Origin of the sequence: Lentzea sp. NBRC 102530, from assembly GCF_030269365.1 — a bacterium.
Classification (GTDB): domain Bacteria; phylum Actinomycetota; class Actinomycetes; order Mycobacteriales; family Pseudonocardiaceae; genus Lentzea.
The window spans coordinates 1-42,988 of the sequence record NZ_BSTF01000034.1; the positions used below are offsets into that span (position 1 = coordinate 1).

Below are 42,988 nucleotides of genomic sequence, written 5' to 3' on the forward strand. Positions count from 1 at the left end.
GCAAGCTCAAGGCCGCCGGTGAGAACAAGATCGCCCGCGAGCTCGGCAAGGCCATGCGGGCGACCACCGCGCCGCTGGTCAACGAGGCCAAGAAGAACGTCCGCGCGCTGCAGATCAAGGGTGATGGTGAGGCGGGCTCGGCCACCCGCCGCGGTGGATCCTCGGCCCGCCTCGCCCGCTACCGCATGGCGCTGGGCCGCAAGAAGATCCTCCGCGAGGAACGCAAGCTGGAGATCTACCGCGCCTCGCGGGGACTGCGCGACACCGTGGCCAACGCCGTCGCCGCGAAGACCACCGTCAGCGCCCGGTCGGCGTCGCTGCGTGTGCGCGCGGCCCAATCGAAGATGCCGCACGACCAGCGCAAACTTCCGCGCTACCTCAACCGCGGCGAGTGGCGGCACCCCATCTTCGGTGACCGCGACAGCTGGGCGAAGCAGACCGCGCCTCCCGCCTGGTTCGACGACGCCGGCCGCACCAAGGGCCCGCTCGTCCTGGCCAGAGCCAACCTCACCGTCTCGCACTTCGTCGATCGAATCCTTTAGGGGCAACAGAAATGGGCGTCTTTCACATCGCCGGGCACGGCGAGTTCCAGTGGAACCGCAACGAGTTCACGCTTGCCGAGGGCGTCGCCCTGGAGCAGGCCACCGGCAAGCTGTTCGACGAGCTCGTGATCCTCTACAACGCCAAGCGCCGCCTCGGTGCCGCGGCGTTCGCGTGGCTGGCCATGCGCCGCCACGGCAAGCACGTTCCGTGGCGCGAGTTCTTCGAGGGTCTGCCGATCGACGGAATCCGCGAGACCGCCGACGACGAGGTCGCGCCCGAGGGCCAGGCCGAGGACCAGGTCGACGGCCAGGAGGACGCGCCCGCGGACCCTCCGGCGCGCGCGGCGGCAAAGCCCGCCGCCGCGCGCCCGCGCCGGCCGTCGGCTTCGGAGCGAAAAAAGGCCGCCTCGCAGACGAAGTAGCCGAGTACCGGCCCCACTTCTGGATGCCTCCACTCAGCTGTCCGCCGTACGAGATGGACAAGTTGAGCCTCGCCGACTACCGGCTCGGACGGGCGCTGATTGACGCCATGCGAGCACAGCGAAAGTAGGTGCCGCAGTGTCCGAAAAGGATCTCACGATCAACGTCCTGGGCAAGGACGTCTCTGGATCCAAGACCCTGAAGGACGTCGGCAAGGCCGCCGACGACGCCGGCGACAAGCTGGAGGGCGCGAGCAAGATCGGCGTCAAGGCGCTCGCGGGTCTCGCCGCGGCCGCGCCCGTCGCCGGTGTCGCCGTCGCCGGTGGCCTGGCCATCGCCGGTGGCGCGTTCGCCGGCTTGGCCGTGCTGACGCTCGCGAGCAACGACAAGGTCCGGGAGTCGTTCTCCGACCTGTCCGACCACGTCAAGAGCCGGGCCCAGGAGATGGCCGCCCCGCTCGAAAAGAATGTCGTCAACGCGGCGAAGACCCTTCAGAACACGTTCGACAGCCTCGACCTCGAGGAAGGGTTCAAGGCCGCGGCCCCGGCTATCGACCACACGGTCGCCGGCATCGACCAGCTCGCCCGCCGCGCCATCCCCGCGATGATCCGCGCGACCAAGGACAGCGAGCCCGCGTTCATCGGGATGCGTGGGTTCCTCGGCGACCTGGGCGACGGGCTCGGCGAGTTCTTCGACGAGATCCGCGGCGGCGCCCCCACGGCAGGCCGCGTGTTCGACGAGTTCGGCGACATCGTCCGCGACACCCTCGGCCTGACCGGCGGTCTGCTCGCCGACCTGTCGAACAACGGCGTCGGCACCGTGACCCGGCTGACCGGCGTGTTCGGACAGCTGACCGACATCACCGGAGATCTGGGCGCCGGTGCCATGCCGGCGCTGTTCGGCACCGCCTCGTCGGTGCTCGGCGTACTTGAGGGCATCCTCGACGTGGCCGGTCCGCTCGCGCCGATCCTCGGCGTGGCGGTCGGAACGATGTTGTCGGCCAAGGCGGGTGTCGCGATCTTCGGCGCCGCCGGTGACGTGGTCGGCAGGTGGGGCGACCGGGCCGTCGTCGCCGGCGAGAAGGGCGGCAAGCTCCGCGGCGCCGTCGGCTCGCTGGGCTCGACGCTGTCCATGCTCGGCCCGTACGGCGCCGTCGCCGGTGGCGCCCTGCTCGGTGTGTCCGCGGCCGCGGACGCCGCGTTCGGCTCCGTCGACCAGCTCACCGCCTCCCTGCAGGCCGGCGGCAACGCGGCGGCCAAGGCCACCGAGCAGCTCAAGAGCAACGACGAGGCGTTCAAGTTCCTGACCGAGGAAATCGGCGTCGACCGCGGCATCCTCGACCTGTTCATCACCACCACGCAGGAAGCCAGCGAGGCCGTCACCGACCAGCGCTCGAAGCTGACCACGCTGCAGCGCGCCCAGCAGGACGCCGCCAAGGCCGCGGCCGATCACAGCTTCGCGGTGGAGAAGTACGGCGCCGAAAGCGACAAGGCCGCCGCCACGTCGGCGATCCTCACCAAGCGCCAGGCCGACCTGAAGACCGCGCAGGACGACGCCGCGCGCGCCACGAAGACGCTCACCGAGCGGCTGATCGAGCAGCAGATGGCCGCGCTCGGCCTGGCTAACGACAACCTCGCGTTGCGCATGGCCCAGTTCGCCTACGAGGACTCGGTCAAGGCCACGTCCGAGGCGATCAACACCTACGGCAAGAAGTCCAAGGAAGCGCGCGACGCGATGCTCGCGCAGGAGTCCGCGGCGCTGCGCCTGATCCAGGCCGCCGGCGTCGAGGCCGCCGCGCACTACGACAACCGCGACTCGATCGAGGCGACCGAGGCCGCGTACAACGCGACCAACGCCAAGGCGTTGGAGCTTGCGGCGAACATGACCGGCCCGCTGCCCGCGGCGCTCGCGACGATGATCCTCAACATGGACAACGCCTCGTTGTCCGCGCTCGGTGCCACGCGCTCGATCGACGGCACCGGCACGGCGATCATCACGTTGCCCAACGGTAAGGTCGTCAAGATCGAGGCCAATGACCAGGCCACGAGCAAGATCCAGGGAATCCAGCGCGAAGTCGACGCGATGCGCGGCAAGACCATCGACATCTGGATCCGGCAGCTCGTCAGCACGTCACCCAACGAGAAGCCCGCCAACCTGTTCGACCCGACGCAGGTCCTCGGGAAGAACGCTGGCGGCATCGTGCCGGGCACGGGCGCCAACGTCGACAGCGTCCCGGCGATGCTCACGCCGAAAGAGTTCGTGGTCAACCGCGAGGCCACCGCGCAGCACCTGCCGTTCTTGCAGGCGATCAACCGCGGTGCCGGTGGCGACGCCGTGCTCGAAGCGGCCAACCGTGCCTACGGCGCTATGGGCGGTGGCGGGGGTGGTGGTGGCGGGGGAATCGCCGGTGTCCGCGTCTCCCTGGACTTCGGCAGCGGCGCCGGGCTGACCGGCCTGGAACGCATCTTCTGGGAGTGGCTCAAGGAAAGCGCGCGCGGCCGCGGGGAGGTGTTCGTCTAGTGAGTGCCGAGATCATCTGCGACCCGCTGGTCGAGCTCTACGCCGCCGGTGACTGGCACGACATCACCGGGGACGTGCGCTACCAGGGCGGTATCGCGATCGACCGCGGCCGCGGCGGCGAGGACGACACCTCGCCGCCGCAGACGTGCCGCGTCACGCTCGACGACCGCAACGGCGACTACAACCCGCGCGACCCCAACGGCGCCTACTTCGGCACGCTCGGCCGCAACACCCCGTTGCGCGTGTCCCTCATGGTCGCCTCGTCCGGGTTCGGCACGAACGTGGTCGACGGGTGGGGGAGCACCGACGACGTCGAGGGCCAGGGCGTCTACCCCTGGTCGACGACGGGCACCGCCGGCGACTACGACGTCGCCGTCGGCGTCGGCACCGTGAACATCCCCGCCGCCGGACAGATCCGCATCGCCTACCTCGCCGACCTCGACGTCGACAACGTCGAGGCACGGGTCACGTTCACCCTTCCCACCAGCAACGTCACCGGCGGCGCCGTCGCCCCGGCGAACATCATGCTGCACGGCCAGGGCGCGGCCGCCGAGTACTACATGCTGCGCCTGAACATCCGCGCCGACGAGACGATCTCGCTCGACTTCTGGACCCACGCCGGCGCCTCGATCCTGTTCTTCGATCCCTACGTGGTGCCCGGCCTGGTCCACACCGGACAAGCGTTGCGCGTCGCGTTCGGCATCGAGGGCCGCACCCTGCGGGCGAAGATCTGGCCCGCGGCCGATCCTGAGCCGTACGCGTGGGACCTCGTGTTCACCGACGAGGACGTCGACAACGCACGCCCGACCCTCGCGGGGAAGCCTGGTTGGGTTGGCATCCGCACGTCCCTGGTCGCGGGCAACACCAACGCGCCGATGGTGATCAGCTACGAGGACTTCGAGCTTCGGCACCCCAGGTTCGCCGGCGAGGTGTCGTCCTGGCCCGCAACGCGCAACATCACCAGCACGGACATCACGACCACCGTGACCGCGTCCGGGCCCAAGCGGCGAGGCACGCAGGGCGCCGCTCCGCTGGATAGCCCATACCGTCGCGCGCTTTCCAGTGGCGCCCGCCAGTTCACCGGCCTGCAGCCGGTCGCGTACTGGCCGCTTGAGGACAAGTTCCGCCAGGTCACCGGCGAGGTGCTCGCCGTCTACGGTGCCGGCCGGTTGGCGTTCACGCCGCCCACCACCGGCACCACCGCCGGGAAGATCACGTGGGCGTCGGACTCCACCCTGCCCGGCAGCGACGCGCTTCCCACCCTCACCGGTGGCGGGAGCCTGGTCGGCGAGCTCTCGCCCCGCACGCGGGACTCCGGGTGGTTCCTGACCTGGGCACAGCGGTTCTCCGTCGAGGACGGCTCGTTCAACCTGTTCTCCACGGTCGACGACCACATGCAGTTCGCGGCGATCGTCGACCCCGGCACGCCCACGGTGCTGACGATCTACCTCACCGCACCTGGCGTGTCCGCCGCGATCCTGACGCACACGTTCGCGAGCAAGGAGGACGCCGAGGACTGGCACACCTACCAACTCGAGGCGGAGCACATCGGCCCGGACACGGCGATGTTCTTCTACGTGGACGGCGAGTTCGCCGCTACGCACACCCAGTTCGGTATGGGGTTGCGCGGGCTGGTCCGCGTCCAGTTCAGCTCTCCGACCAACGCCACCCGGCAGACCGCCGTCGGCCACATCGCCGTGTGGAACTTCTGGCCGCCCGCGAGCGCGATTCACGAGGCCGCGTTCGGCAACACGAGCGAGCGCGCCGGTCAGCGGATGGAACGGCTGTGCGAGGAGGAAGGCGTTTCGTTCGACTGGGTCGGCGTGGTCGAGCCCGGATACATCGGCCCCGACCCAGCACCACTGAGCACGCCACGCGTTGGGCCGCAAGAGATTGCGTCTCTGCTGTCCAACATGGAGGACTCGGCACGCGTCGATCAGGGCATGTTGTTCGAGCAGCGCGCGCGGATCGGGTACCGCTACCGGACGCTGGGATCGCTCTACAACCAGACACCTCGGGTGACCCTCGACTACAGCGCGGGGGAGATCGCTCCGGAGTGGCGCCCGGTCGACGACGACCGGTACACCCGCAACGACATCACGGTGCAGCGCAGCAACGGCGGGAGCTACCGGCACAGGGTCACCACCGGCCGGCTCTCGGCGCTGCCCATCGAGCAGGGCGGCGCCGACGTCTACCGCGACTCGGTCACCGTCAACGTGCAGACCGACGGACAGCTGCCCGGCATCGCCGAGTGGCGCGGCCACCTCGGCACGGTCGACGAGACCCGGTACCCGGCCGTGCAGCTGCAGCTGCACGGCCACGCCCTACGCGGCAACGCCGCCAAGCTGCTCGCCCTGCTCGACCTCGACCTCGGCGACCGGCTGGTGATCGAGAACGTGTCGGAGCTCGGCGTGCTCGCCGACATCGACCAGCTCGTGATCGGCTACCGCGAGACCATCACGCAACACGAGCACTCGATGACGCTCGTCTGCGCGCCGGCGTCGCCGTACCGGATCTTCGTCCTGGACGACACGGTGTACGGCCGCCTGGACTCGGACTCGTCGAGCCTCACCACCGGCATCTCCGACTCGGCGACGTCGTGGCAGGTCACCACGTCAAACCCGCTCGACCTGTGGACGACCAACCCCGCCCACTTCCCCCTCGACATCCTGGTCGGGGGAGAGCGGATCACGTTGTCCGCCATCACGGGCACGTCCTCGCCGCAGACGTTCACCGCCTCGGCCAGGTCGGTCAACAACATCGTCAAGGGCCACGCCGCCGGTGCCGAGGTGCACGTCGCCTACGCCGTGTACCTGGGCCTGTAGAGAGGGGAGCCCGTGGCTTTCGCAGCAGGACAACCGCTCACGGCCTCGGCGCTGAACGCCGCCATCGGCTCGGTGTGGACCGCGTACACGCCGGTGTGGACGTGCGCGACGTCCAACCCGTCGATCGGCAACGGCAGCCTCGCCGGTTCGTACACCAAGGTCGGCAAGACCGTCACCGTGCGAATCAACCTGCTGGTCGGGTCGACGACCACGTTCGGATCGGGTGCGTTCCGGTTCACGCTGCCCGAGACCTCCGCGACCTACAGCGGGTTCACGAACCTGCCCATCTGGGTGGGCAGCGCGTACGGGTTCGACAACGGCACCGCCAACCGTGGCGGTGACGTCAACGTCTGGTCCGGCGCTACCTACTGCACGGTGACCGGCAACGGCACCGGCGGACAGTGGGACGCCGGCACTCCGATGACCTGGGCCAACCTCGACGCGATCGCCCTGACGTTCTCGTACGAGGCCGCGACCTTCTAGTCCGACCACACGACCACTCCACCAGCTGAAAGGGGCGGTCTGTGGACGAAGCAACCGCGCGCGCGTTCGGCCGTGTCGAGGCCAAGCTCGACCAGGTGTTCGCCCTGCAGAGTGCGCAGGGCAGCGAGATCGCCGCTCTGCGTGCAGAACACGGCGTCCGCCTGGACCACGTCGAGAGTGACGTCGGCGAGCTCAAGACCCGCAACACCGCCGACGACCGGCACGGGATCAGCGTGCGCGGGTCGATCTTCGTCGGCCTCTGCACCGTGCTGGCCTCGGGCCTCGTGACGACCCTCGTCGCCCTGTTCGTCAAGTAGCCCAGCACGCCCGGCCCCCGTCACCGGCGGGGGCTTTTCCATGCCCAGCAACGGAAACGCGAGGTCTGCATGTCAGCACTCACGCTGTTGGCGTACGGCGCCGACTGGAGCGCACGACCGATCTACGGTGACCGGCTCACGCAGTCGGTGAACCGCGCGAACGGCGCACGCTTCCCGGTCGAGTTCGTCCTGCGCTACGCCAACTTCAAGGGTCAGGGCCTGTCCTACCTCGACCGCAGCGAGTACCAGTCGCATCTTGCCGCGGGCAAGCGGTCGTACTTGATCTTCCAGAAGTACACCAACGATCCCGCCGGTGGCGCCGCGGCTGGTCGCGCGTACGGCGCCGAGGCCGTCGCCTACGCGCGCTATCTCGGCTACCAGGCGGGAGATCCGATCTTCTTCACCGCTGACGGCTGGGCCGCGAGCAAGGGCTACAGCGTCGAGACCGGCCTCGCGTTCTTCGCCGAGGCCACCCGCGTGGTGCGCGAGGCCGGTTTCCTCGGCGGCGTCTACGGGTTCGCCGACATCGTCCTGTCCGCGCACGACCGCGGCATCGGCGACGTCTACTGGCTCTGCGGCGACCGCGTGAACCTCAAGCGCCCCAACGGCGAGGCCGTCGGAATCCACCTCTACCAGTGGAACAACGGCCGCGTGCACATCGAGTCATCCCCCGGCGTCTGGGTCGAATGCGACCTGGTCGAACAGTACGAAGTGATCGGAGACGACATGCCGTCAGCACAGGAGATCGCCGAGGCCGTCTGGGCGTACCGGGCCCAGGTCCTGGTCGGCGAGAGCGACCAGGTGAACGCGGACGGAAAGCCCGTGTGGGACACCAGCATGGTCAACGCCGTGGCGTCCATGTGGGGCCAGATGTTCAACGCGTCCGGCGTCTACGGCCCGTCGCTCGTCGACCCGGTCAGCGTGTCCCTGACCGACGAGCAGGCCGCACAGCTCGCCGCGTCGTTCGGCGCCTCGTTCGCCGACATCCTCACGCGGCTGCCCGAGCAGACCGCGGCCGCCGTCCTCGCGAGCCTCGGCCTGCGCCGCCTCGCCGAGCACGGCTGACCCACAACCCAGCAGCCCAACCTCCGCCTCTTTCCCCTGTGGAACAAGGAGAACGCACGTGCTCAACTTCCTGATCTCGCTCGTCCGCACCGGCCTGCCCGCACTGTGGGGCGGCCTGGTCGCGTGGCTGTCCGCCCGCGGCCTGGCGGCCGACGTCGTCGCCACCGTGAGCGACCCGGCCCTCGTCGCCGCGCTCGTCGCCGGCGGCCTGGCCGTCGTCACCACCGCCGTCTACGCCGTCGTGCGCGTCGTCGAGATGCACCTGCCGAAGTTCCTCGCGAAGTTCCTGCCGGCCGAGGTGGTCGACGCGGTGAGCAAGACCGTGCTCGTCGTGCTGCTCGGCGTGCCGCGAGCTCCCGAGTACGCGCCGGGCACCGCCGCGAAGTAGCACCACCCCAAGGCCTCGGCCCCAGACCCACGCGGGTCTGGGGCCGAGGCCTTTCTCGTACCACCCCAACGCATCCCGGAGAGGGGGAGCGGTGCCGCTACCTGCCGTGCTCACCCTGGTGCCCGTTCACGTCAAGGTCCTGCACAACGACGACGACGGGACGCCCTCGGCGGGCGACGTCTTTTTCGACATGCCGCACGTGCTGCGCGACGCTGCAGGCGGCGTGGTCCTCGGCCGCCGCCGGTTCCGCGCGAAGCTCAACCCGGCCACTGGCGAGGCGACGGTCAACCTGCCCGCCACCAACGACCCCGACCTCTCGCCGCAGGGCTGGACCTACACCGTCACCCCGGTCACGGACGCGTGGACCGAGGCGCCGTTTGAGATCGAGGTCCCGTACAACCACGTCGGCACGCTGGAGCTCGCGTCCGTCGCGCCCGCGGTCACCCCGACCACCGTGGCCACGTACTCGCTGCTGGGCCACGGGCACAGCGTCGCGCAGATCACCGGCCTGGCCGCCGAGCTCGTCGACCTGGACGACCGCCTGGCCGACCTCGAAGACGCCGCGTCCGGGAACACGTCGCTGCAGCTGCTCACCGGCCCGCTGTACTCGCCCGAGGACTACGGCAACCCGGTGGGCGACGGCGTCGCGGACGACTACGCCCCGGTGCTCGCGGCGTGGAACGCCATGCTGGCCAACCCGTTCGGTGTCGGCCGCCTGCTCATCCCGTTCGGCAAGACCTACCGCGTCGACCTGTCGAACACCGCACGCGTGCCTGTCAGCGCCGACGAGGCCCGCGCGGCGTTCGCGCTCCCGCAGGTCTCCCGTACCGCACCGAAGCGCGCCTACGGCATCGTGTCCGCCGGTGAGGCCTACGTCGTGCGCACGGCCGAGCTCGGCGGCACGCCGACTCAGGTCAACACCGCCGGCGTGCTGTTCTTCGACTCGGGCAACACGGTCTACACCTGGTCGCCCACAACGGGTCTGCCGTGCGCCATCGGCGGACCGGACGCCGACGCCACCGACCCGAGCGGCAACTCGTTCTCGAACATCCACTTCAGCATCGAGAACGTGATCATCCGGTCCAGCGACAACCCGTCGCTGTGCGCGGTCAACCTGGAGCAGATCAGCACGTGCCGCATCGACCGCGTCCGCTTCGACGTCGAGTCGGTGCTCGACCTCGTCGTCGAGCCGACCCACCCGACCGGCGCGGCGCTGCTGCTCCCGAGGTCCAACAACAACGTCTCGATCACCCTCGACCGCCTGATCACCGAGGGGTACTACGCCGGCGTTCCGCTCACCGAGCACATCGAGCTCCGCACCGCCATCACGTTGCGGTGCAAGGTCGGCGTGTTCACGCGGCGGCTGTGCTCGCACTACGGCAAGGTGCACCACCTCAAGGTGGAGCAGTGCCCGAACGGCTTCAGCGGCTGGGACCCGAGCGGCGAGGGCCCCGACGGCGGCGTCGTCCCCATCCACGGGTGGACCGGGCACATCGACTTCGTCGACATCGAGGACTACGCGTACAACGGCCTCGTCCCGTGGATCTACGCGCCCACCGCCGGCGTGCACATCAACGATCCGGACGGAAGGTTCCAGGGCCAGATCGGTTTCCTGGGCCGGATCAACTCCGAGCCCGCGGCCCCGACCGGGATCGGCATCGGGCCCGGCGGGGGAAGCTCGTCGCTCTACGTCCGCGGCCCGTCCGGCACCACCACATCACCAATCGCGATCTTTGGTTTCCACCACGACCAGGACGCGAACCGCTTCCTGCCACCCGGCGATACCCCGGTCACCACCTACCGGTTGTTCCCGGCCGAGGCGGGGCCGTCGAGCTCGGCGACCGAGGGGTTGGCGATCAACGTCGGCGTGGTGCTCGACTTCGACGTCGACGTCCTCGCGACGAAGCTCCACTTCTACCGCCCCGCAACCAACCTCACGGGCCCGGTCACCGGCCGAATCTGGCGGGTCACCGACCAGACCGCCGTCGCCGGTTCGGACGTCACGTTCACGTTCGACACCGAAACAGGGTGGATCGAGGTCGAGTTCACCGACGCCGTCGCGCTCTCCGCGGCACACCGGTACATCGCCACGGTCCACTTCCCGGATCGGTACCCGCGCGAGGGTTCGTACTGGGACAGCGGCGCCGGCGGTGGCGGCATCATCGCCGGACCCATGACGGCGTTCAGCGCCAACGACAGCGCCGGCGGACAAGGTCGCTTCAGCATGGGCGCGATCACCGTGTTCCCCGGCGGCAACGGCAACGGCGCCGGCTACGGCGTCGACCTCACCGTCGTCGAGGCCTGATCACGAAGGCCCGGCGCCCCCACCGCGGGGGGTGCCGGGCCCTTTCGCATATCCCGATCACTTCAGTGTTGATTGAAAGGAGGCCGCCGTGGCACGACCCAAGACGGCCAACGAGACGAACGTCCGAAGCTGGACGATCAAGGAAGTCGCAGACCTGCTGTGCGTTTCCACGCGCACCGTCGAGCGGCTCGTCGCCGCTGGCGACCTCGACGCGTCCCGAGTCGGCCGCGCGGTCCGCGTCCGCGCGCAGTCGGTCCTCGGCTACCTCGAAGCGAACCGACTGGAGCCGACAGGCACCGACTGAGTACGACACCCCGTTCGATCTAACGACACCAGTCGTTGTGACCGGTAACCTTCGTTATCGGTCATTAACTGATGGCCGTTCCAAGATCGAAACAGGGGCAGCTGATGAGAACGGAACAGGCTCGCGCGATAGCTGACGGAGCACCCCGCGCGGTGCGCTTTGACCTCGTCAGTGAGGAACACACGTACTTCATTCTCACTACGGCACTTGCTGACTTCATCACCGAACAACGTGCCGACGCCCAAGCCGACGAGATCGACATCCCCAGCGCGCACCGCGACTGGGCCAACGCCGCCGAGGTCATGCTCGAAAAGATCGAGAGCGCCCTCGACGGCGAGGGCCACGACGACGGCCTACGCGACCGGATCTTTGACCAGATCGTGAAGGACGGCGAGGGCGCGAACCTTGCCGAGATCACGCGCGCTATCCGAGAGCCTGGACCCAACGGTGCGGAGTGGGACGTCACGACCCTCATCACCCGCGCGGTCAACACTGCCCTGGACATGGCCGGCGTCCCCGCCGCGCGCAGTTGAGCCCGTGACGGAACCGGTTCTCGAAGGCGAGCTCGTCGACGAGCGCGTGCAGCTGCCCGCGCTCGTCGACGACCGCACGCTCGGCGTCGACGAGCAGCTCAGCGCGGCGGCCTGGGACCGCATCGCCAGGTCCACGCCAGCCAACACGTTGCGCGCGTACGACCGGCTGCTGCTCGGCAAGGCCCGACGTCCGGACGGCAAGCACGGCGCGGCCGCCGCGCCCTGGCCGCACCTGGCCTGGGTGCCGTGGTGCGAGGTCTCCGGCCGCCGCTCCGGCGTCGGCACCGAGGCAGCAACCCAGCAGACCCTGGCGGAGTGGGTCGCCGAGCTTGCGGACGCTGGCATCGGCACGGCCACGATCGAGCAGGGCATCGCCGCGGTGCGACGGCTGCACCGGGAGTGCGGTCACAGCGGTCAGCCCGACACCACGCTCGCGCTGCAGGTGCTCCGCGGCGAGTTGTACGAGCGGACCAGCAAGCAGAAGCGCCGCGTCGCACCCGTCACGCTTCCGATCTTGATCAGCATGTTGGAACAGGAACGGTTCGGCACCACCCGGCGGCCGCACCCCACGATCGCCGAACGCGACGCGTGCATGTTCACGCTCGGCATCGCCGGGATGCTGCGCCGCTCCGAGCTCGCTGCGCTCGGACACGAGCACGCCGAGGTTTCCGACGAGGGACTCGTCCTGTGGATTGCGTCGAGCAAGACCGACCGCATGAGCCGGGGTGCTGAGGTCGTCATCCCCCGCGGCAAGAACCCAGCGACCGATCCCGTCCGGCAGTACGAGGTATGGCGTGACCGCCTGGGCGACGCCACCGGACCGCTGCTCCGCGCGGTCGGCAAGGCCGGCCGCGTCGGCGGGGCACTGACCCCGGACGGGCGCGACGTCGCCCGCCGGATCAAGGTCGCCGTCGCGGCCGCTGGCATGAACCCCGCCCTCTACGCCGGTCACTCGCTGCGTGCCGGCGGCGCCACGATCGCGCACCTGGGCGGCGCCAGCCTGCTGGAGATCATGAAGCAAGGCCGCTGGCGTCGCGTCGAGCAGGTACTCGAGTACATCCGCCTGCTCGAACGCTTCACCCACAACGCCGCCGGGAAGATGGGCCTCTGACGTGGCAGAACGCGCAGACCTCGTGAAGCTCGTCGTTGCCGTGCTGCGCGACCTCGAGGAACGGTTCCCAGACGGAGCCAACGCCCGCGGTGGTGGCGACCTGGCGGTGCACTCCATCGAGCTGGTGCAGTGGATCGACGGAATCCCGCTCCGTGTGCCGGCGCCCGGCTGTCACATCGGCCTCGGCGGATGGGACCCGACCAGGTTCAGCCCGACGTACGACCCGGTCACCTGCGCCCACTGCCTACGCAACGGCGCCAGCCGTGCGGCACCAGTCGCCGTCGACCTCGACCAGCTGACGTTCGACTTCGAGAACTGACGAGGGGCCCCTCACCTAGGTGAGGGGCCCCTCGTTTTTGGTTGTCCCGCGCTCAGGACAACCACGCCGAGCTGATCACTGCCACCGCCACCACGACGAGCAGCACGTCGGCCAGGCCCACGAGCACGCCGAACCAACTGACCATCGGCCTGACCTCGCGCACGACCTCGACCTCTGCGGCCGCGTCCACGTCGATCCGGTTGCCGTCCAGGTCCCTGAGTTCCACACCGCCGGTGCCGGTCGAGTAGACCGCGACGACGTCGACGACCCGGCCGGTCGCCGGGTGCCTGATCGCCGCTGGTGCTTCGACTTCACTGGCTTGGGTCATGATCGTTTTCCCTTCGCCGTCATAGGCTTGAGCACGGACCAGCCAGGTACCAACTGGCTGGTCCACCCCCAACCCCGAAAATGTTCCACTGGGCACCGCACTTTTCGCAGGTCGCCACTCCGCACACGACCACGAAGTACGTGTGCGGACAGCTTTCGGGCATGTCGATCTCACCTCCCTTCTCCTTTCGTCGAGGGGGAGGCTTTCGTTCTCGCTTGGACTAGCGAGCTGACTTCGCTGGCATCGGTGGCGTCGGCCTGGCCGCGCTGCCGGTGCGCTTGAGGCGCTGGTCGCCGACGAACCACGCGGCCACGATCAGCGGAACCGTGAGGCCGAACCACGCGACGGCCGCCCACCAGGCGCCGGTGGCGAACAGGCCGCCGGCCATCCACCAGTAGAGGGCGATGTCGAGGCGCTTGAGCGCCTGGCCGAACGTCTCGTCGCGGCCGCGGGACGCGACCACGAGCACGAGCGCGGGCACCGACCAGATGGTCAGCAGGGATAGCGCGTACTGGGTGTCAGGTCGCATGAGGAAAGACGCTCCCGCTCTTCTCGTCTCGGGTCAACCGGACCCGCTGTTGTTGGTCACTCACACACTCACTCATCCGCGAGGTCACGCGTTCTACCTGCATGTATGACCCCTCCCCTTTGATGAGTGAGTGTGTGAGTGAGTGATCATTTAAGCCGCGACCTGCGGCCTGGTGTACGGCTTGCCGCGGCCGCCGGGCTGGTCGATCCGGCCCGAGTTCCGCAGCGTCGTCAGGGCGTTGCGGACGACGCCGGGGTTGCCGCCGAGCTCGCCCGTCTTCTGCAGACGCGAGATGATCTCGCTGGACGTCAGGCCGGTCTCGGCCGCAAAGATCAGACGCTCGACGCGGTCGGCCCAGGTGGGTTCGTCCTGGCGTTCCATCACGGTCACCACGGCGGGGACGGACGTGGTGACCGGCGCCGAGCTCGTCGATGTCAGGACCGCCGGCGTCGACGAGCTCGCGGCCAACCCGAGCGCCGCGGAGAGCTTCGCCTTGGCGGACTCGTACGCCGTCTGCTTGATGCTGGTCACGCCGCTGGGACCGGGGCCTGCCGCCAGCTCGTCGAACTGGTCCGCGTCCAGCCTCATGTAGTCCACGAACTGGGGCGTGACGTGCTGGAACCGGTTCGCGTAGAAGGGACCGGCGGCCACCTCCGCGCCCGGTTCGAGGTCGATCACGAAGTCCCTGCGGGCCCACCCGATCTCAGGGATGGGGGTCCCGTCAGTCTTCGGGGCCGTGGCCTTGCCGAATTCCTGCAGGTAGTCGGCCTTCTGCCGCCGGTAGTCCTCCTCACCGAGGCGGAGGTAGAGCTCGCCAGGGGTCTTCAACGCCTTGAGCTTGTGGTTACCGGTGACGCGACCGATGTCGTCCTTGTCGCCGCTTCCCAACGCGATTGACCAGGCGCTTTGCGACTTGATGTCACCGCCACGGTCACCAGCCTGGCCGTTGGTGCCGCGGTGCCCAACGCGGACCAGGCGGACGCCGGCGGAGAGGCCTCGCTGCGAGCACCGGTACCAAAGCGCCGAGGCCGTGTGGAACCGGTTGCCGATGTACACACCGACGCTGGTGTCCTGCAGAACATCGGCCGCCTCGTCCAGGGCAACGATGATCATCGGACGGCGTCCGCGCTGGTCAAGCGGCACGCTCTGCCGGTACTGGATGATCAGCCACACGGTGTAGAGCATGTGCACGGTGTCCTGCTGCCCGTTGACTGCCCAGATCGGCATCCGCTGGCCGGTGCCCAGGTACTTGTGCAGGAACTGACCCCAGGTCTCGTACTGCTTGCCGCGCCCACACGCCCAGAACACCGCCTCGCCGCCGTCCTCGACGCACAGGGTGACGTCCGCAGCGATCCTGGTCAGCAGGTTCGACTTGCCCCGGCCGGTCCGGGCGATGATCTCGCCATGCCCGGACGCCAGCGGCAGGAACCCACGCGTCCCATCAGCGCAGGTAGAGAGCTCGATCGGGTCTTGGATCGACCGCGGAACGGGCCGGTCGTAGTACGGCTTGACGTCGTTGAGCACGTCCCGGCTGGTCACGGTGACCTGATAGACGCCGGCGTACCCATCGACGTTGCTGATCTCGACCCAGTCGGTCCGCCACGGACGGCCGGTAACGTGCCGGAGGCTGATGGCGATTTGCTCGTTGGCGTCGGACCCGAACGGGCTGACCGTCTTCTTCCCCGCCTCGACCTTTTCCTCGTCGCGGAGTATCTGCGCCGCCTTGGGCGGCACCATCACCAGGAACGCCATGCAGTCCTTCGAGACCATGCGCACGTTCGCGGCCGGCACGTCGAGGTAGTCGAAGCCCGAAAGCGACAACGCCTTTTTGAACGTGACCAGTGCCGACACCGTCTGAGCGTCGGCGTCACCACGGGTGGACAGGGTCGTCGTCTTGACCGGCCTGGTCAGTAACCAGTGCACAACATCGGTCAGGACGTACTCGCCGAACGCCAGCACCAGCAGACCACCAGCGCACCACCAGCGCAGGTCAGGGGCCTGAACCCACATCACCAGCCAGGTGACGTGGGCCAGGACGGCACCCAGCAGCCACACCCGCACGGCTTGCCGCCTCGAGAGGTGGAACTTCGCGAAGTACTCACCGGCGTACACAACCTTGCTGATCAGCAGGAACGCACCGGCCACGAGCACCGCCAGCGCCGCGTAGAAGATCCATACCGGCAGGGACAACGCCGCCGCGATCAACGCGAGCACTAGGGTGCTCACTGCGGCGACGGCGATGCTGGCCGTCTTGAGCTGCAACACGTTGGCTCCTTTGAGCTGGCGGAGGGTCAGGGGCACGCGCCCTAACGCGTGACCCCTGACCTGGGGAAACATCAGACCTTGATCCCGTTGGCGAGTTCGTCCGCAGCCAGGGCCTCACCCCGGTAGGTCTCCGCGTCAGTGCGGAGGTTGACTACCTCGGCACGCATCCGCTCGGCGTCGTCCGCCATGCCCTCACGGCCTTCGTAGGTCTGGGCGGTCCGTTCGAGCTTGTCGGCGTCCTCGTCCTTGGCGTCAGCCTGCCTGCGCAGGGAAGCCGCGGCCTCGGTCAGAAGGTTGATCTTGGACTGGGGAGTTGAGGCGTCTTCCAACGCCGGGACCAGCGATTCCAGGGTTGCTGAGGTCATCCGACTGTCTCCTCTCAGGGCAACAACAACAGGGCTCACGGACCGCGCAGGCACGCTGTCCGCAGTTCGGGGCTTCGGCACGGACGCGCCGAAGGTCCACACGTTCGGCGCGTCCTCGTCAGGCTCGACCTCACGCGTCGGCGCCTTGGCGACCGGGAAGCGCCAGACCGTTGACTCGTCCGCTGGGGCGTCGTCAACCGGCTCGACGTCCTCGTCCTTGGGCTTGCGCTTGAACAGCCCCACGAACGGGGTCTTCAACGCGGTTGCCACCCGGCCGTTCGCGCCAGCGCGCACCTCGTCACCAACGGTCGTCGCCAGGTTGAACCAGAGATCACCAGCCCTGGCGACGTTGCGACGCCACCAGAAGCGGGGCTCTCGTTCCCAGTCGTGTGTCTCGTCCTCGTCGAGGACGGACTCACGACCACCACCACCAGCTGGTGCACCAGCACCACCAGCGCTGGTGGTGTCCTTGGTGCGCTTCCCACCAGCGCTGGTGGTGCTGGTGGACCGTCGGCCACCAGCGCTGGTGGACCGGCCACCAGGCCTGGTGCGCTTCCCGCCAGCGCTGGTGGACCGGCGACGGCCAGGCCGCCAGCGAGAGCCGCGGCCACCACCAGCACCGTGCGCTGTGCTGGCGGCGCTGGTGGCAGCACGACGTCCACCGAGCCGACCAGCCACCCGTCGTCCGGCTGAGGTCGCCTTGGCCTTGGTGTTCCTCCACATCGACCGAGCACCACCAGCGGCCGCCCTGGCGCCCCGCTTGATGCCTGCTGGTGACAACGCCTGGCGAGCACGGGCAAAAGCGCCACGAACACCACCACGTCGAGCACCACCAGCACCACGGCCGCCACGGGTGAGGCGACCACGCAGACCACCAGCCTGGTGACCACCAGCACCAGAACGACGGCCACCACGCCAGCCCCATCCACCAGCACCACGACCACCAGCACCAGCACCAGGTCCACGCCTGGTGCTGGTGCCGCTGGCGCCGCCCCAGGCCTTCACCAGCTGGTGGCGCCAGCGCCAGGCCACCAGCGCCAGCACCACCAGCACCACCAGCCCGATCACCAGCGCCCAGGTGGACACCAGCGCCAGGCCAAAACCACCAGCGGCCACCAGCGGGGGAGCGCACCAGATCACCAGCTGGCGCACCGACACACCAGCTGGCGCCTCGTCCCCCTCAGGTTCGGGGGCGACGGGAGCAGACGCCGGCGTCGACGTCGACCCCGGCAACGGCCGGAGCATCTCGGCAATCGACGGGGTGCCGTCCCCAGCCGGCGTGCTCATGACGCGCTCGTCGGCCACGGCGACGGCTGGTCCAACTTGCCCAGCCCGGCCGCGTGCTTGAGGACGTTGATCTCGGCCAGCATCCGGCCACGCTGCACGGCGTCGTGCGCGACGTTCGAGACGTGCAGCGCGTTGCGCAGACGACGGTCCCGGAACGGCGTCCACTTGCTCGCGAGGGACAGCTTCGCCGCCCGCAGCGCCGCCCGGTCACGGGTCCGCGCGAGGGCGTCACGGTGGTCGTCGCCGAGGCCCAGCACCGAGAGCAGGCGCTCACGCAGTTCGCGGCCAACGCGGGCCCAGGTGGTCGTCCGCTGGTGGGTCGCGCGGAGCTCGATACCCAGCGCCAGATGCAGCATCACCAGGCCGAGCACCGGCCCGAGCGCGACGCGGGCGATACCGTTCCCCAGACCGGACAGCATGAGCGCGGCGTAAGCAGCGAATGCCGTCAGCGCCCACGCCACCAGCCGCGCGTAGCCGGGCTTCCCGTCACGGAGAACGCCAGCACGCATTCCCCAGCCGCACGCGATGAGGGCCGCTTCCATCACCGAGAACAACAACGCCCGCTCGACGACGTTCGTGATGCCGAGCTTGTGCTCGAAGAACCGCCACGACGTGTCGACGCTGACGCCGATGCTCATGAGCGCGACGACGTAGAACCCCTTGTACCCCGACCGCTTGCCCGGCTCGGCCGCCGTTGCCGGCGTCGTGACGACCGGACCGGCCGCCACCGGCTCGACGACGGGCGCGTCGACCACCAGCTCGGCGACGACCGGCTCGTCGACGAGGACGGGAGGCATGATCACGGTGTCGTCGGCCGTCGGCTCCCGCACGACGCTGACGTGTGCGTTGGCCCTGCGCATCGCCATCTTGACCGTGTGGTCGGTGGCCTTGGGGTCCTCGTCGAGCCACTCCAGAAGCGTGGGCCGACCCGGACGGGCCGCGTTCAGCTCGTCGGCGGCCGCGTAGACCGCGGCGACCTTCTGGTCGACCGTCAGGACGGGGTCGGTCAGGACCGCGCCGACCCTCACCTGTAGGTCGACCTGCTCGCCCAGGTTCAAGGCGGGTGTGCTCACCGGAAAGGTTCCTTCCACTAAGAGGGCATGCCGGGGGTCGGCGGTTTGAGGTTGCGAGCGTCGAGGCGCTCCGTGATCAGGGTCGTTCCCCACGGTGACCAGTCGTTGTGTCCGCGGGCCCAGGCGACCACGGTCTCCCAGTTCTGCGGGTTGACCTGCTTGGCCCGGATAGCCCGCGTCCAGCTCTGGGCGGTGGCGATCGCAAGGTTGAAGTCGTGGGCGAACACGGGCAGCAGCCCGATCTCGTCGTCCTGGACCAGCCACCGAGCCATCTTGGTGACCAGCTCAAGGATGTTGCCCGCGTCTCCGCGCTTCTGGACCTGAGTCAGCGGGTAGACCTGCACCCGCTCGTACCGGCAGATCGGCACGGGGTGCAGGTGGGTCTGGACCGGAACCCAGATCAGGCCGTCGTGGGTCGGCACGGGGTAGGTCGGCGGCAGGGAGGGACGGGGCGTCGTCAACGCTTCGCACCCCCGAACAGGACCTTCGCGAAGAGGTTGGCGACGACCACGTTCGCGGTCACAGCGACCAGGTACATGGTCGTGCCGCCGAGGTCGACGAACAGCGGCACGAGCGCCGCCAGGCCGCCCAGCACGACGGACCAGATGAAGATGCGGCGCCGCTTCGCGCCGTTGCCCTTCACCAGAACCACCGTCCCCGCGTGCCCCAGGCGATGGCACCAACGGTGAGAGCAGCGACGCTGCCCCACACCCCGATGCTGATCGCCGCGTCGGAGCTGTCAGCTTCGCGGGCGAGCAGTGCAACGGCCAAAAGGAGGCCGAGCACCCCGAAGATGACGCACAGCGCGGGACTCCGATTGGGGTCTTCGGCACGTCGGTGATCATCCGGGCCTCGTTTGGGTGTACGAATACGCACGGCGGACACGTCCCTTCATGACGGGTCTGCAAGTCCCCAGGGCTGGAGTTCGCAGCTCCGCCCTGGGGGCGCTTCCTATGGGTGATCTTCTGAAGGTATGTTGTAACTGCGGTACCGCAGATGTCAAGCTCTGCGGTACCGCAGTCACCCAAGGGAGGAGATGAGCGAGTTGGACCAGTACCTGCAAGTCGCCAACGACCTCGAACAACGCATCGAACAGCGTGAGTGGGAAGTCGGCGACAAGCTGCCTGGACAGCGCGCACTAGCGGTGCACTACAGGGTCAGCGACCGTGTGGTTCGCGAAGCGCAATCGGTGCTCGCGCTCCGCGGGGTGATCCTCCTGCAGCACAAGAGCGCCGCCGTCGTCACCGAACGGACGCGTCCGCGCGTACCGCTCGACCTCGGCATGTTCGTCCGCCGCAACGAGCTCGGCTACCTGTTCAACCAGCACGCCGGCCACTGGCGCCCTGTCGGCGATCCCGTGCTGGACGTACAGCCTTGCCCAGACGAGATCGCCGACCTGCTGCAGCTCGAGCAGGGCGCTGACGTGGTCGTCCGCCGACGGGTTGTCGGCCCAGGCGAACCCATGCAGGTGACCACGACGTACATCCCGATGACGCTCGCCAGCGGCACGGCCTTGGCCGAGGCGGACACCGGCCCCGGCGGCTACGTCGAGCGACTCGAACAGGACATGGGGTACGGCCCGGTGCGTTGGCCGGTGCAGCACATCGCGCGCCTGCCCAGCGTGGACGAGGCCGCCGACCTGCTCATGCCCAAACAGCTGCCCGTCCTCGTCGAGACGCGGGTCGTGCTCGGCCACGACGACGAGCGCCTGGCCGTCGACGTCGCCGTCCGCGACAGCCGGCGCTTCATGCTCCGGTACGAGCTACACCGCGACGAGTCGGCGACCTGGCCGACGACGCCAGCCACTGGCCGCAACGTGCCTGAGCAGGCGAAAAGCGCATGAGACCTCGCGCGCGTGCGCGTACGTGCGCGCGTATCTACACCAGATGATCATGGTTCCGCAGCAGAACCAGCCGGTAAGAGTCCATTGGGGTGATCAGTGCAAACAGGACGGTCGTGTCTGCGAGAAACGCTCGCGTACCTGGGTGAGACTGCCCGGCATCGCGTCGTTGTGCGGCGTCGATCCGTCCCCTTGAAAACGACAAGGGCCCCAGGGTCGTCCTGACCCCGAGGCCCTGACCTCAGTCCGACGACTGAGGAAGTCGACACGCCAATGGCGGCCAGGCCAGGCGTGTCAGTCCGCTCGTGTCTGCTACACACGTGCGTGACATGGAGGATAGCGGCCTGCTCTGACATTCAGGTACGCCTTACTTCGCGCCACGCCGGGAAAGCGTGGCCGCTGTGTCTCGTTTCACCCTTCCGGTTGAAGATCAAACCGGTGTTATTCCTGGTCAGGCTGCTAGATGAGCGCGCCCGACCGTCTCAATTCGGTTCCAACCGATTGCCTGATCTGCGCGCGCCCAGGCAGGCTGCGCCCTGCTCCGTTCGGAGCTGAGCAGCTCGTCGTCTGTGACTTCCACTGGTGGGAACACGACGGCCCCGTCGCCCACGGCCCCGATGCGGTCGACGACTTCGTCCCCGTCGCCGAGGACCCCAACCCCGTCGCGGACTACCGCGCCGAGGCCCGCGTCTGGCACGACGAGCTCGGCCTCTGGGACCGCACACTCGTCCACGCCGGCGTTCGCTGGGAGCGGCTCCGCTGGCTACCCCGCACGGTGCGCAAGACCCTGTACGACGCCACGGTCACCCGCACGGCACCGGCAGGAACCCGGGCGTGCAACGAGGGCGCCGAGGTCTGGCTCGACGAGTTCGAGCGCTGCGTGATGCGTGAGACCTTCCAGGACCGCAAGGTCACCAAACTGCGAGCCATCGCGCTCCGCTTCGTCGCCTCCGTTGACCGGGCCGGCCGCCCCATCACCCGCGGCGGCGTGACCCAAGACGAGCTCGCCGAGCTCCTTGGCTGCACCGCGCGCTACGTGCGTGAACTGCTCGGCTGGTTCTACGAGCGCGGCCTCCTGGCCGTCGTTGTCGGCGGCACTACGTCCACCGCTGTACTCGACCGCCCGGTCGACGAGCACCCGGACGAGGCCACGGCACGCGAACGCCGCGAGGACCTGCTGCAGCAAGCCCGGCGCCAGCGCCGCGAGGAAGCGATCGCCCACCGCAAGGCCGTCCTCGCCGCCAAGGCCGCAGGCCTGCCCGCCCCCCCCTTGCCTGATTCGTTCGCGCCCTTTCGGGCGGTGGCCGAGCAGGATGACGCGCTGCCTCCCCCGCAGCGCGTCATCCACATCGGCCAGGTCTACGAACTTCGCGTCCCCGAGGGCCCGGAGAGCACGGACCCCGCGTACCCACGGGGAAACCCCGACGAGCTCGCCGCAGCGCGCCAGCGTCGCTCTGAGCGCCAGCGCGAGGCCATCGAGCGGCTCAGGGCTGGCGCCTTGCCGGACGAGCTGAACCCGCTCCGACCTGCGAGTTCGGTCAAAAGTTCCTCCCCATCCGTCTTGGATAAGAAAGAGGAGCAGTTTCCAGTTCCCAGCGGGGTTGTGGATGAACGACGCCCTTCGGGCGGCTCATACGAGAAGGGTTTTCGAGGGGTTCCGGGGGGTCCGAATCAGTCCGGAAGTCGTGCGGCACGTCCCGTACGTGCAGCTCGCCGCCTGCTAGGCCTGCCTCAGCACGGCGAGGCCACCATGTCGGGTGGTGTGCTGCCTGACCAGCTGCGCCGTGGCCTGACCATGTCCAACCTGGCCCGGCTCATCCGCGAGCACGTGCTCGCGGGCTGGACCGACGCCGAGCTCGTCGCCGCGATCGCCTACGACGGCGGCCGCAAGCCGAGCATCGGCGGCGTCGGGAACGCCGGCGGCTGGACCCGAGCGGCGCTGCGCCTCTGGCCTGCCACCGGTGACCGGCCCAACGGCAACACCGCAGTGGCGGCCGCGGCCGCGCGTGCGGAGTTCGCCAGCGTCGAGGACCTGCGCGACGCGGTCGACCACGTCGAGCGTTACAACGCCCGGCGGCACGACGAGCGCCACCGCAGGGCCCACCGAATCGCGATCGACGCCTGTTCGCGCTGCGACGCCGAGGGCTGGACGCCGTTGGACGGCAACCCTGACGTCGTGGTCCGGTGCGACCACGTGCCCGCCGACGACGAGGACCAGGCCGTCGCGCCCGACGAGGCCACGCCGGCAGCCGACGGCAAGGCCGCGGTTCAGGAGCAGTTGGCGGCCGCCGCAGCGCGACGCGAGGAACAGCGGAAACGGCTCGTCGACGAAGCCAAGGCGCACAAGGCAACCCGACACGCCGAACCGGAAACCGGCACCCGATACCGGCCGACGCGACGTCGGCGGCGTTCGTACTGGTGTTCGTGAGGAAACGGAACAGCCTGGCGCGCGCCAGCCTTCACCCAGTAGGTGTATTGCCCATGTTGTCCAACTTAGACAACATGGGCAACATGGAAGACTCTCTCGACCTGTTCGACCAGGTCCCCACGAGCGCGCTCCGCGCGAAGTCCGGGCAGATCATGCGCGGCCTGCAGAACGGCGGCGCTCCCGTCTGCCTCACGAACTACAACAAGACCGTCGGCTACCTGGTCAGCCCTGACCACTTCGAGCCGCTCGTCAAGCTCAACGACATCGTGCGCGCCAACGGCTACCTGAGCAGCAAGCCGATCAACGAGCGCGCGCTCAACATGACGAGGGCCTACGTCCGCGCACAACAGAGCCTGCTCGACCAGGGATCGGTGCACGACAACCCGTTCTACTACCTGCTGCAGGATGCCCTGGGCAGCGCTGCAGAGGACTGGGCACAGAACGTGCTCGAACCCAGCAGGGTGGTGCTGCTGCGCTGGGACGACGGCGTCACGCGGAGCGGTTTCATCATCGAAAAGGTGTATGAGGGCGGGACCTGGGACAGGGATCTTGACCAGCCGACGTCGTCGGCCCGCGAGGCGCTCGTGATCTGGAACAGCCGCATTAGGCATCTGAGGAATGACTTCGGCGGCGTTCCCGGCCGGTATGTGGCCAAGCTGATGTTCGGTGACGACGAGGTGTGCACCTCGCGCGAGATGATCGTCGGGTCCAATGACGACCTCATCACCGAGCAGCCCCGGATAGCTGGTCGTGTCTCGTGAGCGCGCCCGCGTGCGTTCACCCAGGCGCGGCGCTGCTGGGGACGTTCATCCCCGGCGAGACCGAGGACGACACGCAGCTGAGCGTTTCGTGCGCGTCCTGCAAGGCCGTGTGGAACCAGGACACCGTCCCGATCGACGTGCTGGCCGTCGTGGTGAACCGCCTCGACAGCAAGGTCCGCGTTCGTGATGGCCTCGACCCGCAGCAGGTGAGAGGGCTGTGACGGGCGACGAGGCCGCAGTCCTGCCAGAGGGATGCAGCACGGTTGCCGAGGTGTTCGAGTACGGCCAGTGCCACGCGCTGGCGCTGGCGTTGCACGCTCGAACCGGCTGGCCGATCGTCGGCCTGCACAGCTCGAAGTTGGGCGACACCAGCCATTACCTCGTTCGCCGGCCGGATGGACTGCTTGTTGACGTGCGTGGCACGCGCACCGAACAGGAGGTCCTTGAGCAGTGGGACGCCGGATACCCCGGCTTCTACACGGTGCGGGACTACCAGGCTGTGCACCTCTGGGCAGAGGTCCAGCGCGACGACATGGAAGACCCCGCGGACGTGTGGCCGCTGGCGCAGCAGACGGCTGCTCGGCTCGCTGGTGCAGAGCAAGATAGGCCAAAGAGTTCCTCTTTGACCCAGGCGGCCGCGTCAACGCCCGGCCCTGGCAGTGCGCTCGAAGCGCTGCTTCCGCGGCTGGAAGCGGACTGGATGACGCCGGAGTCAAAGGTCAGGTTGCTCCGCCGGACTGCCGAGAACCTCAGCTCGTACATGGCCGATCGGCTGACGCAGGCCGAGAACCTCGAACGCGCCGCCGCTGCGTACGACGAGCGCGGTCTCGACGACCTGGCCGGTTCGATGCGCCGCGAGGCCCAGCGGGTCCGTGAAGACGCGGACCGCGACGAGGCCGAGGCACGCGCCCTCAACGACGTGGCCGCAGAACTGGTCAGACCCTGAGAAGGAGCTCCCCCACCATGTCGAATCCCGCTGGTCCGAAGCGCGTCCACCTGCCCTCGGGCTACTTGCCCTCCGGCAAGCGAGTCCGTGCCGGCTGCTGGTGCGGATGGATCACCACGCCACGTGTCGACCAGCGCCGCGCGCTGGAGGCGCTGCTCAGCGAGCATGGGTTCACCGACCCCGTTTGCAAGCTCTGCGGCGCCGACTACAACGGTCGAAGCTGGGACGAGATCCTTAGTCGTCACGTCGAGATCCTGACCGATCCGGTCAACGAGGACGAGTTCATCGTGTGCCGCCACCTGCCGCAGAGCTGCAGGGACGGTGCCACCCAGCGTCAGCTGCACCTTGACCAGGCGGCTGGTGCCGCGCTGGGTATCGAGATGCCCCGGCCGAAGCTTCGTCTTATCCGACCAAGGCCGTAACCAAAGCTACCGGGCAGTAGTTTCACTCAGTGTGCGCGTGGTCACCCAAGCGCCAGTTCGCCCCACAATCAAGAGGGCCGATCGGTCCGCGTCCCCCCTGGCTAAGGACGCGGGCTGGTCGGCCCTCTCGCATGTTGGTGGCAGCCCGCCCCACGCAAAAGCTACCGCCCAGTAATTTGAGTCGAACGCGTGTTCGTTTCGGCTCCGCTTCGTCCCATATCGTCACCGCGATGTTTGCCGTTTCAAATAACGGCCGTACGGCATCAGTTTTCAGCCTAATGGCCCAATCGGTTTGTCACGCTCGGTACATAAATGCGACTGTGCGCCCAGATGGAGCACCGAGGAGCGTGACCGAATGCGAGAGCCAAGCACGGTCGCCGATCTCTGCGCCGTCCGGGATTGTCCCGCGCCCCACGCGGACGACGTCCAGATCTGCGCCACCCACATGGACCAGCTGGCAAGTGCTCTGGTCCGCATCGTTCGCGTCGAGGATGATCTCGACATCACCATGAGCCGACAGGCCCGGATCGCTAAACGCATCAGCGGCGCCCGGTCGGCCGAACGGCCATCACCGCTCGTCTGGACCGGCAGCGAAGCCCGCCGCGCCCTGGTCGACACCGTGTCCAAGTGGTCACGTTACGTAGCGAACCGCGCGGGTATCGAACTTGACCTCGACGCCGTTGTCGTCCCCCCGCCCCAACGCCACGCACGGGCCCACCTCACCGCCGTGCCCGCCGAGATGGTCGCCCTCTACCCCGAGGGTCCTCACGGGAAAGTCGTCTACCAATACCGCGACGCCCGCCGACACGACGACCCCGCGAGCCTGCCCTACCAGCCCGGCCCCGCCGCCCGCGCCGCTCGCTGGTTGCTCGCCCACCTCGACCTCGCCCACCAGGCCCTCGACGCTGGCGAGCTCGTCGACGAGCTGTCGTTCATCGCCGGCCGCACCCAACACGTGATCGACCGCTCCCCGGCCCGCTGGTACGTCGGCCCGTGCGACCTGTGCAGCACCAGCATGTACGCCCCGCCGGACGCCGAGCACGTGCTCTGTCCGAACCCCGACTGTGTCACCACCACCCAGTTGGCCGATCAAGCTGTCCGCACCTCTTACGACGTGCGGAAACGCCGCGAGTGGCTGCTCGATGCGGCCCAGGACTACATGGTGACGGCCGCCGAAGCCTCCCGAGCGGTTCCCATGCTCGCGCCTCCGGGTACAAGGTGGAACTACTCCACCTTCCGTAGCGCGCTCGGCAAGGAGGTACACCCAGACCGCACCCATCCAGACGGCAGGCCTCGGTACCGGTTGGGGGACTGCATCGCCTGGGCACAAGCCAAATCCGAAGCGCGCGCCGTCGGCCAGGACGGCGATGCGCACGATGGGGAGGCTGCTTGACCAGGCCGCTGACCTGCTGCGACACTCTCACGCAGTGAGGACAGCTATGCCTCACGTCAAGTAGCCCCGCGAAGCCCCCAGGCACCACCCCCTCGGTGCCGGGGGCTTCGCCATGTTCAGGGCTCGACCCACCCGCAGCGCCGCAAGGAGGTGTCTGCCGTGGTGCAGACGAGCGCGAGATGCTGGGCCGACGAGTGCGAGCTCGCCGCCACGGCCGGCCACCTGTGCGACAACCACACCGGCGCCCTGTTCAAGGCCCTCACGCGCGTGCCAGCGCTCGAAACCGAGCTCGCCGTGACCATCGCCCGCCAGGACCGCCTGCAGGCCGCCACAGAGGCTGGACGCTCTGCCGCGCGCCCTCTGCCGTTTTCCTGGAACGGCGCCGAGGCCGAGTTCGCCCTCGGGCACACGATCGCCACGTGGGCTGGAGAGCTCGCCCGCACGCTCAAGCTCCCACTCGACCAGTTCGGCCATCCCGTCGCCCTCGCCGCCGAGCAGGTTCCCCCGACGCCCCGGCACGCGCGTTCGCACGTCGTCGCCGTGCCGACCCGCATCGTCGAACGTGAGGCCAAGACCACCGACGAAGACGGCAAGGTCACCGTGGAGAAGGTCGTTCAGGTCACGCCAGCGCGCTACCACGACGACCCCGCTGCCATCGTCCCCGCCGCAGGCCTCGCCGCCCGCGCCGCGAGCTGGCTCGCCCGCCACCTCGACGAGCTCGTCCGCCTGGTCGACGTCGTCGACGCCCTCGACGAGATCACGCACGTGGTCGGCCGCACCCGGCACGTGATCGACCGCGCCCCTGCACGCTGGTACGTCGGCGGATGCGACTACTGCGGAACCGCCATGTACACGCGCCCTGGCCAGGCCCAGGTTCTCTGCCCGAACGACGAGTGCCTGTTCCTCATCGCCCCGGCCTCGTGCTCCATCCACCAGGAACCGGGCGAACAGTGCACCAGTCGGTGCACCATCCACGAAGCGCAGTACTCCCGCACGAGCTACCTCGTCGAGGAACGCCGCGAGTGGATGTTGGCGGCCGCCGAGGACTACCTCGCGACCGCGGCCGAGGCCACCGCAGCGCTGCCCCTGCTCGCGGACACGACGATCAACGTCAACACCCTCCGCCAGGCCGCCCGGTGGCGCGGCAAACGCCCACCAGAGATCGAGACCGACCACACCCACCCCGACGGCCGGCCCCGCTACCGCCTCGGCGACGTCCTGGCGCTCGCGCACCGGATCGCTGAACGACGTGCCGGCTGAACCGGTGTTTGACCAGCCCTCCCACCACGTGTAATGGTTGTTTGCAGTGAGGCGAGCTCTGCCCACAACACACCTCGGACGACCCCCGCAGCCACCGGCGCGGGGGTTTCGTCGTTTGCAGGGGTTCAACCTCGCCCACACCAACCAGCGCCGGGCCACGGGTCCGTAGACGCCGCGGCGCCGCCGTGGCCCGGCGCTCCCCATCGCGATTCGCGATTCACGAATCAGGGCCGCACGACGTCGACCCACACCCCGCCTAGGAGGTCGTCGTGGCCCCTGTCCCTGCTCAGCCGACGCACACCGTCGTGCCCATCACGCTGATGATCGGCAACACCGCCGTCAGCCTCGGCAACCTGCAGGTGCCACTGCACGCCCGCACCGACGACGAGCTCGTCACCGACGGGCCGCGTCTCGTCGACCACGCGGCCCGCTCCGCACTGGCCAACCTGTTCCGCACCGCGGCCGCGGTCATCGAGGAGAAGACCCACGGCCAGTGGCCACGCCAGGCCTGGTGGGTCGGCGACCGGGTGCCCCTGCCCGGCAGCCGCGACCACGGCGTCGTGGTGCAGGTCGACACCCGCAACCGCCGCTACTTCGTCGACACCGGCAAGACCAAGCCCGTGCCTGTGCGCTGGGGCCAGGTCGACCGGCTCGCCGCCCCGTGCAGCCTCTTCCCGCACCACGCCCTGTCCGCCCTCGCGATGCACGCCTACGACCATGAGTGAGGTGGACGTGATGTTCACGCAGCGCCAGCGCGACCGCCACCGCCTCGCGTTCGTGCAGACCCGCCTGGCGGACGTACGCGTCGAGCAGAACCGCCGCATCGCCCGCGCTGTCGACACCATGACGTCGCAGCACTACGGCGACCCGGCTGACCCCGAGGCATCCCGCGATGTGTGCGAGGTGATGGGCCAGGCCCGCCAGGCGGTCAAGGTCCTCGACGACTACCTCGACGAGTGGGCGGCGCTGCGTCAGCGGCTCGGCCTGGCCATCGGCTGATGCCGCTCCGGCCCTGCCTCGGCCTGCCCGAGCAGCCCTGCCTCGAGCTCACCACCGCGAGGCGATGCCTGTCCTGCGCCGCCGTCGTCGACCGCGGCCGCACCCAAGGCAAGCGCGAACGCAGGCCGTACACCCACGCAGAACGGCAGCGCCGCGCGGCCGCCGTCGACGCGCACGTCGCCGAGCACGGGCCGTGGTGTCCAGGCTGGAGCGTGCCCGCTCACGAGTCGGACGACCTCACCGCGGACCACGTCGACCCGGTCGCAGCCGGCGGCGCCGAGGACGGTCCGCTGGGCGTGCTGTGCCGCACCTGCAACGGACGCAAAGGCGCACGCCGCTGACCAGAGCACCTCTTGCACTCTGCCCACTCGCGAGGTGAACCGTGCATTCGTCCAACAACGAGGGCTCCGAGATCGGCGTCGTGATGGCCGTGCTGAAGATCGGTGCCACGGCACGACGGCAGGCCTGGCCCCGCGACGAGTGGCTCGTCCTGGTCCCTGGCTCCACCATCACCGTGCAGCGCGACCGGCCGCTCGGTCTCGCGCTGCCCGAGCTGGTGGGCGAGCAGATTGCCTACTCGCCACACCTCGACGTGGTCCAGCCCGATGGGGTCGTGGCGTCCTGGTCCCCGACACACGAGGACCTGCTCGCGACCGACTGGGTATGGCGGCCATGCATCGAGCCTGGGCCCGACCCGCAGGCCCCAGACCCTTGGGAGCGCTGAGCAATGGCTCGCCACATCCGCAAGCGTGGTGCCCAAGCAACGGTGCTGGAGTTCTACATCTGGCCGTTGGGGATCGGTACACCGCACTGGTTCGACAACGAGCACGGCGAGTACCTGCAGTCGCGCTCTCCGCTGTGGCTGGCCTGGGCTCACACGCGGAGCTACCTCGAACGGTGGCGCGTCGTGCGTCTGCGATGCACACACTGCGGTGAGGACCTGGTGGGCTGGCCCACGAGGTCGAGCCCTCACCCGTGCGACTGGTCGGCTGCCTGTCCTCCCCGTCGGTGGTGGCTCAGCGCCCTGACCTCGTGGCTGAGGACCAGCACCAAGCCCTAGGCCATATGGGGTAGCCAGTGCGGTTGATCCACTTTAGACAACGCTCTGACCTGCGAAAACGCACATAACCGCAGGTCAGGGGCCCGCCCCCCTGATATCCCTCTGACCTGGGCTTTCGCGACCCCGCGTTTAGCTCCCTTTTTCTGTGTACGGGTCTGGGGGTTTTCCGCGCGAAAGATCATCGGGCGATGCACATCACCTAGAAGCTATATCCGCAGTTCAGAGGGGGTGTGATGGCCGGAATGGGTCCGGAACCGTCTGGACACGCCAGACGACGCAACGCGACGGTCGCGATGACCAAGCTCCCGGCCGAGGGACGCCTCGACCCGCCGCCGCGGTTCCCGCTCAAGACCGACCTCGTCCTACGAGCCCGGCTCACCATCGCCCGCGAGCGCAAGGCCGAGCTTGAGGACGACGCCGAGGCCGGCCGCAAGGTCAGTCCGGACAAGCTCGACGCCGCACGCGAGCGCGTGCTCGTCCTCGAGGAAATCATCGCCGGGCAGGACGAGGCCGAGGCCGAGCTCTGGGCCGAGCTCTGGGGCACGCCCCAGGCCGTCGAGTGGCACCGGCAGAAGTGGACACGCGAAGTCGCGATGTACGTCCGCTGGTCCGTGCGCGCCGGCGGGGGAGACCTCGACGCCGCGAAGGAAGCACGGCAGCACGCCGATCGGCTGGGCCTCACGCCGCTGGCCCTGCTCCGCTTGCGGTGGCAGATCGTTCGCGACGAGGTCGCCGACCAGCGCACCCAACGCACGCAGCCCGCGGCCGCGCCACCGGCGCCGACCCGGCCCAGACTTAAGGCGGTCGACGATGCTGGCTGATCTCACGCGGTTGTCGGTGTGGCTTCGTCCCCTGCCGACGCCTGAACCTGACCCGGCGCGGCTCTCGTGGGCCGTGTTGTCGTCGTGCTGCGACGCCCCCGTCGTCCAGTGCTACGAGTGGTTGCCGGACGTGTTTCCGGTGACGTGCACCGGATGTGGCCTTGAGCTGGGGGCCCCCGGTCGCGAAGACCTCGACCTCGCGCGCGGGGACCTTCCGTTCGAGCGACCTGGCGGCCTGCCGGTGCGGCACCGTGGGCACGACCGGTGTTGGTTTCCGGTCCCCGAGGCGGATCGCCATGCCTGACGACGAGGTGCCGCGCGACTGGCGCGGGACGCCAGTCGTCGAGGGCGCGACCGTGATCTACGGCGCCTCGGTCGGCCGGTCCGTCGCGATGGTGCAGGGCATCGTCAGCGGGTTCACTCCGTCCGGCCGCGTGTGGGTCGACGTCGTGCACCGTGCCTACGGCGCACGCGAGCGAACGCCCTCGGTCCACGTTGGCGCAGACCGGCTCACGGTCGTGACCGAGCTGCCCCCGACCGAGCTCCCCACCGAGGCCGAGCTCGCGGAGCAGGAACGGGCCCGGCGCGAGGCCTACCACCGCGAGCAGCTCGCCGAGCTCGGCGACGACGCGCCGCCCGAGCTCGTCGCCTACCACCAGTCCCGTGTGGAAGCGTTCAGCCTGTGACGGGAGGAACGATGCCGGGTCCGCTGTTCGGTGACTGCGACGACGTGGTCACGGCCAACCTGTCGCCCGGTGGCCTCCTGTTCAGGGAGAGCGTGGTTCGGCGTGCGTTCGAGGAGCTCCGCCAGGACGTCGCCCGCGGCCTCGACGAGCTGTGGCAGTGGACGCCGCCCTGGGAGCCGTCGCGCGAGATCCTCGACGAGATCCGCCGCGAGGCCGGCGCCCTCGACGAGGACCAGGCCCCCGCCGCCCCGTCCTACCCGTCCGACGAGGACAAGTGGTGGATGGCCCGCGTGACTGCCGAGGAAGTGCGACGCCAGGTCACGAACCACCGGTGGGGCCAGACCATCGACGAGTCCCACCACTTCCGGTTCACGCCGCCGGTGTTCACGCTCGACCCCGACGAAGTCACCGAGTGGGTGCGGCGTGCCGTCTCCGTCGAGCTCGCCGAGTGGCAGGTCGAGTGGATCAAGGCCACATACGGTCCACGTTCTGTCGACGGCCGTGAGGTACCGGCCCGGTTCTACCTGAACGGCGTCGCGAGGCGGAACGGACGAGGCCCCGGTAACCGCTAAGCGGTTCCGGGGCCTGCGCGTTCTCGTCGAGATCCTCGCCGGTTGCGTGCCATCCGGCGCACCCCCGCGTACGCGGGGAGTCGCACGATTCACTGGGACGTCTGTCCCTTCCACGCCCAAGGGCCACCCCCGCTCACGCGGGGAAATCGTGCTGCGCCAACGGTAGCAGCGCCCGCCGATGCCGCGAGGCAGAACCGCCCGATCGGGGTGGAGCGCTGGGGGTGAGTTATGCCCTGGCGTGGTCCGGAAGAGAAGGGCGAGTTTCCGACCCTCGGCTACCAGGTGGCCGAGTGGATCGAGGCGAACTGCATCATCCCCGACGGCCCCCGGATGTATCAGCCGTACAAGCTCACCGACGAGATGACCCGGCATCTCCTGTTCGCTCACCGGCTCCGCCCGGACGCGCGGCCTGGGGACGACACCGACGCCAACGTCTACTCCGGCACGCAGCTTGTCCGCCCGCAGAAGTGGGGAAAGGACCCGTTCTCGGCGACGCGGTGCCTGGCCAACGCGTTCGCGCCGATCATCTTCGACGGCTGGGACGCGCACGGCGAACCCGTCGGCCGGCCGCACCCGTCACCGTGGATCGCCATCGCCGCGGTGGCGGACGTGCAGACGGACAACACGTACCGGCCGATCGTCACGATGCTCGAACACGGGCCGCTCGCGGACACGCCAGGGCTCGACGTCGGCGACACCCGCACCAAGCTCCCCGGCGTCGGGTGGATCGACCCCCTGACCTCGAACGCCAAGTCGCGCCTCGGCGGCCGCTTCACCTTCGTGTCGATCACCGAGTCCGGTCTGCTGACCGGCACCACCCCGACCGGCGGCGTCACGTTCGCCCGCGCGATCAAGCGCAACGTCGGCGGCATGGGCGGCCAGTGGTTCGAGATCACGAACCCCTGGGACCCAACGGAAATGTCGGCCGCTCAGCTCACGTACGAGGCCAAGGCCGAGGACGTGTGGATCGACTACCGGCAACCGCGCGTTGAGGTCGACATCGACGACTCGGCCGCCGTCGAGCGTGAGGTGATCTACCTCTACGGCGACAGCGCCCGCGCGAACGGCGGGTGGGTGTCCGAACGCCGCATCCGCCAGGACGTCCAGAACAAGGCGATGGGCGAGGCCGAGGTCCGGCGGTTCTACCTGCAGGAGATCATCGGCGGCGCGAGCTCGCTCGTCGTCCCGGCCCAGTGGCAGGCCCTCACCCGGCCGTTGCCCGGCGAGCTCGACGTCGACCCGCTCAAGCCCAAGGAGCCCATCACCCTTGGGTTCGACGGCAGCCGCTCCAAGGACGCCACGGCGTTGATCGCCTGCCGCATCCGTGATGGCCGCCTGTTCCGGCAGAACATCTGGGTGCCGGCCGACCACGGCGGGATCGTCCCGCGTGCCGATGTGCACAAGACCGTGGTCGACGCGTTCGAGGCCTACGACGTGCGGTTCATGTTCGCCGACCCGTTCAAGTGGCAGGAGTACTGCCTCATCTGGTCCGGCCTGTTCCCCGACCAGGTCGTCGAGTTCCCGACGAACATCGAGACCCGCATGGACACCGCGTTGCGGTTGTGGCAGGAGGCCTACCGCCACGGCGACCTCACCCACGACGGCGACGAGGTGTTCACGCAGCACGTCCAGGCCGCCGCGGTGGTCAAGGGCAAGCGCAAGCCCAACCGCGAGGACGAGAACGGCATCCCTGAGTACTACCTCCGCCTCGGCAAGAAGCGGAAGGACCAGCTCATCGACGCCGCCGTCGCCGCCGTCCTCGCCTACTACGCCCGCGGTGTCGCGATCGAACACGGCGCGCTCAACGAGAAGACGGCGGCACCCGCGGCCGCCAACACAGCACCCGTCGACCAGGGCCAGGCCGCGAACTTCTTCCGCCCGTCCGGTCGGCTCCAACTGTAGGGAGTGCCCCGCATGGTCACGCTCACCGTGCCCGCGCCCTCGCGCGAGCTCACCAGCAACCTGTTCGGTCTCGTCGGCGTCGTCGGCCTGGTCCTCGCCGTCGGCGGCCTCACCGGCTCATGGTGGTGGTCGCTCGCCGTCGCGTCGCTGGTGTGCGTCGGGTTGTCGTGGCTGGGCCACGTCAAGGCCCAGGCCGCCGCCAAGCGCGAGGCCGAGTCCCCGGCCGCTGCAGCACCGGCGCCGGCGGCCGCGTCGACCGCACAGGCGGGCTGACGTGGGGTCGTGGTTCTGGCCGGACGCACCGAGTAGGGCGTCCGAGGTCAACGCCGCGCAGCTCGCCGCGACCGGCGCGTCGCTGGGCGGTCACGGTGTCGTCGACCCGATCGACGGTGACACCGGGTGGGCGCGCATGGGGTCCGGCGGACCGCGCGGGATTCCGTTGTGGACGCTGGAGAAACTCCGCGCCTACAGCGTGAACGCCTACCGCGCCAACCCGATGGCGAAAGCCATCATCGACACGTACACCTCGTTCTGTGTCGGCGATTCCGGGGTGACGTGGCAGGCCGACAACGACGCTGTGCACCGCTACGTCGAAGAGTTCTGGCAGGACCCGCGGAACAAGGTCGGCGAGATCCAACCCCTGATGTTCCGGGACGCGCTGATCAACGGCGAGCAGCTGCTCGAACTGATGGTCGGCACGCTCACCGGCGTCACGCGGTTCTGCCCGGTCGCCGTCGAGAGCATCACCGAGATCACGAACCTGCACGGCAACCCGTTGTGGCCGGACAAGGTCCTGTTCCGCCGCAACGGCACGGACACGTTCCGCCGCATCGCTGCGGTGGACGACCACGACAACCTCCGCGCGGGCCAGGCCCTGTGGTTCGCACCGTGGAAAACCACGCTGATGGACGTCCGCTCGCAGCCGTTCCTGTCGACCGTGCTCGACCAGCTCGACAGCTACGACACCGTGCTGAGCAACCTCGTCGACCGGACCGCGCTCGCCCGCTACCTGGTGTGGACGGTCAAGGTCAACGGCGACGCCGGCGCCGTGGCGACGTTCGTCCGGGAACGCGGCGGCCTGCACGCCCCGCCGTCCGGCTCGATCGAGGTCCACAACGACCAGGTGGAGTGGAAGCCCCAGACCGCGCAGACCGGCGCCTACGAGGACAGCAAGGCGGCCGCGTCGGTGCTGACCGAGGTCGCCGCCGGTGCCGGCCTGTCCAAGGTGTGGCTCGCCGAACCCGAGGACGCCAACCGCGCGACGTCGCAGAGCATGGCCGAGCCGGTGCGCCGGCGGATCCAGGGCGTGCAGGGCGTCTACCTCAACCACGTGCAGGAGCTTGTCCGCTTCGCCGTCGACCAGGGCGTCCGCGCCGGACGGTTGCCGAGGCTGGTCAAGGCCCGCAACCCCAAGTCCGGTGAGGAGTACGAGATCCCGGCCGCCATGTCGGTACGGGTGAGCGGACCCGAGGTCGCCGCCGCCGACGCGCAGATCAGCGCGCAGACGCTGCTGAACCTGGCGACCGGCATCAAGACGTTCATCGAGCACGGCGTGATGACGCCAGAGGCGGCCAAGTTCGCCGCACGCAAGGCGTGGGAGGAGTACATGGGCGTGCCGTACGTGGCCTCGCTCGACTCCCCGGACGCCAACGCCGACGACGTCGCCACGCACGTCGAGGCCACGCAGAAACCCGAAGCGACCGAGACCTCGCCGCTCGCGCGGCTCTCGCCCGGCTACCTGTAGCCGCGCCGCCCCACCTCACCGCCACCCACTTCTTCAACCCCACGAGGGGGATTTCGCCATGCCCGAAACACCCGAAGAGCAGACGCGGCAGCTCGACGTCGTCGAGGTCGACGAGGAGGAGCTCGCCGCCGAGCGCGCCGAGCGCGTCGAGCGCGCGGCCCGCGCCCTCGGCATGAAGACGCGCGAGATCGTCAGCGTGGGGGAGCACGACCCACAGGTCGGCGGCGAGCTCGTCGAGATGCACGACGGAACCCACGCGATCGTGCACGACAACGGCCTCGTGACCGTGTTCAACGGCGAGAAGGTCGACAAGCTCTCGCCCGTCGCGCACGCCCTCAACCCGATGGTCCAGTTCGCCGACCTCGCCAGGGCGTTCGGGCCGAACGTCGGCCGCGGCTCGGTCGGTGCCGACGTCGTCGCCGAGGTCGCCGAGGTCGTCGAGCGCGCGATCGAGCAGGCCAAGAACGAGCTCCCGCCGACGCCGGTCGAGGAAGAGCTCGTTCTCCCGCCGGTCTACGTGCCCACCCCGGCCGAGCCCGTGCAGGTCGAGCCGGTGCTCGAGCAAGTGCCGGACGGCTCCGCCAAGACCGTCATGGAGTGGGTCGGCGACGACGTCGCCCGCGCCCGCCTGGCCCTGGCCGCCGAGGGCGCCCGCCCCGACGGCCCGCGCGCCGGCCTGTCCAAGGACCTCACGGCCCTGCTCGCGGCCGCGGACAACGCCGGGGGCGATGACGCATGACGGACACCCCCACGACGGCCACAGAGGCTCTCGTCGCCGGGGTGCCGTCGTTCGACGACGTGCAGTCGCTCGTCCGCCAGGCGCTCCGCATGAGGACCCGCGCGAGCGGCATCTCGTACGTGTGGATCACCGACATGACGGCGACGCACGTCGTGTACGAGGGCACGGCCGCCGACGGCACGTTCGCCCTGTGGCAGTGCGAATACTCGATCAGCAACGGCGGCGTCACCCTCGGCGACCCGATGCAGGTCGCCCGCGCGTACGTGCCGCTGGTCACCGAGACCGGCGACGAGGGCCAGGCCGACGCCGAGCTCGCGGCCGCGATCGAGTCGGCACAGCCCGGCGAGCGTGACCACCTCACCGGCCACGTGCTCCGCGTGCTCGAAGCGAACAAGGCCACCAGCACCGGCGGCCGCAGCTTCCGCGTGCGGATCATCTCCACCGGGATGTCCCTCAACGGGACCCACTACACCGAGGCCGTGCTCGCGGCCGCAGCGCCGATGTACGAGGGCGCCAAGGCCTACGACAGACATAGGTCCACGGACGAGCTCAAGAGCGGCACCATCGCCGGTCTCGTCGGCCACTACCGCAACGTGACCGCCTCGGCCGAGGGACTCGACGCCGACCTCGTCCTTCTGCCCAGCGCCACGCACGCCGCCGAGGTCCTCGACGCCGCGCTCGCCGCCCAGGCCGACGGACTGAAGCCCACCGCCGGCATCAGTCACGACGTGCTCGGCACCTTCCGCCCGATCACCACCGCCGACGGCAAGACGGCCCGCGAAGCGACCGCGATCACCCGCGTGTTCTCAGCCGACGTCGTCAGCGACCCCGCCGCCGGCGGCCTCGCGCAACGCGTGCTCGCCGGCGGGATCCACCTCGACGTCGCTCCCACCCCGGCACCGGCCGCGGGCCCGACCCCCAGCAAGGAGACCGACATGGCCCAGTCCACGGCCGAGCAGACCCTCAAGGAAGCACTGAAGAACGCCACCCCCGAGCAGCTCGCGGCCGCGGGTGTTCAGCGGGTGGAGGAGAACGCCGCGCCCGCCGTGGTGGCCGCCACCGAGGCCGCGCCCACCGAGACCGTCGAGGCGACCTTCGCCCGTGAGTCCTACTCCGGCCGCGCGCTCATCCGCGGCATGGTCGAGGACGCCGGCCTGCCCGCCGACCTCGTCACCTCGGTGACCGACGCCCTGCCCAAGCAGATCAGCGAGTCCGTGGTCGCCGCGCACCTGGGCAGCCTCAAGACGATGTACGCGTCGCTGGAGCGCGCCGGCCTGACGCCGTCGGTCGGCGGCACGTCCGGCGTCCAGGTCACCAAGGAGTCGTTCGAGAAGAAGCGCGACGCCCTCGACCTGTTCTTCACGCCGAACTCCGCCGGCGGGTACACCTCGTTCGTCGAGGCCTACATCGACATCACGGGCAAGCGCCCGGTCGCGTTCGGCGGGGACTTCGCCCGCAAGATCCTGCGGGAATCCCAGGTCCCGTTCGACTCCGCCGAGCACCAGTCCGAGTCGCTCGACACCGGTTCGTGGGCCCAGGTCCTCGGCGACTCGGTCACCCGGCGCGCGATCGCCGAGTACGCGCGCCCGGATCTGCAGACCTGGCGCCAGATCGTGAGCTCGACGCCGACCGTGACGGACTTCCGCACGCAGCGCGTCAACCGCATCGGTGGCTACGGCGTCCTGCCGGACGTGCTGGAGGGCGGCACCTACCAGCCGCTCACCTCGCCCGGTGACGAGGAAGCCACCTACGCGGTGACCAAGCGGGGCGGGATCGAGATCCTGACCTGGGAGATGATCCGCAACGACGACGTGCGGGCCATCTCGAAGATCCCCACCAAGCTGGGCCTCGCCGCGGCGCAGACCCTCTACCGCTTCGTGTGGGACATGCTGGTCACCAACGCCGCCACCACGTACGACTCCGTCGCGTGGTTCCACGCCTCGCACGGCAACACCTCGGCCGTGGCCCTGTCGCAGACGGGCCTGTCGACCGCGCGCGCCGCGATGGAGACCCAGGCCGCCTACGGCGACAGCTCCGACATCCTCGCGATCCAGCCCAAGTTCCTGATCGTGCCGTCGGCTCTGGGCGAGATCGCCCACCAGCTGTGCACCTCGGCCGTGGCGATCCCGTCGACCCCGGCGGGCCCGTCGAACACGCCGAACTACCACCAGGGCCTGATCCCGATCAAGGTCCCGTACTACAGCGACGCGAACGACTGGTTCCTGTTCGCCGACCCGTCGCTGTGCCCGACGATCGAGGTCGGGTTCCTCGACGGCAAGCAGGACCCGGAGTTCTTCACGCAGTCCGACCCGAACAGCGGGTCGACGTTCGCGGCCGACCGGCTGGAGATCAAGATCCGGCACGTCTACTCCGGAACGGTCCTGGAACACCGCGGCGTGTACCGCGGCACCCAGTGATCGCAGCTTCCCTGACCGGCCCCGCGGCCTAACGCCGCGGGGCCGTCGTCGTCCCTGGACCTTTTCCCTCCGATCGGAGCTTTCCCATGCAGCAGAAGGACCTCGTCGGCGATCAGACGCTGACGATCCCGGTGCTCGGCCAGTCCACGGCGGGCAACGCCGACGAGTGGTCGGGCGTCAAGGTGCCGTTCCGGTGCCGCATCGTCGCCGCGCGGTGGATCCCGGCGGCCGCCGTCACCGCCGACGGCTCGAACTACTTCACGCTGAACCTGCGCAACCGCGGTTCGGACGGGTCGGGCTCGAACCTGCCGGCGTCGCGCTCGTACGCCGCGACCAACTCGACGGCGTTCGTGTCCGAGGACATGACGCTGGGCGCGTCCGGCATCCGCAACCTGGCCGAGGGCGACGTGCTCACCGTCTCCAAGGTCAACACCGGTACCGGCCTGGCCTGCCCCGACGGCGTCGTCCAGGTCACCGTTCAGGCCCGCTGATGGGCGCGGCCGCCGCAACGGCGATCGCACTCACCGGCTCGGACCAGGTCGTCTCTGCCCGGCCCGCGTTCTACCGCGGCGCCGCGATCAGCGAGACGGCCGGATCCACCGCCGTGGTGCGGATCTACGACAACGCCAGCGCCGCCAGCGGAACCCTGCTCGCCACGATCCGCCTCGCCGCGAACGAGACGTTCGACGTGCTGTTCGACGGTTTCGGGGTGCGCGCCGTGAGCGGCATCTACGTCGACGTGGTGTCCGGCGCCGTCGAGGGCTCGATCCGCCTCGGCTGACAGACCGCCGGGCGGGTGGTCGCTGCCCCCGCCCACCCGCCCGGTTCCCAACCTCTCACCCGTGGGGGTTCATCGTGCCCACCAGCCGCGTTGCCCGCACGTCGCGCGCGCAGCTCGACCACACCTTTTTCGACCTCGACGGCGAGACGCCGGCGTCACCGACCGGCACCGTGACCGTGGCCGTCACCGACGCCAACAACACCGCCGTCACAAGCGGAAACGCCACGGCGGCCGGTGACGGCAGGTACACGTTCGTCCTGCCCGGACAGTCCGTCCTCGGCGAGCTCACGGCCAGGTGGACGGCGACGCTCGACGGCACGACCGTGGTCGAGGACGACCTCGTCGAGGTGTGCGGGGCGCACCTGTTCACCCTGCAGCAGGGCCGCGCCGCCGACGCGTCGCTGGCCAACACCACGCAGTACCCGACCGCGGCACTGCGCGAGGCCCGGCTGCAGACCGAGGCCGAGGTCGAGGAGATCTGCGACCGCGCGTTCACCCCGCGCTACCGGCGGCTGGTCCTCGACGGCACCGGCACCGACGAGCTGATCCTCGACGACAACGAGATCCGCCGCGTTCGCGCCGTGCGCGTGGCACCCCGCGCAGACGGCACGTACACGCCGCTGACGACCGAACAGCTCGCCGCCCTGGTCGTCACCCCGGACCGCGTGCTGCGCCGCGTAGACGGCGGCACGTGGACCGCGGGGCGGGGGAACGTGATCGTCGAGTACGAGCACGGCCTCAACGCCCCGGCGGCCGACCTGGTACGCGCGATGCTCGTCCGCTTCCGGTCGTTCGCCAACGTCGGCAAGACCAACACCCCGGACCGCGCGAAGTCCTTCACCACCACGGACGGCACCACGTACCGGGTGACGCTCCCGGACGCCTACCGCACCGGGCTGCCGTTCGTAGACGGCATCTACAGCCGGTACTCGCTGCGCTCCTTGTCGGCCGAGTCCACCGGCTCATCCGGTGGCGGGGGCGGTGGCGGGGGAGCGAGCTCGCCGGCGTCTCGAACGCTCGACTTCAACCCGCAGCACGACTCGATCTTTCACGGGGGGCGGCGCTGACATGGCCGGAACCAACGCAGTCAAGGCCAAGAAGGCCGTCATCGACCTGCTCACCACGACGTTCGAGGGCACCGGGGTCCAGGTCTCCTACCACTACCCCGGCCGCGTGCCGATGCGTGAGCTCGTCCACGCCGGCCGCGCCGAGGGCAGCCACGCGTTCCACGCCATGAAGGGCGGCCGGCCGCAGCACGCGCGCCAGGAAACCATCACGTTCCGCCTGATGGTCGTGGTGGAGCGGCCCGGCGCCGACCCCTACGACGTCGAGCTTCGCTGCGTCGAGATCGGCGAGGAGATCGAGAACGCCCTGTCGACCGCGTTCTCGGTCGGTGGTGTGCCCGGCCTGGAGCTCATCCGCGTGACCGGGGTCGACGTGGACTCGGACGTCGACGACGAGGGCGCGTTCGCCGTCCTCACCTACGACGTGACGACCGTGTCTGTCCTTACCTAGTCGCGCGCCACATCCGTTGCGTCCCTTGCCTTTCTCCTGTCTGGAGCCTGCCCAATGAAGATCAAGAAGTGTGCGGTTGAGGACTGCTACGAGGTCGCCGTCGGGATCTCCCGCTGGGACCCGAAGAAGCGGCCGCACGAGAAGCACTGCCGCGAGCACTACGTCTCCGACGTGATGGGCGAGCCCGTCGTCGCCGAGGTCGTGGGCGAACTGCGGATCACGGACTCGATCACGAACGAGTCCGTCGACCCCGGCGAGACCGTGCGGCTCGACCCGCTGCAGGTCAACGTCATGCAGCTCGTCTACGCCGGACACATCAAGGTCCAGCCCGCGAAGCCCGCGAAGCCCGCCAAGGCGCCGGCGTCGCAGAAGGCGGAGTGACCCGTGGCCACGCACGTCGCGCTTGACGTGACTACGTGGCTGGGCGGCTACGACCTCACCGGCGACTCGAACCAGACCCAGACGACGTTCGAGGTCGACGCCCTGGAGGACACCCGGTTCCGGATGCGCGGCCGCTCCCGCGTGGCCGGCCTGGAGACCGCGACCACCTCGGTCAGCGGGTTCGCCGTCTACGGCGACGGCGAGGTCGACGACGTCGCGTTCGACGGCCTGGCCACCGCTCAGCCGCTGTCCCAGTCCGTCGACGGCGAAGAGGAGAGCGTCGCCTACTTCTGGCAGGCCAGGACGTTCAACTACCAGACGTTCGGCAACGTCGGCGAGCTCGTCCCGTTCAGCCTCAGCGCCCAGTCCGGACGCGGCGCCGGCAGCGTCCGCACCGGCGGCCGCGTGCGCGGCCGCGTGCTCAAGACCAACGACGCCGTGGTCAGCGCCACCGGCGCCACCGGCACCGCGTTCGAGCTCGGCGAGGTCGACGCCGGCCGCTACCTCTACGCCGCGTTCCACGTGTTCAGCGCCGGTGCCTCGATCACCGCCGTGCTGGAGTCCGACGAGGACGACACGTTCGGCAGCGCCACCACCCGGATGACGTTCGGCCCGATCACCGCCGTGGGCGGGGTCTGGGGAACGCGCGTCGCCGGCCCCATCACCGACACCTGGTATCGCCTGCGCGTGACGGCGATCTCCGGTGACTTCGAGCTCGCGTGTGTCGCGGGCATCAAGTGAGGAACCCGCCGTGAGCCTTGCATTCATCGACGCGCGCGTCGAGATCAACAGCGTGGACGTGTCCGACTACGTCACCAACGTCAACCTCCCGCGCGAGTTCGAAGCGCTGGAGGACACGGCGATGGGCGACGTGGGCCGCTCCCGGATCGCCGGTCTGGAGGACTCCACGATCGGCATCCAGTTCAACCAGGACTTTGCGAACTCCGCGATCGACGCCACGCTCGCCGCGGCGTTCGGCGGGGTGATCGTCATCAAGGTCCGGCCGACCACGGCGTCGATCGCCGCCACCAACCCCGAGTACGTCGGCTCGTACCTGGCCAACCAGCACAACCCGTTCGGCAACGGCGTGGGCGAGCTCGCGACCACCGGTGTGTCGTGGCCGCTGTCCGACCCGACCGGCATCGCGCGCAACACGAGCTGACCCCGTGGCGCGGGTCGAGATCCGCGGCACCGCGGAGTTCAAGGACCTGGCGCGCAAGCTCAAGGCCGCCGGTGAGAACAAGATCGCCCGCGAGCTCGGCAAGGCCATGCGGGCGACCACCGCGCCGCTGGTCAACGAGGCCAAGAAGAACGTCCGCGCGCTGCAGATCAAGGGTGATGG

General features: G+C 69.3%; 48 protein-coding genes. 41 read left to right on the forward strand and 7 right to left on the reverse strand.

The window, feature by feature from the left end:
• From QSK25_RS44120 to QSK25_RS44180, 13 genes are all read left to right on the forward strand, one after another.
• The coding region (locus QSK25_RS44120) for a hypothetical protein (protein ID WP_285647568.1) at positions 1-542 on the forward strand (542 nt) is incomplete at its 5' end.
• A gap of 11 nt (positions 543-553) precedes the next feature.
• Positions 554-964: a hypothetical protein gene (locus tag QSK25_RS44125; protein ID WP_285647570.1), complete on the forward strand. Its 411-nt coding sequence runs from the start codon at positions 554-556 to the stop codon at positions 962-964.
• A gap of 136 nt (positions 965-1,100) precedes the next feature.
• Positions 1,101-3,482 (forward strand): hypothetical protein, encoded by a 2,382-nt coding sequence (locus QSK25_RS44130; RefSeq protein ID WP_285647571.1) that lies wholly within the window; start codon positions 1,101-1,103, stop codon positions 3,480-3,482.
• A complete protein-coding gene (locus QSK25_RS44135; RefSeq protein WP_285647572.1) occupies positions 3,482-6,307 on the forward strand; it encodes a hypothetical protein in 2,826 nt (941 codons plus the stop codon). The genes QSK25_RS44130 and QSK25_RS44135 overlap by 1 nt, the downstream gene beginning before the upstream one ends.
• A gap of 12 nt (positions 6,308-6,319) precedes the next feature.
• A complete protein-coding gene (locus tag QSK25_RS44140) occupies positions 6,320-6,790 on the forward strand; it encodes a hypothetical protein (protein ID WP_285647574.1) in 471 nt (156 codons plus the stop codon).
• Between the two features lie 41 nt (positions 6,791-6,831).
• Positions 6,832-7,107, forward strand: a complete 276-nt coding sequence (locus tag QSK25_RS44145) for a hypothetical protein (protein ID WP_285647575.1) — start codon at positions 6,832-6,834, stop codon at positions 7,105-7,107.
• 69 nt (positions 7,108-7,176) lie between these two features.
• Complete coding sequence (locus QSK25_RS44150; RefSeq protein ID WP_285647576.1) at positions 7,177-8,172, forward strand: glycoside hydrolase domain-containing protein; 996 nt, start codon at positions 7,177-7,179, stop codon at positions 8,170-8,172.
• A gap of 58 nt (positions 8,173-8,230) precedes the next feature.
• On the forward strand, positions 8,231-8,560 hold the full coding sequence (locus tag QSK25_RS44155) for a hypothetical protein (RefSeq protein WP_285647578.1): 330 nt from the start codon (positions 8,231-8,233) through the stop codon (positions 8,558-8,560).
• A 91-nt stretch (positions 8,561-8,651) separates the two neighbouring features.
• Positions 8,652-10,865: a DUF4082 domain-containing protein gene (locus tag QSK25_RS44160; protein ID WP_285647579.1), complete on the forward strand. Its 2,214-nt coding sequence runs from the start codon at positions 8,652-8,654 to the stop codon at positions 10,863-10,865.
• Between the two features lie 88 nt (positions 10,866-10,953).
• Positions 10,954-11,169 (forward strand): helix-turn-helix domain-containing protein, encoded by a 216-nt coding sequence (locus QSK25_RS44165; protein WP_285647581.1) that lies wholly within the window; start codon positions 10,954-10,956, stop codon positions 11,167-11,169.
• Between the two features lie 152 nt (positions 11,170-11,321).
• A complete protein-coding gene (locus QSK25_RS44170) occupies positions 11,322-11,702 on the forward strand; it encodes a hypothetical protein (protein ID WP_285647582.1) in 381 nt (126 codons plus the stop codon).
• A gap of 4 nt (positions 11,703-11,706) precedes the next feature.
• The gene (locus tag QSK25_RS44175; protein WP_285647583.1) at positions 11,707-12,813 is read left to right on the forward strand and encodes a site-specific integrase; all 1,107 of its coding nucleotides are present in this window, start codon (positions 11,707-11,709) and stop codon (positions 12,811-12,813) included.
• A gap of 1 nt (position 12,814) precedes the next feature.
• The gene (locus QSK25_RS44180; RefSeq protein WP_285647586.1) at positions 12,815-13,132 is read left to right on the forward strand and encodes a hypothetical protein; all 318 of its coding nucleotides are present in this window, start codon (positions 12,815-12,817) and stop codon (positions 13,130-13,132) included.
• A gap of 52 nt (positions 13,133-13,184) precedes the next feature.
• Here QSK25_RS44180 and QSK25_RS44185 read toward each other — a convergent pair whose 3' ends face one another.
• The 7 genes from QSK25_RS44185 to QSK25_RS44215 all read right to left on the reverse strand — a co-directional run bounded on the left by QSK25_RS44185 (position 13,185) and on the right by QSK25_RS44215 (position 19,622).
• Positions 13,185-13,460: a hypothetical protein gene (locus QSK25_RS44185; protein WP_285647587.1), complete on the reverse strand. Its 276-nt coding sequence runs from the start codon at positions 13,458-13,460 to the stop codon at positions 13,185-13,187.
• Positions 13,461-13,680: 220 nt separating this feature from the next.
• On the reverse strand, positions 13,681-13,989 hold the full coding sequence (locus QSK25_RS44190; RefSeq protein WP_285647588.1) for a hypothetical protein: 309 nt from the start codon (positions 13,987-13,989) through the stop codon (positions 13,681-13,683).
• Positions 13,990-14,139: 150 nt separating this feature from the next.
• Positions 14,140-16,254 carry a hypothetical protein gene (locus tag QSK25_RS44195; protein WP_285647589.1) on the reverse strand — a complete coding sequence of 705 codons (2,115 nt, stop codon included), beginning with the start codon at positions 16,252-16,254 and terminating at the stop codon, positions 14,140-14,142.
• Between the two features lie 71 nt (positions 16,255-16,325).
• Positions 16,326-17,906 (reverse strand): hypothetical protein, encoded by a 1,581-nt coding sequence (locus tag QSK25_RS44200; RefSeq protein ID WP_285647591.1) that lies wholly within the window; start codon positions 17,904-17,906, stop codon positions 16,326-16,328.
• Positions 17,903-18,979: a hypothetical protein gene (locus QSK25_RS44205; RefSeq protein WP_285647592.1), complete on the reverse strand. Its 1,077-nt coding sequence runs from the start codon at positions 18,977-18,979 to the stop codon at positions 17,903-17,905. The genes QSK25_RS44200 and QSK25_RS44205 overlap by 4 nt, the downstream gene beginning before the upstream one ends.
• Positions 18,980-18,996: 17 nt before the next feature.
• The gene (locus QSK25_RS44210) at positions 18,997-19,440 is read right to left on the reverse strand and encodes a hypothetical protein (protein ID WP_285647594.1); all 444 of its coding nucleotides are present in this window, start codon (positions 19,438-19,440) and stop codon (positions 18,997-18,999) included.
• Complete coding sequence (locus tag QSK25_RS44215) at positions 19,437-19,622, reverse strand: hypothetical protein (RefSeq protein ID WP_285647595.1); 186 nt, start codon at positions 19,620-19,622, stop codon at positions 19,437-19,439. Before QSK25_RS44215 ends, QSK25_RS44210 begins: the two co-directional genes overlap by 4 nt.
• Before the next feature lie 393 nt (positions 19,623-20,015).
• On the opposite strand from QSK25_RS44215, the gene QSK25_RS44220 reads away from it, so the two are divergent.
• The 28 genes from QSK25_RS44220 to QSK25_RS44355 all read left to right on the forward strand — a co-directional run bounded on the left by QSK25_RS44220 (position 20,016) and on the right by QSK25_RS44355 (position 42,808).
• A complete protein-coding gene (locus QSK25_RS44220) occupies positions 20,016-20,822 on the forward strand; it encodes a GntR family transcriptional regulator (protein WP_285647596.1) in 807 nt (268 codons plus the stop codon).
• 460 nt (positions 20,823-21,282) lie between these two features.
• Positions 21,283-23,247: a hypothetical protein gene (locus QSK25_RS44225; protein WP_285647597.1), complete on the forward strand. Its 1,965-nt coding sequence runs from the start codon at positions 21,283-21,285 to the stop codon at positions 23,245-23,247.
• An 83-nt stretch (positions 23,248-23,330) separates the two neighbouring features.
• Complete coding sequence (locus tag QSK25_RS44230) at positions 23,331-24,008, forward strand: type II toxin-antitoxin system Phd/YefM family antitoxin (RefSeq protein WP_285647598.1); 678 nt, start codon at positions 23,331-23,333, stop codon at positions 24,006-24,008.
• A complete protein-coding gene (locus tag QSK25_RS44235; RefSeq protein ID WP_285647599.1) occupies positions 24,005-24,229 on the forward strand; it encodes a hypothetical protein in 225 nt (74 codons plus the stop codon). The genes QSK25_RS44230 and QSK25_RS44235 overlap by 4 nt, the downstream gene beginning before the upstream one ends.
• Positions 24,226-24,954, forward strand: a complete 729-nt coding sequence (locus QSK25_RS44240) for a hypothetical protein (protein ID WP_285647600.1) — start codon at positions 24,226-24,228, stop codon at positions 24,952-24,954. The genes QSK25_RS44235 and QSK25_RS44240 overlap by 4 nt, the downstream gene beginning before the upstream one ends.
• A 17-nt stretch (positions 24,955-24,971) precedes the next feature.
• On the forward strand, positions 24,972-25,376 hold the full coding sequence (locus tag QSK25_RS44245) for a hypothetical protein (protein WP_285647602.1): 405 nt from the start codon (positions 24,972-24,974) through the stop codon (positions 25,374-25,376).
• Between the two features lie 445 nt (positions 25,377-25,821).
• Positions 25,822-26,769 (forward strand): hypothetical protein, encoded by a 948-nt coding sequence (locus QSK25_RS44250; protein ID WP_285647604.1) that lies wholly within the window; start codon positions 25,822-25,824, stop codon positions 26,767-26,769.
• A 159-nt stretch (positions 26,770-26,928) separates the two neighbouring features.
• Positions 26,929-28,029 (forward strand): hypothetical protein, encoded by a 1,101-nt coding sequence (locus QSK25_RS44255; RefSeq protein ID WP_285647606.1) that lies wholly within the window; start codon positions 26,929-26,931, stop codon positions 28,027-28,029.
• Positions 28,030-28,298: 269 nt separating this feature from the next.
• Positions 28,299-28,754: a hypothetical protein gene (locus tag QSK25_RS44260; RefSeq protein WP_285647607.1), complete on the forward strand. Its 456-nt coding sequence runs from the start codon at positions 28,299-28,301 to the stop codon at positions 28,752-28,754.
• On the forward strand, positions 28,747-29,028 hold the full coding sequence (locus QSK25_RS44265; protein WP_285647610.1) for a hypothetical protein: 282 nt from the start codon (positions 28,747-28,749) through the stop codon (positions 29,026-29,028). Before QSK25_RS44260 ends, QSK25_RS44265 begins: the two co-directional genes overlap by 8 nt.
• Positions 29,028-29,369: an HNH endonuclease gene (locus QSK25_RS44270; RefSeq protein WP_285647611.1), complete on the forward strand. Its 342-nt coding sequence runs from the start codon at positions 29,028-29,030 to the stop codon at positions 29,367-29,369. The genes QSK25_RS44265 and QSK25_RS44270 overlap by 1 nt, the downstream gene beginning before the upstream one ends.
• 41 nt (positions 29,370-29,410) lie before the next feature.
• Positions 29,411-29,752, forward strand: a complete 342-nt coding sequence (locus QSK25_RS44275) for a Thoeris anti-defense Tad2 family protein (RefSeq protein ID WP_285647612.1) — start codon at positions 29,411-29,413, stop codon at positions 29,750-29,752.
• 3 nt (positions 29,753-29,755) lie between these two features.
• Positions 29,756-30,088 carry a hypothetical protein gene (locus QSK25_RS44280; protein WP_285647614.1) on the forward strand — a complete coding sequence of 111 codons (333 nt, stop codon included), beginning with the start codon at positions 29,756-29,758 and terminating at the stop codon, positions 30,086-30,088.
• 293 nt (positions 30,089-30,381) lie between these two features.
• Positions 30,382-30,909: a hypothetical protein gene (locus QSK25_RS44285; protein ID WP_285647615.1), complete on the forward strand. Its 528-nt coding sequence runs from the start codon at positions 30,382-30,384 to the stop codon at positions 30,907-30,909.
• Positions 30,910-31,205: 296 nt separating this feature from the next.
• On the forward strand, positions 31,206-31,595 hold the full coding sequence (locus QSK25_RS44290) for a hypothetical protein (protein WP_285647616.1): 390 nt from the start codon (positions 31,206-31,208) through the stop codon (positions 31,593-31,595).
• Between the two features lie 11 nt (positions 31,596-31,606).
• A complete protein-coding gene (locus QSK25_RS44295) occupies positions 31,607-32,167 on the forward strand; it encodes a hypothetical protein (protein WP_285647617.1) in 561 nt (186 codons plus the stop codon).
• A 228-nt stretch (positions 32,168-32,395) separates the two neighbouring features.
• Positions 32,396-34,069, forward strand: a complete 1,674-nt coding sequence (locus tag QSK25_RS44300; RefSeq protein ID WP_285647618.1) for a terminase large subunit domain-containing protein — start codon at positions 32,396-32,398, stop codon at positions 34,067-34,069.
• Between the two features lie 12 nt (positions 34,070-34,081).
• The gene (locus QSK25_RS44305; RefSeq protein ID WP_285647620.1) at positions 34,082-34,342 is read left to right on the forward strand and encodes a hypothetical protein; all 261 of its coding nucleotides are present in this window, start codon (positions 34,082-34,084) and stop codon (positions 34,340-34,342) included.
• A 1-nt stretch (position 34,343) separates the two neighbouring features.
• A complete protein-coding gene (locus QSK25_RS44310) occupies positions 34,344-35,813 on the forward strand; it encodes an HU family DNA-binding protein (RefSeq protein WP_285647622.1) in 1,470 nt (489 codons plus the stop codon).
• A gap of 58 nt (positions 35,814-35,871) precedes the next feature.
• Complete coding sequence (locus tag QSK25_RS44315) at positions 35,872-36,552, forward strand: hypothetical protein (RefSeq protein ID WP_285647624.1); 681 nt, start codon at positions 35,872-35,874, stop codon at positions 36,550-36,552.
• Positions 36,549-38,969, forward strand: coding sequence for a phage major capsid protein (locus QSK25_RS44320; RefSeq protein WP_285647625.1), 2,421 nt, complete (start codon positions 36,549-36,551; stop codon positions 38,967-38,969). Before QSK25_RS44315 ends, QSK25_RS44320 begins: the two co-directional genes overlap by 4 nt.
• Positions 38,970-39,055: 86 nt before the next feature.
• On the forward strand, positions 39,056-39,460 hold the full coding sequence (locus QSK25_RS44325; RefSeq protein ID WP_285647627.1) for a hypothetical protein: 405 nt from the start codon (positions 39,056-39,058) through the stop codon (positions 39,458-39,460).
• The gene (locus tag QSK25_RS44330; RefSeq protein ID WP_285647629.1) at positions 39,460-39,750 is read left to right on the forward strand and encodes a hypothetical protein; all 291 of its coding nucleotides are present in this window, start codon (positions 39,460-39,462) and stop codon (positions 39,748-39,750) included. Before QSK25_RS44325 ends, QSK25_RS44330 begins: the two co-directional genes overlap by 1 nt.
• A gap of 74 nt (positions 39,751-39,824) precedes the next feature.
• Positions 39,825-40,817, forward strand: a complete 993-nt coding sequence (locus tag QSK25_RS44335) for a hypothetical protein (RefSeq protein WP_285647631.1) — start codon at positions 39,825-39,827, stop codon at positions 40,815-40,817.
• Between the two features lies 1 nt (position 40,818).
• Positions 40,819-41,265, forward strand: a complete 447-nt coding sequence (locus QSK25_RS44340; RefSeq protein ID WP_285647633.1) for a hypothetical protein — start codon at positions 40,819-40,821, stop codon at positions 41,263-41,265.
• Positions 41,266-41,319: 54 nt separating this feature from the next.
• A complete protein-coding gene (locus QSK25_RS44345) occupies positions 41,320-41,646 on the forward strand; it encodes a hypothetical protein (protein WP_285647635.1) in 327 nt (108 codons plus the stop codon).
• A gap of 3 nt (positions 41,647-41,649) precedes the next feature.
• Complete coding sequence (locus tag QSK25_RS44350) at positions 41,650-42,387, forward strand: hypothetical protein (protein ID WP_285647637.1); 738 nt, start codon at positions 41,650-41,652, stop codon at positions 42,385-42,387.
• 10 nt (positions 42,388-42,397) lie between these two features.
• The gene (locus QSK25_RS44355) at positions 42,398-42,808 is read left to right on the forward strand and encodes a hypothetical protein (RefSeq protein ID WP_285647638.1); all 411 of its coding nucleotides are present in this window, start codon (positions 42,398-42,400) and stop codon (positions 42,806-42,808) included.
• The last annotated feature ends 180 nt before the right edge of the window (positions 42,809-42,988 follow it).

Excerpts from the sequence above, each read along its gene's own strand:
- QSK25_RS44300 (WP_285647618.1), top strand. The coding sequence starts at position 32,396 with ATGCCCTGGCGTGGTCCGGAAGAGAAGGGCGAGTTTCCGACCCTCGGC.
- QSK25_RS44250 (WP_285647604.1), top strand. The coding sequence starts at position 25,822 with ATGGACCAGCTGGCAAGTGCTCTGGTCCGCATCGTTCGCGTCGAGGAT.
- QSK25_RS44125 (WP_285647570.1), top strand. The coding sequence starts at position 554 with ATGGGCGTCTTTCACATCGCCGGGCACGGCGAGTTCCAGTGGAACCGC.
- QSK25_RS44340 (WP_285647633.1), top strand. The coding sequence starts at position 40,819 with ATGGCCGGAACCAACGCAGTCAAGGCCAAGAAGGCCGTCATCGACCTG.
- QSK25_RS44185 (WP_285647587.1), bottom strand. The coding sequence starts at position 13,460 with ATGACCCAAGCCAGTGAAGTCGAAGCACCAGCGGCGATCAGGCACCCG.
- QSK25_RS44320 (WP_285647625.1), top strand. The coding sequence starts at position 36,549 with ATGACGGACACCCCCACGACGGCCACAGAGGCTCTCGTCGCCGGGGTG.
- QSK25_RS44150 (WP_285647576.1), top strand. The coding sequence starts at position 7,177 with ATGTCAGCACTCACGCTGTTGGCGTACGGCGCCGACTGGAGCGCACGA.
- QSK25_RS44220 (WP_285647596.1), top strand. The coding sequence starts at position 20,016 with ATGAGCGAGTTGGACCAGTACCTGCAAGTCGCCAACGACCTCGAACAA.
- QSK25_RS44245 (WP_285647602.1), top strand. The coding sequence starts at position 24,972 with ATGTCGAATCCCGCTGGTCCGAAGCGCGTCCACCTGCCCTCGGGCTAC.
- QSK25_RS44280 (WP_285647614.1), top strand. The coding sequence starts at position 29,756 with ATGGCTCGCCACATCCGCAAGCGTGGTGCCCAAGCAACGGTGCTGGAG.
- QSK25_RS44225 (WP_285647597.1), top strand. The coding sequence starts at position 21,283 with ATGAGCGCGCCCGACCGTCTCAATTCGGTTCCAACCGATTGCCTGATC.
- QSK25_RS44295 (WP_285647617.1), top strand. The coding sequence starts at position 31,607 with ATGCCGGGTCCGCTGTTCGGTGACTGCGACGACGTGGTCACGGCCAAC.
- QSK25_RS44330 (WP_285647629.1), top strand. The coding sequence starts at position 39,460 with ATGGGCGCGGCCGCCGCAACGGCGATCGCACTCACCGGCTCGGACCAG.
- QSK25_RS44265 (WP_285647610.1), top strand. The coding sequence starts at position 28,747 with ATGAGTGAGGTGGACGTGATGTTCACGCAGCGCCAGCGCGACCGCCAC.
- QSK25_RS44325 (WP_285647627.1), top strand. The coding sequence starts at position 39,056 with ATGCAGCAGAAGGACCTCGTCGGCGATCAGACGCTGACGATCCCGGTG.
- QSK25_RS44230 (WP_285647598.1), top strand. The coding sequence starts at position 23,331 with ATGGAAGACTCTCTCGACCTGTTCGACCAGGTCCCCACGAGCGCGCTC.
- QSK25_RS44290 (WP_285647616.1), top strand. The coding sequence starts at position 31,206 with ATGCCTGACGACGAGGTGCCGCGCGACTGGCGCGGGACGCCAGTCGTC.
- QSK25_RS44190 (WP_285647588.1), bottom strand. The coding sequence starts at position 13,989 with ATGCGACCTGACACCCAGTACGCGCTATCCCTGCTGACCATCTGGTCG.
- QSK25_RS44305 (WP_285647620.1), top strand. The coding sequence starts at position 34,082 with ATGGTCACGCTCACCGTGCCCGCGCCCTCGCGCGAGCTCACCAGCAAC.
- QSK25_RS44315 (WP_285647624.1), top strand. The coding sequence starts at position 35,872 with ATGCCCGAAACACCCGAAGAGCAGACGCGGCAGCTCGACGTCGTCGAG.
- QSK25_RS44345 (WP_285647635.1), top strand. The coding sequence starts at position 41,320 with ATGAAGATCAAGAAGTGTGCGGTTGAGGACTGCTACGAGGTCGCCGTC.
- QSK25_RS44270 (WP_285647611.1), top strand. The coding sequence starts at position 29,028 with ATGCCGCTCCGGCCCTGCCTCGGCCTGCCCGAGCAGCCCTGCCTCGAG.
- QSK25_RS44285 (WP_285647615.1), top strand. The coding sequence starts at position 30,382 with ATGACCAAGCTCCCGGCCGAGGGACGCCTCGACCCGCCGCCGCGGTTC.
- QSK25_RS44200 (WP_285647591.1), bottom strand. The coding sequence starts at position 17,906 with ATGAGCACGCCGGCTGGGGACGGCACCCCGTCGATTGCCGAGATGCTC.